Source organism: Helicobacter bilis (assembly GCF_001999985.1).
In the GTDB taxonomy this organism is placed as follows: domain Bacteria; phylum Campylobacterota; class Campylobacteria; order Campylobacterales; family Helicobacteraceae; genus Helicobacter_A; species Helicobacter_A rappini.
The window spans coordinates 1,267,034-1,324,704 of the sequence record NZ_CP019645.1 but is presented as its reverse complement, the minus strand read 5'-3'; the positions used below and the strand labels follow the sequence as shown (position 1 = coordinate 1,324,704).

The 57,671-nt window shown below is 34.8% G+C and carries 58 protein-coding genes (2 of these 58 running past the window's edge); 27 read left to right on the top strand and 31 right to left on the bottom strand.

Annotation, left to right across the window (positions count from 1 at the left end):
- From XJ32_RS06240 to XJ32_RS06230, 3 genes are all read right to left on the bottom strand, one after another.
- A protein-coding gene (locus XJ32_RS06240; RefSeq protein WP_077388708.1) for a hypothetical protein crosses the window boundary here: on the bottom strand, positions 1-673 show its 5' end (the start). It extends 1,643 nt beyond the left edge of the window; the window shows 673 of its 2,316 coding nt (coding positions 1-673); its start codon is at positions 671-673; the stop codon falls past the left edge of the window.
- 71 nt (positions 674-744) lie between these two features.
- Entirely contained in the window at positions 745-1,092 is a 348-nt protein-coding gene (locus tag XJ32_RS06235; protein ID WP_077388707.1) for a hypothetical protein, read from the bottom strand.
- A 15-nt stretch (positions 1,093-1,107) separates the two neighbouring features.
- The gene (locus XJ32_RS06230) at positions 1,108-1,788 is read right to left on the bottom strand and encodes a F0F1 ATP synthase subunit A (protein ID WP_004088563.1); all 681 of its coding nucleotides are present in this window, start codon (positions 1,786-1,788) and stop codon (positions 1,108-1,110) included.
- A gap of 218 nt (positions 1,789-2,006) precedes the next feature.
- Here XJ32_RS06230 and XJ32_RS06225 point away from each other — a divergent pair, with 218 nt between their 5' ends.
- The 8 genes from XJ32_RS06225 to XJ32_RS06195 all read left to right on the top strand — a co-directional run bounded on the left by XJ32_RS06225 (position 2,007) and on the right by XJ32_RS06195 (position 9,287).
- Complete coding sequence (locus XJ32_RS06225; RefSeq protein ID WP_077388706.1) at positions 2,007-2,546, top strand: hypothetical protein; 540 nt, start codon at positions 2,007-2,009, stop codon at positions 2,544-2,546.
- Positions 2,547-2,855: 309 nt separating this feature from the next.
- Positions 2,856-3,521: an amino acid ABC transporter permease gene (locus XJ32_RS06220; RefSeq protein ID WP_077388705.1), complete on the top strand. Its 666-nt coding sequence runs from the start codon at positions 2,856-2,858 to the stop codon at positions 3,519-3,521.
- Entirely contained in the window at positions 3,406-3,915 is a 510-nt protein-coding gene (yidD, locus tag XJ32_RS06215; RefSeq protein ID WP_367635128.1) for a membrane protein insertion efficiency factor YidD, read from the top strand. The genes XJ32_RS06220 and yidD overlap by 116 nt, the downstream gene beginning before the upstream one ends.
- 17 nt (positions 3,916-3,932) lie before the next feature.
- The gene (gene yidC / locus XJ32_RS06210) at positions 3,933-5,666 is read left to right on the top strand and encodes a membrane protein insertase YidC (protein ID WP_077388703.1); all 1,734 of its coding nucleotides are present in this window, start codon (positions 3,933-3,935) and stop codon (positions 5,664-5,666) included.
- 48 nt (positions 5,667-5,714) lie between these two features.
- Positions 5,715-7,064, top strand: coding sequence for a Jag N-terminal domain-containing protein (locus XJ32_RS06205; protein ID WP_077388702.1), 1,350 nt, complete (start codon positions 5,715-5,717; stop codon positions 7,062-7,064).
- Positions 7,064-8,416, top strand: a complete 1,353-nt coding sequence (mnmE, locus tag XJ32_RS06200) for a tRNA uridine-5-carboxymethylaminomethyl(34) synthesis GTPase MnmE (RefSeq protein ID WP_077388701.1) — start codon at positions 7,064-7,066, stop codon at positions 8,414-8,416. Before XJ32_RS06205 ends, mnmE begins: the two co-directional genes overlap by 1 nt.
- 42 nt (positions 8,417-8,458) lie before the next feature.
- Positions 8,459-8,605, top strand: a complete 147-nt coding sequence (locus tag XJ32_RS12815) for an aldo/keto reductase (protein ID WP_254422289.1) — start codon at positions 8,459-8,461, stop codon at positions 8,603-8,605.
- Positions 8,606-8,615: 10 nt separating this feature from the next.
- Positions 8,616-9,287, top strand: a complete 672-nt coding sequence (locus tag XJ32_RS06195) for an aldo/keto reductase (protein ID WP_367635301.1) — start codon at positions 8,616-8,618, stop codon at positions 9,285-9,287.
- 240 nt (positions 9,288-9,527) lie between these two features.
- Here the strand turns inward: XJ32_RS06195 and XJ32_RS06190 are convergent, their stop codons facing one another.
- Entirely contained in the window at positions 9,528-9,788 is a 261-nt protein-coding gene (locus XJ32_RS06190) for a FluC/FEX family fluoride channel (protein ID WP_254422288.1), read from the bottom strand.
- Between the two features lie 70 nt (positions 9,789-9,858).
- On the opposite strand from XJ32_RS06190, the gene XJ32_RS12810 reads away from it, so the two are divergent.
- The gene (locus tag XJ32_RS12810; protein ID WP_254422287.1) at positions 9,859-10,407 is read left to right on the top strand and encodes an adenylate kinase; all 549 of its coding nucleotides are present in this window, start codon (positions 9,859-9,861) and stop codon (positions 10,405-10,407) included.
- A 307-nt stretch (positions 10,408-10,714) separates the two neighbouring features.
- Here the strand turns inward: XJ32_RS12810 and XJ32_RS06180 are convergent, their stop codons facing one another.
- Entirely contained in the window at positions 10,715-11,353 is a 639-nt protein-coding gene (locus XJ32_RS06180) for a hypothetical protein (protein ID WP_155761465.1), read from the bottom strand.
- A 64-nt stretch (positions 11,354-11,417) separates the two neighbouring features.
- Positions 11,418-11,777 (bottom strand): hypothetical protein, encoded by a 360-nt coding sequence (locus XJ32_RS06175; protein WP_077388699.1) that lies wholly within the window; start codon positions 11,775-11,777, stop codon positions 11,418-11,420.
- Positions 11,778-12,054: 277 nt separating this feature from the next.
- Here XJ32_RS06175 and XJ32_RS06170 point away from each other — a divergent pair, with 277 nt between their 5' ends.
- The 6 genes from XJ32_RS06170 to leuS all read left to right on the top strand — a co-directional run bounded on the left by XJ32_RS06170 (position 12,055) and on the right by leuS (position 18,301).
- Entirely contained in the window at positions 12,055-12,426 is a 372-nt protein-coding gene (locus XJ32_RS06170) for a diacylglycerol kinase (protein WP_005217089.1), read from the top strand.
- A 17-nt stretch (positions 12,427-12,443) separates the two neighbouring features.
- Positions 12,444-13,658, top strand: coding sequence for an MlaE family ABC transporter permease (locus XJ32_RS06165; RefSeq protein WP_077388698.1), 1,215 nt, complete (start codon positions 12,444-12,446; stop codon positions 13,656-13,658).
- Entirely contained in the window at positions 13,655-14,422 is a 768-nt protein-coding gene (locus XJ32_RS06160; protein ID WP_004085798.1) for an ABC transporter ATP-binding protein, read from the top strand. Before XJ32_RS06165 ends, XJ32_RS06160 begins: the two co-directional genes overlap by 4 nt.
- 9 nt (positions 14,423-14,431) lie before the next feature.
- A complete protein-coding gene (locus XJ32_RS06155; protein ID WP_077388697.1) occupies positions 14,432-15,199 on the top strand; it encodes an MlaD family protein in 768 nt (255 codons plus the stop codon).
- A gap of 10 nt (positions 15,200-15,209) precedes the next feature.
- Positions 15,210-15,782, top strand: a complete 573-nt coding sequence (locus XJ32_RS06150) for a hypothetical protein (protein WP_254422517.1) — start codon at positions 15,210-15,212, stop codon at positions 15,780-15,782.
- Positions 15,783-15,844: 62 nt separating this feature from the next.
- Positions 15,845-18,301 carry a leucine--tRNA ligase gene (leuS, locus tag XJ32_RS06145; RefSeq protein ID WP_077388695.1) on the top strand — a complete coding sequence of 819 codons (2,457 nt, stop codon included), beginning with the start codon at positions 15,845-15,847 and terminating at the stop codon, positions 18,299-18,301.
- A gap of 179 nt (positions 18,302-18,480) precedes the next feature.
- On the opposite strand, the gene XJ32_RS06140 is transcribed toward leuS, so the two are convergent.
- The 7 genes from XJ32_RS06140 to XJ32_RS06110 all read right to left on the bottom strand — a co-directional run bounded on the left by XJ32_RS06140 (position 18,481) and on the right by XJ32_RS06110 (position 25,420).
- The gene (locus tag XJ32_RS06140) at positions 18,481-19,149 is read right to left on the bottom strand and encodes a GTP-binding protein (RefSeq protein ID WP_217332061.1); all 669 of its coding nucleotides are present in this window, start codon (positions 19,147-19,149) and stop codon (positions 18,481-18,483) included.
- An 82-nt stretch (positions 19,150-19,231) separates the two neighbouring features.
- Positions 19,232-19,945 carry a UMP kinase gene (gene pyrH / locus XJ32_RS06135; protein WP_077388693.1) on the bottom strand — a complete coding sequence of 238 codons (714 nt, stop codon included), beginning with the start codon at positions 19,943-19,945 and terminating at the stop codon, positions 19,232-19,234.
- Positions 19,946-20,229: 284 nt separating this feature from the next.
- Positions 20,230-21,348 (bottom strand): hypothetical protein, encoded by a 1,119-nt coding sequence (locus XJ32_RS06130; protein ID WP_005217547.1) that lies wholly within the window; start codon positions 21,346-21,348, stop codon positions 20,230-20,232.
- Between the two features lie 196 nt (positions 21,349-21,544).
- On the bottom strand, positions 21,545-22,519 hold the full coding sequence (locus XJ32_RS06125; protein WP_077388692.1) for a DUF2393 family protein: 975 nt from the start codon (positions 22,517-22,519) through the stop codon (positions 21,545-21,547).
- A 13-nt stretch (positions 22,520-22,532) separates the two neighbouring features.
- Entirely contained in the window at positions 22,533-23,255 is a 723-nt protein-coding gene (hisIE, locus tag XJ32_RS06120; RefSeq protein WP_077388691.1) for a bifunctional phosphoribosyl-AMP cyclohydrolase/phosphoribosyl-ATP diphosphatase HisIE, read from the bottom strand.
- 56 nt (positions 23,256-23,311) lie between these two features.
- Positions 23,312-24,391 carry a prohibitin family protein gene (locus XJ32_RS06115; protein ID WP_077388690.1) on the bottom strand — a complete coding sequence of 360 codons (1,080 nt, stop codon included), beginning with the start codon at positions 24,389-24,391 and terminating at the stop codon, positions 23,312-23,314.
- 102 nt (positions 24,392-24,493) lie between these two features.
- Entirely contained in the window at positions 24,494-25,420 is a 927-nt protein-coding gene (locus XJ32_RS06110; RefSeq protein ID WP_077388689.1) for a branched-chain amino acid transaminase, read from the bottom strand.
- 285 nt (positions 25,421-25,705) lie between these two features.
- On the opposite strand from XJ32_RS06110, the gene XJ32_RS06105 reads away from it, so the two are divergent.
- Together XJ32_RS06105 and XJ32_RS06100 are read left to right on the top strand one after the other, a co-directional pair.
- Positions 25,706-26,389, top strand: coding sequence for a response regulator transcription factor (locus tag XJ32_RS06105; protein WP_077388688.1), 684 nt, complete (start codon positions 25,706-25,708; stop codon positions 26,387-26,389).
- Entirely contained in the window at positions 26,383-27,372 is a 990-nt protein-coding gene (locus XJ32_RS06100) for a sensor histidine kinase (protein ID WP_077388687.1), read from the top strand. Before XJ32_RS06105 ends, XJ32_RS06100 begins: the two co-directional genes overlap by 7 nt.
- 24 nt (positions 27,373-27,396) lie before the next feature.
- Here the strand turns inward: XJ32_RS06100 and flgA are convergent, their stop codons facing one another.
- Positions 27,397-28,065, bottom strand: coding sequence for a flagellar basal body P-ring formation chaperone FlgA (gene flgA / locus XJ32_RS06095; protein ID WP_077388686.1), 669 nt, complete (start codon positions 28,063-28,065; stop codon positions 27,397-27,399).
- Positions 28,066-28,225: 160 nt separating this feature from the next.
- On the opposite strand from flgA, the gene XJ32_RS06090 reads away from it, so the two are divergent.
- Positions 28,226-28,555, top strand: coding sequence for a hypothetical protein (locus XJ32_RS06090; RefSeq protein WP_004084473.1), 330 nt, complete (start codon positions 28,226-28,228; stop codon positions 28,553-28,555).
- A 94-nt stretch (positions 28,556-28,649) separates the two neighbouring features.
- Here XJ32_RS06090 and XJ32_RS06085 read toward each other — a convergent pair whose 3' ends face one another.
- The 7 genes from XJ32_RS06085 to XJ32_RS06055 all read right to left on the bottom strand — a co-directional run bounded on the left by XJ32_RS06085 (position 28,650) and on the right by XJ32_RS06055 (position 33,261).
- A complete protein-coding gene (locus tag XJ32_RS06085) occupies positions 28,650-29,525 on the bottom strand; it encodes a DMT family transporter (protein WP_077388685.1) in 876 nt (291 codons plus the stop codon).
- A 1-nt stretch (position 29,526) separates the two neighbouring features.
- The gene (locus XJ32_RS06080) at positions 29,527-29,868 is read right to left on the bottom strand and encodes a phosphotransferase family protein (protein ID WP_254422516.1); all 342 of its coding nucleotides are present in this window, start codon (positions 29,866-29,868) and stop codon (positions 29,527-29,529) included.
- Positions 29,829-31,028, bottom strand: coding sequence for a sugar phosphate nucleotidyltransferase (locus tag XJ32_RS06075; RefSeq protein ID WP_077388683.1), 1,200 nt, complete (start codon positions 31,026-31,028; stop codon positions 29,829-29,831). The genes XJ32_RS06080 and XJ32_RS06075 overlap by 40 nt, the downstream gene beginning before the upstream one ends.
- Before the next feature lie 82 nt (positions 31,029-31,110).
- On the bottom strand, positions 31,111-31,698 hold the full coding sequence (locus XJ32_RS06070; protein WP_077388682.1) for a type I phosphoribosyltransferase: 588 nt from the start codon (positions 31,696-31,698) through the stop codon (positions 31,111-31,113).
- Positions 31,699-32,343 (bottom strand): dTMP kinase, encoded by a 645-nt coding sequence (tmk, locus tag XJ32_RS06065; RefSeq protein WP_004084454.1) that lies wholly within the window; start codon positions 32,341-32,343, stop codon positions 31,699-31,701. It abuts the gene before it with no gap.
- A complete protein-coding gene (gene coaD, locus XJ32_RS06060; RefSeq protein WP_077388681.1) occupies positions 32,343-32,843 on the bottom strand; it encodes a pantetheine-phosphate adenylyltransferase in 501 nt (166 codons plus the stop codon). The genes tmk and coaD overlap by 1 nt, the downstream gene beginning before the upstream one ends.
- A gap of 16 nt (positions 32,844-32,859) precedes the next feature.
- Positions 32,860-33,261, bottom strand: a complete 402-nt coding sequence (locus XJ32_RS06055; RefSeq protein WP_004084451.1) for a hypothetical protein — start codon at positions 33,259-33,261, stop codon at positions 32,860-32,862.
- Between the two features lie 234 nt (positions 33,262-33,495).
- On the opposite strand from XJ32_RS06055, the gene thyX reads away from it, so the two are divergent.
- The 3 genes from thyX to XJ32_RS06040 are packed head-to-tail and all read left to right on the top strand — an operon-like array spanning position 33,496 to position 36,600.
- Positions 33,496-34,200, top strand: coding sequence for an FAD-dependent thymidylate synthase (gene thyX / locus XJ32_RS06050; protein ID WP_077388680.1), 705 nt, complete (start codon positions 33,496-33,498; stop codon positions 34,198-34,200).
- 23 nt (positions 34,201-34,223) lie between these two features.
- Positions 34,224-35,825 (top strand): GspE/PulE family protein, encoded by a 1,602-nt coding sequence (locus XJ32_RS06045; protein WP_077388679.1) that lies wholly within the window; start codon positions 34,224-34,226, stop codon positions 35,823-35,825.
- On the top strand, positions 35,806-36,600 hold the full coding sequence (locus XJ32_RS06040) for an outer membrane beta-barrel protein (RefSeq protein ID WP_077388678.1): 795 nt from the start codon (positions 35,806-35,808) through the stop codon (positions 36,598-36,600). The genes XJ32_RS06045 and XJ32_RS06040 overlap by 20 nt, the downstream gene beginning before the upstream one ends.
- Positions 36,601-36,737: 137 nt before the next feature.
- Here XJ32_RS06040 and hypD read toward each other — a convergent pair whose 3' ends face one another.
- From hypD to XJ32_RS06020, 4 genes are all read right to left on the bottom strand, one after another.
- A complete protein-coding gene (hypD, locus tag XJ32_RS06035) occupies positions 36,738-37,844 on the bottom strand; it encodes a hydrogenase formation protein HypD (protein ID WP_077388677.1) in 1,107 nt (368 codons plus the stop codon).
- A 313-nt stretch (positions 37,845-38,157) separates the two neighbouring features.
- Positions 38,158-39,015: a cheVAW transcriptional regulator CheP gene (gene cheP / locus XJ32_RS06030; protein ID WP_004088446.1), complete on the bottom strand. Its 858-nt coding sequence runs from the start codon at positions 39,013-39,015 to the stop codon at positions 38,158-38,160.
- Between the two features lie 325 nt (positions 39,016-39,340).
- Positions 39,341-40,891 (bottom strand): flagellin A, encoded by a 1,551-nt coding sequence (locus tag XJ32_RS06025; RefSeq protein WP_077388676.1) that lies wholly within the window; start codon positions 40,889-40,891, stop codon positions 39,341-39,343.
- A gap of 354 nt (positions 40,892-41,245) precedes the next feature.
- Positions 41,246-42,415 (bottom strand): DHH family phosphoesterase, encoded by a 1,170-nt coding sequence (locus tag XJ32_RS06020; protein ID WP_077388675.1) that lies wholly within the window; start codon positions 42,413-42,415, stop codon positions 41,246-41,248.
- Positions 42,416-42,631: 216 nt separating this feature from the next.
- On the opposite strand from XJ32_RS06020, the gene XJ32_RS06015 reads away from it, so the two are divergent.
- The gene (locus tag XJ32_RS06015; RefSeq protein WP_077388674.1) at positions 42,632-43,378 is read left to right on the top strand and encodes an NYN domain-containing protein; all 747 of its coding nucleotides are present in this window, start codon (positions 42,632-42,634) and stop codon (positions 43,376-43,378) included.
- Positions 43,379-43,614: 236 nt separating this feature from the next.
- On the opposite strand, the gene XJ32_RS06010 is transcribed toward XJ32_RS06015, so the two are convergent.
- The 3 genes from XJ32_RS06010 to panC all read right to left on the bottom strand — a co-directional run bounded on the left by XJ32_RS06010 (position 43,615) and on the right by panC (position 46,759).
- The gene (locus XJ32_RS06010) at positions 43,615-44,469 is read right to left on the bottom strand and encodes a transporter substrate-binding domain-containing protein (RefSeq protein ID WP_077388673.1); all 855 of its coding nucleotides are present in this window, start codon (positions 44,467-44,469) and stop codon (positions 43,615-43,617) included.
- A 141-nt stretch (positions 44,470-44,610) separates the two neighbouring features.
- Positions 44,611-45,888 (bottom strand): hypothetical protein, encoded by a 1,278-nt coding sequence (locus tag XJ32_RS06005; protein ID WP_077388672.1) that lies wholly within the window; start codon positions 45,886-45,888, stop codon positions 44,611-44,613.
- A 43-nt stretch (positions 45,889-45,931) separates the two neighbouring features.
- On the bottom strand, positions 45,932-46,759 hold the full coding sequence (gene panC / locus XJ32_RS06000; protein ID WP_005217134.1) for a pantoate--beta-alanine ligase: 828 nt from the start codon (positions 46,757-46,759) through the stop codon (positions 45,932-45,934).
- Positions 46,760-47,690: 931 nt separating this feature from the next.
- Between panC and XJ32_RS05995 the strand changes: the two genes are divergently transcribed.
- Positions 47,691-49,346: a methyl-accepting chemotaxis protein gene (locus tag XJ32_RS05995; RefSeq protein WP_254422515.1), complete on the top strand. Its 1,656-nt coding sequence runs from the start codon at positions 47,691-47,693 to the stop codon at positions 49,344-49,346.
- 263 nt (positions 49,347-49,609) lie between these two features.
- On the opposite strand, the gene XJ32_RS05990 is transcribed toward XJ32_RS05995, so the two are convergent.
- Both XJ32_RS05990 and XJ32_RS05985 read right to left on the bottom strand, forming a co-directional pair.
- Positions 49,610-50,314, bottom strand: coding sequence for an outer membrane beta-barrel protein (locus tag XJ32_RS05990; RefSeq protein WP_077388670.1), 705 nt, complete (start codon positions 50,312-50,314; stop codon positions 49,610-49,612).
- Between the two features lie 609 nt (positions 50,315-50,923).
- The gene (locus XJ32_RS05985) at positions 50,924-51,358 is read right to left on the bottom strand and encodes a hypothetical protein (protein ID WP_004085828.1); all 435 of its coding nucleotides are present in this window, start codon (positions 51,356-51,358) and stop codon (positions 50,924-50,926) included.
- A 205-nt stretch (positions 51,359-51,563) separates the two neighbouring features.
- Between XJ32_RS05985 and fliK the strand changes: the two genes are divergently transcribed.
- Positions 51,564-53,474 (top strand): flagellar hook-length control protein FliK, encoded by a 1,911-nt coding sequence (gene fliK, locus XJ32_RS05980; RefSeq protein WP_077388669.1) that lies wholly within the window; start codon positions 51,564-51,566, stop codon positions 53,472-53,474.
- Between the two features lie 333 nt (positions 53,475-53,807).
- On the opposite strand, the gene XJ32_RS05975 is transcribed toward fliK, so the two are convergent.
- On the bottom strand, positions 53,808-54,512 hold the full coding sequence (locus XJ32_RS05975; protein WP_077388668.1) for an outer membrane beta-barrel protein: 705 nt from the start codon (positions 54,510-54,512) through the stop codon (positions 53,808-53,810).
- A gap of 715 nt (positions 54,513-55,227) precedes the next feature.
- Between XJ32_RS05975 and nhaA the strand changes: the two genes are divergently transcribed.
- The 3 genes in view from nhaA to secD are tightly spaced (at most 50 nt apart) and all read left to right on the top strand, a layout consistent with a single transcriptional unit that may run on beyond the window.
- The gene (gene nhaA, locus XJ32_RS05970; RefSeq protein WP_077388667.1) at positions 55,228-56,523 is read left to right on the top strand and encodes a Na+/H+ antiporter NhaA; all 1,296 of its coding nucleotides are present in this window, start codon (positions 55,228-55,230) and stop codon (positions 56,521-56,523) included.
- Between the two features lie 50 nt (positions 56,524-56,573).
- On the top strand, positions 56,574-56,906 hold the full coding sequence (yajC, locus tag XJ32_RS05965; RefSeq protein WP_004085733.1) for a preprotein translocase subunit YajC: 333 nt from the start codon (positions 56,574-56,576) through the stop codon (positions 56,904-56,906).
- A gap of 20 nt (positions 56,907-56,926) precedes the next feature.
- Positions 56,927-57,671, top strand: the beginning of a protein-coding gene (secD, locus tag XJ32_RS05960) for a protein translocase subunit SecD (RefSeq protein ID WP_077388666.1). It continues 914 nt past the right edge of the window; only the first 745 of its 1,659 coding nucleotides appear in the window; the start codon lies at positions 56,927-56,929; the stop codon falls past the right edge of the window.

Genomic DNA, 57,671 nt, shown 5'->3' with positions numbered 1-57,671 from the left:
CAACTTTTTTAGTGAAATCTTCTTCGCAAAGAAAGACTAGATTCTTAGTCCATGAGAGTTTCTTTAGAATCTTTTTTACTTTTGCTATGGCATTAAATTGATTAAAAAGTGGCGTTTTATCTGGGGATAAATGTATAAAAGAGTTTGCAAATGCTTTATTTGTGCTTGTCTTTTCTTGTGATTCTGTAATATCGCTCTGGGTTAATACCTCGATACATTTTTGCTCATGGAAGCTTATAATACCATGTTCTCGCAATAGCTTTATATGCTTTATGACTTGCTTTATACCTTTAGAATCAATATGATACAAAATGCTTGCTTGTAAATATTTAATGTAGTTTAAATAATGTTTTGTAGGCATAGACACAAACTTTTTACAACAAACTTTGCAAAGTGTAAGAAAGCTTGGAATCATCATAAAAGTATTGAGATTATTCTCATTACACGCAAGCAATAAACTAGCGGCTTCATATATATCACACTCTTTTAATTCTTCAGCATTTTTTAGTATTTGCAAAGGATTTTCTAAAAGTATATAGTGTGGGGAATCTTGCACATAAAGTAGATTAAAAAAAGTTTGCATTCTTTTACTTGGGTCTTGTGGCATTAATGCTAGATAGTCATGCAAGATCGCAATATGCTGTGTATTTTTATCCTTCTTTTTTGTTTTCATAGCCCAACCCCTTGCTATATAACTAAAAAATGCTTACTTCACATAACCACACACAATGAGACTCTATATACCTATTTTTCCACATCTTGCGTATATGTTGCTTGTGTGGTTTGCAAAAGCCCATCTTGCGAAATGCTATCTTGTGAGATTCTATTTTGCAAATATTGCTCTTGTAAATCTTGTGTTTCTAAAGCTATGCGTAACATTTCATCAGCAATCTTTATACGCATAATACAATAACGCACGATAGCGGCAAGGAAAATAAAAAAAGCAAAAACACATACAGCAAATAATATTGCCGGAAACAAATCAGGTGTAATAAGAAAGGTAAGAGTTGCCCCAAAAAGTGCTACACCAAAGAGAAAACCATAACAAAACTCCATCGCCGCTAAAAAGCGTCTCATTTCGGTTTTATACATTGTCTTTGTAGCTTTTTAATGCTCATCATCCAATAAAACAGCACTTGCCAAATATACATAAGTGAGAATCATAAATACAAATGCCTGCAATACAGCCATAAACATAAGGATTCCAAATGGTAAAAGTGGCACGACCCAAGGGACGAGCTGCAACATTACAAGTAAAAACATATCATCACCGCGTATATTCCCAAATAAACGGAACGATAGCGAGATAATACGAGAACAATGTGAGATAATCTCAACAGGGAAAAGCAATGGTGAAAGTAGCTTTATAGGACCTGCAAAATGTCCAAAATATTTCCCAAAACCATTTGCCCTAATGCCCTCAAAGTGGTAGTAAAAAAACACGATTAAAGCTAACACTAGAGTAAAGCTAATGCTTGCGGTAGGTGCTTCAAATCCCGGAATCATACCTATAACATTGCAATAAAACACTAAAATGCCTATCGTCCCAGCTAAAGGAAAATATTTGCGTGCCAACTTCTCACCTAAAGAATCCTTACCAATATAAAGCATACCACCGATAATCCACTCATAAAAGTTCTGCATACCTGTCGGCACAGCTTGTAGTTTTCGCACAGCAAACATGCTAATGCCAATAGTTACAGCCGCACATAAAATAGTGTAAAAGATTGTAATAAACGCATGGTCGGTGCTGATTAACCCCGCAAATGTAAAGAGTCTTTCTTCCATGTCTATCCTTTTTTATAAAAACAATAAGCTGGATTCTATCTAAAAAACACTTAAGAATAGCTAAAAACTGCATAACAAGTGATGGCAAAATCACAAGATATATAATGGTTATAATTACGAAACATGAACTTCAAAACTACCAAACATATTTTAATTTAGAGTATGATTTTGTATAGCTTGTTATTTTATATTCTTGTCAAAAATGAGTAGAATTATCTATGTTTAGCTCTTATGTAAATAGTGAGGCGATAGGTATGTATTTTGTCTATCATCTCAATATTTTTACTCTATTTTTTGCTGTGTTGTTTTATCGCAAAAGTGCATTCTTAGTAGGGCTTCCTTTATTCTTTGGATATTGTGTTAGTATAATCGTGCTATTTTTATTGAATCACCCTATACACTCTTATGTAAAAATTTTTAGCGTATTATATGACTTTGGCGTGGGCTTAATCTTTGTTTTATGTGTGTTTGCAAGTGCAGAGAGATTGAAAAGATATAGGGCATTAGATGGACAGAACCTTATTGTTGGTTTTGGCTTAGGCTTTTTTATTTTTATCCTTAGTGTGCTAGTAAGTCTTATATTGTTGTATGGATTATCTCTATTGTTTAATTCATATAAGGCATTTTTGTATTTTTTGATAGTAGAATCTCTTGCTTTAGGGTTATTTTTACTTTATTTTTTTTGCAAAAAATGTTTATGTGTTATTGAATCTTTTAGGCAAAGTAAAAAAGAGAGCACAAAAAATTTTATTGTTTAGTTTTTATAATCGGTGGTATAGCATTGGTGCCGAATCTCTTACCTTTCGTAGTGGAATGTTTTAAAAGGTTATAAGAGTTTTTATTGATATAGAATCTTTACATCAAAACACACAAAAGACTTTTAATCTAGGCTTTTTAGCTATTCAGGCAAAGGTTTATAGAAACTAAATTACTTGATAGATTCATATTTTCACATATAACATGTATTTCATTTTTCTTCATATTTACTATTATGGATTAAGGGATATAAAATCTGTTATAATTGCATGTTTCAATTAATATTAAATTAAAAAATATAAAGGCATAAAGTGGGAGAACTCTTTAGTCTAACAACACTATGGCGGGTTTTAGATGGCGTTGGTGTTTTGCTATTTGTAGCATTGATTAGCATTATTTTTTCAGTTGTTGGTGGGCTTATTATGGGGCGACTTATGATTGTAAAAAGTAAGATTATGCAGTATATTTGTAGATTCTTTTTAGAATCTGTGCGGATTGTGCCGCTTATTGCATGGCTTTTTATTATCTATTATGGCATACCTAGTAGCTTTGACTTACATATCAGTGCGATTACTTGTGGGATTATTGTTTTTAGTATGTGGGGGATTGCTGAGATGGGTGATTTAGTCCGAGCAAGTATTCTTAATATACCAAAGCACCAAAGAGAATCTGCTCTTGCTTTAGGTTTTAGCACATGGCAGATTGAATATTACATAATTATCCCTCAAGCCCTAAAAGCTCTTATGCCCTCAAGCATAAATCTCTTTGGCAGAATCATTAAAACCACTTCGCTTTTGCCACTTATTGGCGTTGTGGAGCTTTTAAAAGTAGGGCAGCAGTTGATTGAGGTTGTTGGGCGACATGATACAAGTGTTAATTTCATCGTGTATGGTGCGATACTGCTTATTTACTTTATGCTTTGCTATCCATTTTCTTATATTGGAAACTATCTTGAGAAAAAATTTATCACGCAATAATCCTTGCTTAAATAAACAAAAAAGCCTAAATACAATAGCCATGTATTTAGTAAGATTCTATCGATATGCTATTTCGCCTTTGCTTGGGGCTAATTGTCGTTTTTATCCATCGTGTTCTTCGTATGCTTTATTACTTTTGCGATTTGATAATGTTTTTATTGCGAATGTAAAGATTCTTTTAAGAATCTTTCGTTGTAATCCTTTTTTTCATGGTGGGTTTGATTTTCCAAGCGTATATCTAAGCCAAAGGACATTTGAAAATATAAAATTGTATCAAACTAGTTTAGCAAAACCTTATATCAAATCTATACCAAAAACGACATATTTTTTTGTAGATTCACATTCTTGTTTGCTTAAATTGAAAAAATTTTATATAATTTCGATTCATTTATAAAATATTAAGGGTTTTTAGTGGATAAACAAAGTAATTTAAGGCTGATTTTAGCGGTTGCCATTTCATTTGCAGTTATTGTGATATGGTCAAAGTTTTTTGCACCAGAGCCACCGATAAAAGAGCCACAAGCAGCAAATCAAGTAACAGATTCTAGTGTTAAAAGTGAAAATGAGGTGATCCCACAAAGTGCGATGAATACAAATGCAAATATAATTGCACCGCCTTCATCAACAAACGCTAGTAATACTATGAAAGGCATTCCTACTTCTGTGCCACAAATAAAAGAAAATCTCGTGCGTATAGAATCACAAGATTTTGATATGGATATTGATACATCAGGTGCAATTACGCAGGTGTATCTCAAGGCGGATAAATACACCCAGCCACATCAAGAGGGCATTTTTACACATATTGGGCGACTTTTTGGTATGGTGAGCGGTGAGAATAAAAAGCTTGATAGACTGCCTTTATTAGCAGATAATGTGCCGCTTTATCCATTGCAAATGATTTTTACTGATGAGAATTATAGAAAAAAATCAAGTGAGATAAAATATAGCACAGACAGATCGCATATCGTGCTTACAGATAAAGCAGAAACGCTTACTTTAACGCAGGATTTAGGTGATTTAGTGGTAAAGAAGATTATCACTATTGAACCAAATATGACCTATAAAGTCCAAATAGAATTAAGCAAACAGACACAATATCTAATCAGCAATGGTATGCGTCCAAATGCAGATTCTGAAAGCTATGTATTCCACGGCGTAGTATTGCAAAAAAATAATGGCTCGATTGAAAAAATAGAAGATGGAGACGCAAAAAATGAGGGAGAAAACTTTGATGATGCACTCTATGTAGCAAGTGTAGATAGATATTATACAAGCCTTTTATTTAATATTGATAAGCCGCTTTCACTTAGCATTGGTGCTTTTAGCAAGGGACTGCCCACCCCTTTCATTAATGTAAGCAGTGCTAATGAAGTATTGCATGGCTATATAGGACCAAAAGATTATAGGGTTTTAGAATCTATTAATCCGCATTTAACAAGCGTTGTAGAATATGGCAGAATCACTTTCTTTGCGAAATACATCTTTGCATTGCTTGATTTCTTATATCAGTATATTGGAAATTGGGGCGTTGCCATCATCGTTTTGACAATCATTATACGCATTATCCTATTCCCATTAAGCTTTAAGGGCATGGTGGGTATGCAAAAGCTAAAAGAATTAGCCCCCAAAATGAAAGACTTACAAGCAAAATATAAAGGCGATCCACAGAAATTGCAAGCTTCAATGATGGAGCTTTATAAAAAACATGGTGCAAATCCGCTTGGTGGCTGTTTGCCACTTGTATTACAAATCCCTGTGTTTTTTGCTATTTATCGCGTTTTGTATAATGCAGTTGAGCTTAAAAACGCACCGCTTATGTGGTGGATACACGACTTAAGTGTTATGGATCCTTATTTTGTATTGCCTTTGCTTATGGGACTTTCTATGTATTTACAACAAGCCCTTACGCCCACAACCTTTACAGACCCTATGCAAGAAAAAGTGTTTAAATGGCTACCTGTTATTTTTACATTCTTTTTAATCACCTTTCCAGCAGGGCTTATACTTTATTGGACGATTAATAACCTTATTTCTATTATCCAGCAACTTGCTATTAATAAAATGCTAGAATCTAAAAGGCAAAAAGAGATTGAAGAGCATACCCACAAAAAACATACACATAAAACAAAAAATAGGCAATAATATGTTACAATATGGTAAATGAAATAACAAATATTAAGGAATTTATAAATGAAAAGATTTAGTGCAAACACGCTTGATGCTGCATTGATAGAAGCTACAAAGCATTTTGACTGCTCATTGACACAAATAGAATATGAAGTTATTCAGAATCCAAGTAGTGGATTTCTAGGATTCTTGAAAAAAGAAGCAATCATCGTTGCCACAAAAAAACATAATATCAATACCGCAAATACAGAATCTACAAAGCCACTTGAAACAAATATAGATAGTATGAATAGCACAACTTCACTCAACACCGAAACAACACAAGACACAAAAGAATCTTCTGCAACAATTTCTGCAATAGATTCTAAAGATTCTAAAATCAATACTAGCGACAATAGCTTATCAAATAATAAACATATTGAAAACATGGAAAGCAATAATCAAACAGACTTGAATGCCAAAGAATACACAAGTAAAGAAAGTAAAGATAGTGATGAAAGTGATGAAACACCGACAAAGCACACTTTCATAGCCAAAGATTTACAGACAAATAAAGACAATAACACTAAATCTTATGCAAATGAGTTTAAAGCCGACACGCTAAATAAAGGACCACAAGAGAGTAAAGCCCAAGAGTTTAAAACAAGAGAAAGCCAAATATTAGAATCTCAAATAACAAAACCCAAAACGACAGACACCAAAGCAGCAGAATCTAGCATAACAGATTCTAAGCCCACACAAACTCATGCAAACACAAAAGAAATAAAGCAAAATACTTCCATACCACATAAAAAGTCTATTGATGAGAGGGTGCAAGGCGATTTTGATTCTACATTTTATGATAAAGATTCTAATGTAGCGTGGCAGGATAGCACACAAAGTAATGCAGAGCAAAAAAAGGATATAGAATCTATTTGTAAAGAAGTCCAAGATGAGCTTACTGAACTGCTTTCTTACTTGCCACTAAAGCTTAATAAAATCCATGTAGAACCTTATGATGATCATACGCTTTTCATTCTTATTGATGGGCTTGATGCAGCTTTACTTATCGGGCAGAAAGGCTATCGTTACAAGTCTCTTAGCTATTTGCTTTTTAACTGGATTCATACTTGTTATGGTTTAGGTGTGCGACTTGAGATAGCACAATTTCTAAAGAATCAAGAAGAGATGATGAGAGCTTATCTTGGTCCTATCATTGAGAGTGCAAAAGTAAATGGTAAAGCACAGACAAAGCCACTAGATGGTGTCCTAACACACATTGCATTAAAAATGTTACGCGATGCCCTGCCAAATAAATATATTGTTTTTAGAGAAAATGCCGATGGGGAAAAATATATCAGCATTAGCGAATTTATAAGCAACAATAATATGCGAAACAATATACATGGCTTTGGGAATCTTCCTAAATATTAATGAATACAATTGTAGCTATATCTAGTGCGCTTGCAAAAAGTGCTATTAGCATTATCCGCCTTAGCGGAGATGAAGCCTTGCATATTGCTTCAAAATTGCTTAAAAAAGATGCTTTAGAAAATCTATTAATCCCCAGAAAAGCCACACTTCATAGAATCTATAATGAAAAAGGCGAAATGTTAGATAAAGCCATTGTGATTTATTTTAAATCCCCAAAAAGTTTTACAGGTGAAGACATTGTGGAGTTTCAAAGTCATGGCGGCATTTTAGTGGCAAATGAGATTCTGAAAGCATGTTTAGCCTTTGGTGCGACTTTGGCTAAAGCTGGTGAATTTAGTATGCGAGCATTGCGTAATAATAAGCTTGATTTAGTAGAGTTGGAAGCAACACTTGCCCTAATAAACAACACAAATACAAACCTAACAAAGCTTTTAACAAGAAATATGGATGGCAAACTAAGTGAAATGTTAGAATCTGTGCGGCAAGAGATATTAAACATTATCGCACAAATTGAAGTGAATATCGATTATAGTGAAGAGGACTTAGACAAAGATATATTATCTAAAAGCGTTTCTACCCTGCTTTCAATACAAGCGAGATTCCAAGCTATACTTGATTCAAGCAGGCATTATCAAAAGTTGCAAGATATAAAGCTTTGTATCATAGGAAAACCAAATGTTGGTAAAAGCTCTTTGCTTAATCTCTTATTAATGCAAGATAGGGCGATTGTAAGCGATATAGCTGGGACGACAAGGGATACCATTACAGCCATGCTTGATATTTGTGGGAATCTAGTCTCACTCACTGATACTGCCGGCATACACACAAGCACAGATTCTATTGAAATGCAGGGGATAGAAAAAAGCATGAAGAGTGCAAGAGAGAGTGAGATAATCCTTTGTGTATTTGATATTTCAAAACCTATGAGTAAGGAAGATTTCGAAATACTAGACTTTTTAAAAAGCGAATGCAGTAATAAGTCTGTTTTAATCGTGCTAAATAAAAATGATTTAGCTAAGCAAAATACCCATGATTTTACACCCTTTCAAACAATCACTCTAAATACAAAAGATGAGAATAATGCAAGACTATTAAAAGAGAAAATTGCCAACTTTTTAACTATGGAGATTGATAATAATACCTTTGTGCTGACAAATGCCACACAAAGCAATCTTTTAGAATCTGCGTGCAAAAATCTTAGCATTGCAAAGGAATTGCTGATAAGTGGATCACTAGAACTTGCAAGTTTTGAATTACACCAGAGTTTGCAATCACTAGGCTCTATGACAAAGCCCTATGATGTAGAAGATATGCTAGATTCTATGTTTTCACAATTTTGCGTTGGTAAGTGATATTATACACACCTAATATGGAATCTAAACAATGGAATCTTTATGCCAATTCTTGGGTTTGGCACACTCAAATTAGGCAATCAAAAAGAAACACAAAAATATGTAGAACAAGCATTAGAAGTGGGATTTAGACTTTTTGATACCGCACAAAGTTATGGCAATGAATCTAGCGTGGGGGTAAGCGGTTAAATCTAGCGGGATTAAAAGGGAAGAGCTTTTTATCACTTCTAAGCTTTTTAAAGCCTATGCGACAGAGGATAAGGCAGGAAAAGCCTATAATGAAAGCTTAAAGAAATTGCAAATTGATTATGCGGATTTATATCTTATCCACCAGCCTATAAATGATACTTATGGTGCGTATAGGGCGATGAGTAAGCTTTATAAGCAAAAGAGAGTTAGGGCTATTGGCGTGAGTAACTTTAGCAATGCTAGACTAATGGATTTTGTGCAAAATTTTGAAATCACCCCCGCTGTAAATCAAATAGAGTGCCACCCGCATTTTCAGCAGATACAAGCCCAGCGATTTTGCCAAAAACTTGGAGTGCAAATGGAAGCGTGGAGTCCTCTAAAACAAGCACGAGATAATATATTGCAGGATAAAACCTTGTGTGAAATAGGCAGCAAACACAACAAAACTCCCGCACAAGTGATTCTAAGATGGATAGTCCAAAGAGGCATTGTAACCATACCAGCTAGTAAAAATATAGCCCATATGAGAGAAAATTTTAATATTTTTGATTTTTCGTTAGATAGAGCGGATTTGCTTAAGATAGCCAAGCTTGACACACCGCATAGAATGCTTGATCACGCCAATCCAGACACGATAAAATGGCTCAATGAAAGAGAAATCGGCACAACTTTGAAAAGATAATTGCTTAATGCTTTAAAAGAGATGTTTGAGTGAAGTTTGCTTTGATGCAAATCCAAAGCAATATAAGCAAGTATAAACACATTTGCAAAAGTATGTGAAAGGCTAGAATCTTAAATCTTTGTAGAATCTAGCCCTTAAACACATAGCCTAAATACACGCATAAGATTCCACATACATTGGAGAGTAGCATATAAAGCATTGCGGTAAGGATACAATGATTTTGCAGGAGTTTTAGCACTTCTAGGCTAAAGGTAAAAATGTGCTAAATCCCCCAAGCAAACCGATAGTAAGAAACACAAATAAGAGTGAATCTTGCCCCTTTATCATCGCCACACATAGCCCTATGCCAAAACACGCCAACATATTGATACAAAATGTCGCTATGAAACTATAATGCAGATATTGACTTGGCAAAATAGATACAACACTATAGCCTATATAAAAGCGTAACGCCACCCCTATACCACCACCTAGGCTGATAAGTGCGAGTTTGGTTAGCATTTGTGTCCTTTTGTGAGAAATTTTCATACTATAATGCAAGAAAATATGCAAAAAACAGAAAGGCAAAACTATGATAATTCTAATCGGTGGGGAAAGCTATACAGGCAAAATGCTTTTGGCACAAAGGTTGCTTGAAATCTATCATTATCCTTATATGAGTTTAGATCATTTAAAAATGGGCTTTATAAAAGGACTAGAAAATCCACCTTTTAGTGTGGAGGAAGATTCTAAAATCACCGCATTTTTATGGAATATCGTAGTTGGCATTATTGAAACTTGCATAGAAAATGAGCAAAATCTCATACTAGAGGGCGTAAGTTTAGAGCCCAAACATGTGCGAAACTTGCTAGATTCTAAGCCCTTTGCATCTATAAAAGTGCTTTTTCTTATCTTTTCAAAGCAATATATTTTAAAACATTATCACACAATAAAACTCAAAGAAAATACCATAGAAAAACGCAAGGAATCTTATGTGGCTAGTAAAGAGCAGCTTATAAAAGAGCATAGTGCGTTAAAAGCGCAATGCAAACAATATAAACTCCCCTTTGTTGAGATACAAGAAGATTATGAAAATGAAATGCAAGGTGCGGTTGTGATGTGGGCAATGAGTGATAAATAAATGTAGATTCTCAAATATATTGTGGTAGCTAAGGTGGATTCATAAAGGCAATGTCCACCGACTCACTCTCGTCAAAGAAACGCAAGAATTATTTTCCATACTGCGATGAGTTTTAAAAACTTAAGTGCTTATACAATGGAATCTTAATTGGACACAAAAAACGCTTTGTGTGATACAATATAATTATACTTGTAAAGCCCATATTTTTTGAGAACAATATTTTCAAAAAAATAGTCTAAAATAGATTCTACCTTATCACATATAAGTTAAATTTGTTTGAGTGGTGCTATTGCTTTGGGGTTGAGATTTACTTTTTGCATACCAGATTCTTTAATTTTGCTTTTAGCTTTTTTCTAAAAATATTCGGTTCTCTTTTAGCACTTAGAATCTTATGCCATGCGTAAGGTGATATACTTCTAAATACTGCATATTTTGTTAATTTACCTATAAAGCTTTCTTCAATCCAAGTTTCTATACAACATGTATCATAGTATTTACTATACCATTCTAGTTGCTTATGTGTTGGGTTTATGCTTATTATTGATTTTGCTGCTCTATCTTGTCTTAGCGTAATATAGTGTGCTTGATTGCCGTATTGACTAGCTACAAAATTGCCGTATGTTTCAAACTCACTAAATCCAGAAGCACTAAGTTGGCATTCATCGATGCTTTCTAAAATCGCTTCAAAAAATAACTTATTATGTGTTTTTTCTATACGAGAAATAAGCTCACACATAATAGAATTATTTATCATCATGTGTTCCACAATAAAACTAAAATCAACCGCACGCATTAAAATGCTTATAGAATCTTGCTTATAAATGGGTATTTGAAGTCGCTCTAATGTGTCAAAATATGGCTTATGAATATAATCGTGTTTTGCAAAATATGTAGTAAGGTTTTCTGGTTTTTCTTGTTGCAATTTTTCATGATGAAAAAACATCATATCATTTAAAGCAATACAATCTGCGTCCCAAATAAGATAATATGGAGTAAAAATAGGGCAACAATCACCCCCCCCCCCCCATGTCTAACAAAGCATTACTTGTTTTATCATTTGAGTTCGCAAAAGTTGCATATCCCATTTTAAGAAATTGCTGTAAATACCAGCCGCTTCGCCATATAGCCGCATTTTTGGATTCCATATACTTTTGAATGACTTCAAGACTTAGATTCTTGTAGATTTTATCCTCATCAAAAATATAGATTTTTTCTTGTATATTCTGCGATAAATTTAAAATAAGATTTGCGTTATTGCTACTTGTTATGATATGTATCTGTTGTGGTTTTGCGTGATTATATAATCTTTCTAACATAGGTGCTAGATTGATATTATCTAATTGTTTTAGGCAAATTAAAACATTAAACATTGTGTTCCTTATGTGTAGAATAGAGTTATATTATATCTGCATATTATGTATTTTTAAGTTCTCTCTTTGTTTTTACAGCCTTAATACCCAATTCTAAACCTTACTATTACTATTGCTTTTTTGTTGTTTTAAAATCTCTTAGAAAACCTGTCATACCATGATAACCTTTTCGCAATACTACATTGCATTTTTATAAATTATTTGCATAAACATGTATTTTTTTTGTTAAGATACAGCCTTTATAGAATCTTCGTAAATCTAATAATAAAGGCATATAGTGAAAAGCGGTAAAAAAGGGGTAAAGCGGATTATTGGGGCTTTCTTTTTTTCTCTAGCGGGATTAAAAGCTTGTGTGAGTGAAGAAGTCTCATTTCGACAAATCCTTATTGTGTTTGTGTTATTTTTCATTATTGCGTGTTTTTTGGGGCGTGATTTTTTTGAGATTGCTTTTTTAGTTTTGCCTTTGTTTTTTATGGTATTTGCGGAGTTAGTGAATACAGCTATTGAAAAGATTATTGACCTAGTCCAGCCTACATTTCATCCGCTTGCACGAGATGCAAAGGATATTGGCAGTAGTTTGCAGTTTGTTTGTATGTTGTTTGCTGCTTTTATTTGGGGTGGCTACTTGCTTGTTCGTTTTGTGTTATAGAATCTTAAGGATAATTTTTGTTTGTTTCAGATGATGAGAGTAAAGCAATATGTGCGCGTTTTAATACTATAAAGCCACCTTCAAATGCTATTATTATCGAGGGGCATTGGGATAGCTTCGTGCAGCAAGCCTACATTACTGCCTTGCGCGCTCAAGTGCAAAAATACACAGGCGATATTCATATTGTATTTCAAAATGCAAGGGTTGGCATTATCTTCATGTTGCTTTTGCGTAATACTTTAGAATCTAGTCAAATAGAAGATGTGTATATCTATGTTGATAATGTGCAGACTACCCGTCTTACTTCTTTTCTCTTATCAGAGCGTTACACACTGCTTCTTAATGGTGAAGTCTATAACGCCATAGAAAATAATGACAATGCCATAATGAAAGAAGTATTAAGCACCCCATATAGACCAAAAAGGCTTAATATTTTTTCTAGCTTTTTTAGTTTTATAGGGCAGTGGTGTGTTAGTTTTTATCAAACTGCCTTATCGTTTTTTAACTTCATGGGTATGTTTTTACATTTCTTTATGCTTGGTTGTTTAAAGCCATCAAATTTTCGTTTTAAATCCCTTATTTATCATATCTATGAGCAGGGCTTTAAGGCATTGCCTGTTGGGCTTATGACCTCGCTTATTATTGGTTATGCAATCACACTGCAAGGGGCATATCAGCTAAACTCTATGGGTGTGCCGATTATGAGTGTTGATACGACTGCAAAGCTTGCTTTGCGTGAGATGGGACCATTTATCCTTGCCTTAGTGATTGCTGGTAGAAGTGCATCAAGCTTTACCGCACAGCTTGGGTCTATGCGACTTACAGAAGAGTTATCTGCTATGAAAGCTATGAATCTTAATATATTCTATTTTCTCATTATCCCTAGAATCTTAGCCCTTATTATCGTTATGCCTTTAATGGTATTTGCTGCTGATGCGATTGCACTTTTTGGTGGTATGGTAGCGATTAAGACAAGCATTAATATTGGCTTTGAGACTTATTTAGAAAGATTCTATGAAACGGTGTCGATTACGCATTTTTGGATAGGCGTGGTAAAAGCCCCTGTATTTGGTGCGATTATTGGCATTGTTGGGTGCTTTCGTGGGTTGGAATGCAGGGGCGATACGCAATCTATTGGTAAAATGACAACCATGAGTGTTGTGAATGCGATATTTTGGATTATCATGGCAAATGCGATTTTCTCTTTCATTTTCACAAGGTATAATCTATGAGTAATATCGTTGAAGTTAATAATCTCACTACACATTATGGCAATACGCTGATACATGATTCTATAAGCTTTCATGTGAAAAAGGGGGAAATTTTCTCTATACTTGGTGGCAGTGGAAGTGGTAAAACGACACTTTTACATACGCTTATATTCTTGCATAGACCAACTTCTGGGAGTATTAATATCCTTAATACTGATATTTGGAAGTTAAAAGATTCTAAAAAGCATACTATTATGCAAAAAATGGGCGTTGTATTTCAGTTTGGCGCTCTCTTTAGCTCTTTAAATGTGCTTGAAAATGTAACAAGTCTGCTTGAAGAATACTCATATTTTCCATCAAACCTATATCCTGAAATAGCAAAGTTTTGGCTACATAATGTAGGGCTTGATTTAAGTGTGTGTAATAAATATGTGAATGAATTAAGCGGCGGTATGAAAAAAAGAGTAGCACTAGCTAGGGCATTATGCACGGAGCCAGAGATTCTATTCTTAGATGAGCCAACAAGTGGGCTAGATCCTGCTAGTGCATGCAAATTTGATGATTTAATCGCTTCTTTAAAAGAGAAGTTTGGCGTAACGATAGTTATGATTACACATGATTTAGATAGTATAAAAGATGTTACTGATAGATTTATCTTGCTTGGTAATAAAAAGATTGAGTTTAGCGGCACACTAGATGAGTTTGCAAAAGAAGCAAATAATGGTTTGCATCAAAATAGCCTTTTTCATTCTACGCGTGGTGAGAAATATTGGAAATATAAATAAAGGATTTGTATGGAGAGAAATATTAATTATACACTTATTGGGCTTATTTTTTGTATCTTAACGATTGCAATGATTGCGTTTATCTTTTGGATTGGTCGCTTTGGCATTGATGATAGAAGAGTGAAGATTTATCATGTTTATACACAAGATGAGGTAGGGGGCATTAGTGTCAATACACCTGTAAAATATAAAGGCATTAGTGTGGGGAGTGTAACTCACATGGGATTTAAAAAAGATGATGTAGGTGTCGTGCAAATTGATGTTGCTATTAATAAAAAGATACCTGTAAGAGAAGGGTCTGAGCTAGTAATAGATTCTGATGGATTTGTGGGTATGAGCTATTTAAAATTAAAACAGAATGAAAAAGGCAATATCATTAAAGATGAAGATGAAGCGACACTCTATCTAGCAAAAAATGCCATTGGTAAATTGCTAGAAAACGCACAAGGCATGACAAATGATATACAAGATATTGTAAGCAATGTGAAAAATATCACAGACAGCAAAAACATTGAAGATATACGCAATATGCTTATTTCACTGGAGGGCACAAAACAGAATCTTGATAAGACTCTAAATAGTGCAGATAAGCTTTTAAGGGATTTAGATAGGGCATTATTACGCGGTGATTTTAATGTGAGAGAGATTCTAACACCACTTATCAATAAAAGCGGATATAGTTTGCAAACGCTAAACTCTTTCCTTGAGAAAGCAAGTCTGTTTATGGATAGAATGGAGCGAGACCCTTATGAAACACTACTTGGAAAACGAAACTAAAGGAGTAAATATGCGATTAAATCTTATGCAAGGATTCTATATTATCTTAGTTGCAGCATTATTGCAAGGTTGTTTAAATGTGAATCTAAAGTCAGTCCTGCCAGACCAGACTTTTTATAGCCTTGATAATGTAGAGTTAGAAAATCAATGCAAAAAGAAGCAAGATAGCTTTGCTTTACAAGTGAATGCTCTCTCACCCTATGATAGCAAGGATATTTTACTCTATAATGAGAAAAATGAGATTAAGGTATTACCAAATTATAAATGGATTGATTTACCAAAGAATATGGCAAGAAACGCTTTCATAAAGATTGCGTCAAATCATTGCTTACAAGTAGATCAGAATCCACCTTTAAGTCAGCGGCTAAACACTTTGCGAATTAGTATTAATGACTTATATGTAAAAGGCACAAGTGATTATGAAGCAAAAGTATATCTAACTTATGAGCTTTTAGGCTATGATATGAAACGCATAAAAGAAGGCAGCATAACAACCTCTGCAATGGGAGAAAATCCAGCCATCACCCTGCAACATGCTATGAATGAAGCATTACAAAAAATCGCTAAAGAGATAAAGAAATAGCATTTTAAAAAAGTATTTAATAAATAACAATAAAATTGCAATTATTTTTGAAGGATTCACAAATGACACATGAAAACTATAATCCAGCCGCAATAGAATCTAAATGGCAGAAAATATGGCAAGAAAGCGGCGTATTTGAGCCAAGCAATGACTTTTCAAAACCTAAAAAATACATTCTCTCAATGTTTCCATATCCAAGCGGGGCAATCCACATGGGACATGTGCGAAACTACTGCATAGGCGATGCTATGGCTAGATATTATCGCATGTATGGTTATAATGTATTACACCCTATCGGCTTTGATGCCTTTGGTATGCCTGCTGAAAATGCTGCCATAAAGCATAAAATCCACCCAAAAGATTGGACTTATAGCAATATGGAGGTTATGCTAAAAGAATTACAAACTATGGGATTAAGCTTTTCAAAAGAAAGGGTGCTAGAGACTTGTGATCCAATATATAGCAAATATGAGCAAGAGTTTTTCATAAAAGCATGGCAAAAAGGCTTAGTCTATCGTAAAAAAGCCTTTCTTAATTGGTGTCCAAATGACTTAACCGTGTTAGCTAACGAGCAAGTTATCGATGGTAAATGCTGGCGTTGTGATACCCCTGTGGTGCAAAAAGAAATGTATCAATACTATCTTAAAATCACAGACTATGCAGAAGAGTTACTCAATGATTTAGAATCTTTAGAGGGCAAATGGCCCCCACAAGTCTTAAGTATGCAAAGAAATTGGATAGGGAAGTCTAGCGGCTTATCTTTTTCATTTGAGTTATGCAAAGATTCTAAAAACCTGCTAGATAATAAAATCAACACGCTTGATGTTTATACCACAAGGGCTGATACAATCTATGGTGTGAGCTATTGTGTCATAGCACCAGAGCATAGCATAGTCGATTGTCTCATTGAAAAAAATGTATTAGCAAAAAATGATATAGAAATAATCAAAAATATCCGCAATCAAGCTGAAAAAGAGCGATCAAAAGCTGATAAAATAGGCATATCTCTCCCCATTTTTGTCCTGCATCCACTCACACAGAAAAAGATTCCTGTATGGATTAGCAACTTTGTGCTTATGAGTTATGGAAGTGGTGCTGTTATGAGTGTGCCAAGCCATGATGAAAGGGATTTTGAGTTTGCAAAAAAATATAATCTAGCCTTACTGCCCGTCATAGAAGCAAAGGGTGAGCATGATGGTATAAATAAGCCAAACACAGAAGATGGAATCTTATGTAATAGCGACAAGTTCTCAGGACTAAATAGCAAGGAAGCAAGGGAGAAAATCATCGCCCTTTTTGAAGAAAAAGGCATAGGTAAAAAAACTACAAACTATAAACTAAGAGATTGGGGCATATCACGCCAACGCTATTGGGGGACACCTATACCACTTATCCACTGCCCACAATGTGGCGTGGTAGAATCGAGTGTTTTACCCGTTGAATTACCAAATGATATTGAGATAACAGGGGAAGGCAATCCGCTTGAAAAACATGCAACTTGGAAATATACAAAATGCCCCAAATGCAACGCAGATTCTATAAGAGAGACTGATACTATGGATACTTTTGTAGAATCTAGCTGGTATTTCCTGCATTACACAACACCAAAGGAATTGCGTAAAGATAAAGCCTTTTGTGCGGAATCTCTGCAATATTTTATGGAAGTTGATGAGTATATCGGTGGAATTGAACATGCGATTTTACACCTTTTATATGCGAGATTCTATACCAAAATGTTGCGAGATCTAGGCTATATTAGCTTTAGTGAGCCTTTTTCACATTTACTCACGCAAGGCATGGTGCTAAAAGATGGAGTGAAAATGTCAAAAAGTCTAGGCAATGTAGTAGAGCCGCGACATATTATAGAATCTTATGGAGCAGATACTGCAAGATTATTTATCCTTTTTGCTGCACCATCTAGCTATGCGCTTGACTGGAATGATAATAGTGTGGTTGGTTGCTATAAATTTATCTGCCGACTTATTGATAGAAAAGTGCGTGTAAAAAAGTGCGAGACATTACCAAAAATAGACACACAGAAACTAAATAAAGATTCTAAAATTGCACGACTAAAAGTATATGAAGCCCTGCAAAAACAACAAAATATATTTAATAAAAAGATTGAGGGCTATCCATTTAATGTCGTAATTGCGGCATGTATGGAAGCACACAATGCCTTGTCTGCACAAGATGATGATTTAGTTTTCACAGAGGGCTATTTTATATTGCTTCATATTTTAGAGAATTTTATCCCACATATTGCAAGTGAGCTTAGTCAAGAGTTGTTTAATCTCGCAAATTTTACGCCCATTGAGATTGATAAAGATGCTTTCAAACAAGATGAAATCACCTATGCAATTAGTGTCAATGGAAAGAAACGCGCTGAAGTCATGATGCCCACAAATGCCACAAAAGAAGAAGTCATAAATGCTGCTAAAAGCGTAGCAGAAAAATGGCTTACAAATGAGATTAAAAAAGAGATTTTCGTGCCAAATAAATTAGTCAATTTTGTGGTGTAGGGTTAGATTCTAATAATTGTCATGTTTGAATAAAGCAAACTTAAAAGAGATTTTTGCTTATAGTTTAAAGCCCCAATCTCTTGTCTCTACCATCACTCACATGTTTTGCAAACACATGTCTAGTAGGAAACTAGACTGAATAAGTGGTATCTCTGTCTGAAAATATCATTGGCTTAAACCTACCAATTAAGGCTTGCATGTAAAATTGCATGATAGAGTTGCTGTGTGGCTTGTGGGGTTTTTTTGAGTGTAGATATTGTGAGTTTGTTTTGAGTTTTTAGCTTGTGGTAGTCGCTCTTGTTTAACTTGTCGTCTTTTGTGTAAATTTGCAGAAGTTTGCAATCTTGTCTAGATTCTACAATCTTTTGCAAAAATCTTTCAATCTCTGTATCTATCGCTAGATTTGTATGACGGGAATCGATTAAATGGCAAAATAATTTAATGCTCTGCCGCTTGTAGATAAAATCAGTCAAATGCTTATCCCACACTTTTTTTGTGTCTTTGCTCACTTTTGCATATCCAAAGCCCGGAAAGTCGATAAATATAAGTGGGATTCGCATAGATTCTGTTTGTAATAAATCTTGATTATTTTGCATGGAATCTGTTTTGCATTGCATTGCATTGCTGTCATGTGTGTTGGGCGTAGAGTCTTTGTTAGTAGTTAGCTCCCAAGTGGTGCTAAAAAAATTAATGAGCTTTGTTTTGCCCGGTGTGCTTGAGCTTTTTGCAAGTTTGTGATTGAGTAAAAGATTTATAATCGAGCTTTTGCCCACATTGCTTCGTCCCAGCGTGGCTATCTCAGTGCAGTTTTGCGGTGGGCAATCTTTTATTGTCTGGGCTGATTGCATAAAATGCGATTGCAAAACCTTAATGTGAGTGTTTGACTGAATGTGTGGTGGCATAGATTCTATCTTTTTGCTTTGTGTAAAATTACTTCACAAGCGAAAATTCACCAATTTCATGGACCAATACATCAATAAGATTGTTGGGTTTAAACATATTGCATACTAGAATTGGCAATTTATTATCTTTAGCAAGAGCTATCGCAGTATCGTCCATCACTTTAATATGATCTCTTAGTGCTTCATCATAAGTTAGGGTAGGCAGAAGTGTCGCATCATTATATTTGTTGGGATCTTTATCATAAACGCCATTTACTTTTGTAGCTTTCACAATCACAGCAGATTCAATCTCAATAGCACGCAATACCGCCGCAGTGTCGGTTGTAAAGTATGGATTTCCAGTGCCAGCACCAAAGATTACAATCCGCCCTTTTTCCAAATGTCTTAAAGCGCGTCTATGAATATAACTCTCGCAAACTTCTGTTACATCAATGCCGCTTTGCACTCTCACATCAAGCCCCAAACTCTCCAAAGCTTCTTGTATTGCTACGGCATTAATAATAGTCGCAAGCATACCCATATAATCCCCACTTGTGCGTTTGATAAGCCCGCCTTGAGCCGCATTAACGCCGCGAATGATATTGCCACCACCAACAACAATGCCAATTTCCAATCCGCACTCATAGAGATTCTTAATCTCTTTTGCAATAAACTTTAAAATATCTAAATCAATGCCAAATCCACCAGAACCAGCAAGAGCTTCACCAGAAAATTTAATCAAAACGCGTTTTTTCTTTTGCATAATAAACCCTCATAAAAGTAACATAAACATATAAAATCGCATTATAAATAATTTATGTATATAGGACTTTAACAATAAGGGGAAAATATTTTGAAATAGTATGAATTTCGCATTGTGTTACTTGCCACTTCTTATAAATAAAAATCTTTATAATAATTGAGAATAATTTGTTAGTAGATATGAAAATACGAAGTATGGCTTAAGATTATAACAAAAGGCTAAAAGCCTTTAATGCTTTAAGAAGGGATGCAAAAAAGCATAAGTTAGACTAAATATTTAGAATCTTATTGTGCTTCTTGCTGTTGTATATTTCCACCACTTGCGATAATATCAGCAATTTTATTAAAATCCATGTGTAACGCAAAATTCTCTTGAAAATCTAAGAAATGATAGAATCTGTCTGTTGTCGTGTAGATATATCCAAGCATTTGTGTTTTATCTCTACGCATAAGATTCTCTTTAAAATACTTCTCAACATCAGGCAACATCTTATCAAAGTCGTCTGTGCCCGGGAATCTGCGTCCGCTTGCAAAAACAAGTCGAATCTTATTGCATTGCACTCCTTTTACTTTAAGCATATAGAGTGCTTCTAGCCATGTTGTGCTACTTGGCTCTATAGATAATAGACGAATATCATACTTCAATAAGTCTTTTTCATAGTTAGTATTCTCTACAACTCTGCCGATAAGCCCCTCTTCTTCATATTCCTTATTAAACTTATCGATCTCATCATGGATAATCTTTAGTGTAGTGTCAATGCTTTTTCGCTTCATTTTATACTTTTCTTCCAAACTCATATCGGTTGGATCTAACACAGCTTTTGACAATGCGACATGCAAACCGCAACGATCTTCTCTGCAAAAATCCAAATAGCGATAAATATTGTTCAATATATCATCTGTGTGCGTGTTCCAATCAGGGATATAAAAGGCAAATGGCGGTTCTTTTCTTGCTGGATTCTTCTTTGATTCTGCAACGAGATAGCGTAAATATACATAACGATAGGAATCAAGCATGCTATAAATCGTTTTATCTTCAATCGGCAATACCTTGTTATACCATGCTGGTTCTACTTTGACTACTTTATTTTCCCATTCTACAGGGGTTTTGATAAAGGGGCGATTAGTCCTAATGGGTCCTGCCACAGAATTACTCATTTCAATAAAAGGGATTTTTGGGTCATTTTTAATATAGCGATAATGTCCATCAAAAGACATGACATAATCTGGTGTTTGGGAGCAAAAATGCGTTAAAAGCTTTGTGAATGGAATCTTAGCAAGCACATAAGGCTCAATCTCTGCGTAATCATACTCGATTGAATCATGCTTAGCGATATATTGCAAAAAGGCTTTGGCGAATGGACTTGTGTTTGCAGATGATAGGCATAATAGTTTCACAGCCATATTGTATCTCCCATTTGGTATTAACTTATTTTCAATGTAAAAATAGTTTATTATAACATGATTTTTATTGTTTTAAAATAATTCATTCAAAATATGCAAAAATCCTAGTTAAAACGCACAATGAAATCGCATAATTTAATAGCCATCTCACATATAACAAATATATGAATCTCAGTCTAAAAAATCCACAAAGATTCTATCTAGGCATTTCTTTTAGCAATGGTGGGTTAAACTTATCCCTTTCTTCACGCCAATTTGGTGCTAATGTTTCTTCTTGTGGTGGCAGCATGATTTGTGGTGGTATGCCTTGTGATTGCGGCGTGTCTGTTTTTGGCGGTGTATTCATGCTATCTTGTGTTTGATTATCTTTAGAATCTAGGTTTGCAGATTCTGTATTTTGTGTATTTATATTGATATTTTGTGATTGCTTTTCTATGCTTACCTTTTGGGTTTGTGAGGCTATATTTTTAGCTTTTTTATCATCATCTAGCTTTTTTATCTCATCGGTATATGCACTCATATCATCTTTTCCTGCATCATCTGCCACTTTTTTAGAATCTGTATTTTCACTATCTTCTGTTTTGCTATTGTCTTTATAGAATCCTTGTAAAACTTTTGCATTCTCTTTATGTCTCGCTTTACCATAACACTCTATTTTTGTGATATATTTTTCCCCTTTATGTGCGTAATTCTCCATAACTTCTGAAATCTTTACGCTTTGCCCCACCTTTAAATCCATAGGAATATCTCTATTATAAACTTTTTTAGGCTTTACGAGATTCAGTATCTTGTGCTTGTATTTTGTTATCCCCTGCTCATTATCTGTATCATAAAGAATCTGATGTGAAAACACGCAACCAGCAATATTTCTTTTACCAACATTTGTAATTGTCCCGATATATTGATACACATCAGAATAATTATAAGTGCGATCGTAAGCAATCTCTTTTTCTATCTTGTAGAATCTTTCTTCCATAAAATAACGCATTGCAAAAGGAATAGCGATAATAAGACAAAATCCTAACAAAAATAGGGGAATAGAAATAATTTTTCTGCGAAATGAAATAAAAGATAAAAACACAAAGCACATAGCAATCAATGCAAATGACGCAAATAAAATCAAATCATACAGATGAAAATATGAGATAAAATTGAGTATTTGCTCTTTCATGCCTACTTATCCTTTACTTCATCGCATGTTGTGTTCTGCTTTGTTTTTCTGCAATCCCACTCACACCCATGCGTCTTATAAGCTCCTGATAGATTCTATCTGGATGGATATTCTCACTCGCAAGTCCCACTACAATATGATAAAACACATCAGCACATTCATAAATAATCTCTTTAGAATCTCTATCTTTTAATGCAAAGCAAAATTCCCCTGCTTCTTCAATAATCTTTTTTGCAATAGCATTTGTGCCTTTTGCAAAAAGTGAAGCGGTATAAGAAGTTGTGCTATCTGCATTCTTACGCTCTAAAAGCGTGTGATAAAGTGTATCTAGTGTATCATAAGTATTTAGGCTGTGTGTTAGAGAATCTTTTGTAGTCTCTAGGCTCTCTTGCCTAGTAGTAGCACAATCTTTATTTATAGAATCAATGTTTTTAAAAAAGCATGAAAACTCACCCGTATGACATGCCACACCTTTTTGACGCACACGAAGTAAGATAGAATCGCTATCGCAATCAAGCTTTATTTCACACACTTCTTGTATATTACCACTTTGCTCCCCCTTTTTCCAAATCCTTTGTTTTGAGCGTGAAAAATAGTGTGCTATCCCTGTTTGTAAAGTAAGATTTAGCGCTTCTTCATTCATATAGGCAAGCATAAGCACTTCATTACTTATAGAATCTTGTGTTATGCAAGGGATTAATCCTTTATTATCCCAAGCAATATGTAAGCATTTCATATTATCCACTCGCTTCATAATATTGTCTCTACAAGATTCATACAATGCCCCAAATATTAATGATTGCTAATTGTTGTGCGTTGTTTCGACTTAGAATCTACCCAAATGTTTGGCACAGAACCACCCGGTGTAAGGAAAATTTGTGCATCTTTGTTCTCTTTCAATGCTTCATTAAACTTACCTTGCACTTCTATTTGACGCAAGTCAAGCAATCGTTGTGATAAGCTCTCGCTTAAAAGCTGGTTTGCTTGTGCTTGACCTTTTGCCTCAATAATTGCCGCATCGGCTCTACCTTGCGCTCTCTCTCTCAAGGCATTTGCTTCTTGTTTTGCTCTATCTGCTTCTTGTTTTGCGGCTTGGACTTGCTCAATTCTCTCTTTTACCATAGGTGGCAATACAATCTCTCTTAATTGGATAGAGTCAAAAATAACAGGTTGATTTGGTGTAGCCTGCAATTTGGTCTCAAAACTTGAAGTGATAAGTCCTGCTATCTCATCGCGTTTATTTGGTAAATCTTCTGCTGGGTAATTACCAACAACACTTCGCACAACATCTCTTATAACTGGATTAATGATTTTTTGTTCCCATGATACGCGGTAATTTTTAATGGTTTCTGGGACTTTATCGGGGTCTAGTCTATACTGCACGGTAAGCTCAATAGACACAGGCAAACCACGAGAATCCATAACGCTAATCGCATCATTTCGCAATACACTTTGATCATCTCTTCCTACACTTCCCATATCTTCATTGCGTGAGAAATGCAATACTCTCATTCTAGTATCTACAACGATGACTTGCTGAATGATTGGCACAAAAAAGTGTAAGCCCGGCGTTAAAGGCACATCATCATATTTACCTAGATTTACCTTGATTCCAACTTCACCAGAATTAATAATGACAAATGGTCGTGCTAACACAAAAATCACTATAAAGATAACCGCAAATATGATAAAGGTTAGAAACTTGCCACTTGGCATATTTGGCATCGGCATAGAATCCATATTGAATCCGCCCTTATTGTTTCTACCATTATTATTGCCATTTCCATTATTTCTATTTTCATTATTTGGCGGTGTTTGCTTTGGTGTATTATTTTGTTGTTTGCGTCTATGTTCGTTTAAATCTATTGGCATTGAGTTCCTTTGTATAGGTCTAGATTATAGTCAAAGCGTGATTATAACACAATATTATAGAATCTATTGTTTGCAATCACAGCTTCATGTAAAATGCAAACATTATTCGTTAATGTATGTCAGCAAATGCTTGTATTTTTCATGTTCCCCCATAACGATTTTGAAGAATTCATCTTGCAATCTCTTTGTTATCTCTCCACGACTACCCGCACCAATAGTGCGGAAATCTACTTCGCAAATAGGCGTAATCTCTGCGGCAGTCCCAGTGAAAAACGCTTCATCTGCAATATACACTTCATCTCGTGTAATGCGTCTTTGCTCAACTTTTATGCCCAAATCTTTTGCAAGTTCAATAGTCGTTTTTTGTGTGATAGATTCTAGTGTGTTATCATAAGGCGGTGTGATTAATACCCCATTTCTAACGATAAAAAAGCACTCACCGCTACCCTCTGCTACAAAACCATTATCATCAAGCAATAAAGCCTCTTCAAAGCCACTTGCAATAGCCTCATGCTTTGCCATTTGTGAGTTAAGATAATTCGCCGCCGCCTTTGCCTTACCCATTGTAGATTTTACATTATTCCTTACAAAAGAGCTAATTTTTACGCGAATGCCTTTTTGCAAAGCCTCTTCGCCTAGATATGCACCCCATTCCCATGCAGCTATTGCGGTTTCAACGGGCGAATTTAAATGATAAACCCCCATAGCCCCATAGCCAAGATAAATAATCGGGCGGATATAGACATTACCCTTAAAATCCTTGCTATTTGCTTTTAATAAATCAATTTGTGCTTGTTTGAGTTCTTCTTTTGTATAAGGGCATTTAATTAATAGAATCTTTGCACTATTAAGAAGCCTTTCTGTATGGTCATCAAGGCGAAATATCGCTAACCCTTTTTTTGTCATATACGCCCTTGTGCCTTCAAACACGGCATTACCATAATGCAAAGTATGGCTTAAAATATGCGTGGTCGCTTCACTCCAAGCGACAAGTTTGCCATTTTTCCAAATATATGTTGATTCTTTCATGTTAGCCCCTTTCTCTTAGATACAAATTTACAAAATAACTAAAAAGTAACCATTCTATCATAAAGTTGTCAAAAAATAATATATTGGGATCAAAACCAAGTTGTAAATGTTTTATGTAATCTTTGCTATAAATTTTAAGATTCTGTATCAAAATATTTTGTATGTAAATAGCCTTATATTGCCTAATTATGCCGTATAGATTTGGATTATTTGGTTACATATTATTGAAAAAAAGGTAGAATCCAAAATTGCGTATTGCTAACTAACAAAAGCAAAGGATAGCTAGTGAATGAAGTGATTTTATGTATTGATGATGAAGAAGATTTGCTTGATTTAATCGAGCTTAATCTAAATGCTGCCTTAAACGCAAGTGGTTATGAGGTTGTCGGTTGTCTCAATACTGATATGGCAAAAAGATTCCTAAAAAAAGAGCATGTAGCCCTTATCTTAGTAGATAGGAATCTCGTGGCAGAAGATGGGCTAGACTTTATTAAGGAAATAAAAGATTTAGGCTATGATATACCCTTTATTGTAGTGAGTGCCTTGTCTTTGCCTATGGAGCGGGTAAAGGGGCTACATTATGCTGATGATTATGTAACAAAACCTTTTAACTTTGATGAGCTTGTAGCGCGCATTCAAGCAGTGCTAAGAAGATATAAAAAAGATTCTGTGCGATCTGTGCTGAAATACAAAAATATAACCTTAGAAGTCGATACAAAGGAATTAAGCATTGAAGATATCAATATTCAATTAAGCCCACTTGAAACACGCATTATGCAATGTTTCATGCAGCATGCAGGCAAGGCATTGAGTAGAGATTTTTTACTCGAACACGCATGGGGCAATAAAGATGGCTATCATGAAAATAGCGTAAATGTCGGCATAAAAAGATTGCGTAAAAAAATAGAGAAAGAAACTAAAGAAGTAAAGATTAAATCCATACGCAATGAGGGCTATAAACTATGCTAGTTTATGGGACTTTCTTTGCAATATCCATTCTTGCAATCCTTCTTGATTTTACAAGCATAGCCATAGTTTGTAATCTACTTGGCTTACTTCTTGTATTAGCACATTTTTTACGCAAAAAAGATATAGATAAAGACGCTTATCTTATAGAATCTACAAAAAATGCCCTTTGCAATCTAAAAGAAAAGAAGTTTCAAGATATTAATTTTAAGGCATTAAAAAAGGATAATAATCCCTATATTAGCGAGTTAAAAGCCCTAAGTGAAGCCATGCAAAAACAACAAAATAGAATCCAAAAACGCACCAGAAAACTGCATGAAAAAAATCTCCAAACAACACAACTTCTAGCAAGTATCTCACATGAGATAAAAAATCCGCTAAGCATTATTCAAGCAAGTATTGAAACCATTATGATTCACAAGGAAATGGAAGAAGAAATGCGAAATAAGCTTTTGCATCGCATTATGATATATAGCAAAAAGATTAATGCCCTTTTAAACAAGCTTACTTTAAGCGAGAGTTTAGAACACAATGTCATTGCCATAAAAATGGAGCAATTTGATATTTTATTGCTTTGTGAAGAGGTCATAGAAGGATTCCATAATTATCTTTTAAAAGCGGTATATCAGGATAAAAAGATTGTGCTAGAGGGTAAAAATCGCCTTATATTTGCAGATAGAATCTTAATAGAGCAAGTCCTAAACAATCTCATCTATAATGCACTAAAATATGCAAACACAAAGGTCATCGTGCAAATACATGATGGTTATATCGCCGTTATTGATGATGGCTTAGGTGTGGCAAAAAATGAACTTGCAAATCTTACAAAAAAATACTATCAAGGCAGCAATACAAAGCAGGGCAGCCACTCACTTGGACTAGGACTTTTTATTGTCAAAGAAATTGCAAAGATTCACAACACAAAAGTAGAATTCTTCACAAAACGCACAAAAAAAGAAGGCTTATGTGTGTGTTTTAGGATATAGAATCCAGATAGCAAACACTCAAGGTTAATATATCTGCACGACATTTTCAGCTATGACTTTTGCATTGATTGTGCGTTTGCTTTCAAGATTCTCAATCTTAATAGTATCGCCTTGCACGCCATTTTCTAATGCTCTGCCGCTTGCACTTGCTTCAATGCCATTATCACGGAATATAATTTTGACATTAGAATCTTTAGACACAAGCATTCTTTTAGCAAGTTTATTACGATAGATTATGGTATTGACTGGGATATAGACTTTTGCACTTGACTGCAGTATCTCATATCTACTAGCAGGGATTAGGGCGAGTGATGAGAAGTCCTGCGTTTTAGTCATAAAGCTATTTGTGGTTATGTTGCTACCTGCTTTAATACTCTCTGTGGCGGTGTGAATCTGTATAGAACCATTTATACTATAGCGTATAGAATCTTGCAAGACTTTTCCATTCTGTCTATACTGCAAAGTGAGATAGCCATTCGCACTTTTTGTTGTATTTAGCTGTTTTGATACAATGCTCACTGCATAAAGATCGAGTGTATTTCGAGTAACAAGCGATATAGATTCTATGGTGAGTTCTGGATATATGCGTTTATATTCACTAGCAATATAGCTTTTTAGTATAGAAACATTATCATTAGCAAAAGCATGAAGAGAAAAGGCAATATAAAAAAATATGAGAATCTTTTGCAGCATTCTACTTCCTTGTCTAAACTTTTACACAATTATAATGCAATAAATACAAAAATAAAACTTTTGTGTTTTATCTTTTTTATTTTTTGCTACAATGATTGTGTTGTGTGGTTTGGGAATCTATTTTGCTTGACTTTATTTATATTAAATGTAAGGAGACATTATGAAACTTGATACGACTAGCACTATGAGTTCATTAGCACAATCAAAAGAGAGTGGCTTAATCAAGGATTTAAAAGCAAAGGTTGATGGCAAGACGCTTGAGAGTGATAAGGCATTGCGAGAACAAACTGATAAATTTGAGGCAATCTTTATTAAAACCCTGCTTGATACAGCATTAAACCTTGATAATCCATTGTATCCTAAACAACCCGGTAGTGATATTTATAATGCTATGTTTAAAGAGCAGCTTTCAGAGAATTTGAGTGGTAGCTTTGGATATAGTGAATTACTTTTTAATTACCTTAAAGACCAGCAAAAGTTGAAAGGTTAGAAAGCATTGTAGCAATCTGCTAAAATGCTTTAAGTTTAGCTTGTATGTAAGCATGTAGTTTTAGATTCAGTCAAACGCTTGAAGTTAGAATAAACTATACTCTCTTATTCCTACACTCACCAATAATAACACCGCATAGCGTTAAAATAACCCCTACGATTCCATAGAATCCAAGTCGCTCATCAATAGCTATCATCGCCACGATAATCGTAATAATAGGCGTAAGATACACATAAATATTTGTCTTAATCGCACCGATAAGCAAAGTCGCCTTGTTCCACATTAAAAAGCAAAGGGCTGATGGAAAAAGCACAATAAAAATGAAATTAAATGCTACCATAGGTTCTAAAAGTTCGTGCCATTGCGGCTTAAAATCAAATATAAAAAAGCCCGGGATTAAAAATAAGATTCCATAAAACACTATCTTTCTTGTCGCAATGATGATATTATATCCCTTATCCATAATGCTAACAATCGCCACAGAATACGCCCCCCAGCCAATAGCCGAGATTAAAGCCAACATATCGCCAAATGGATTAAATCCTACCGCTTCACCATCGCCATAACTCAGCAAAATAATGCCCACGATACACAGCATAAAGCCTATAAAAAAATTTCTATAAGGCTTTTCAATCCTAAGCATAAAGGCAAAAATACCTGTGAAAAGTGGGGCGGTAGCGATGATGACACTCACATTTGAAGCATAGGTTTGCTCTATGGCAAGATTCAAAAATAGATTATAAATGCTAATGCCACATAAGCCCGCAATGGCAAACATTGCTTCCTCTTTGAGTGAGATTCTAAGAAAAGTCGGCTTCATCATAAATAGCATAATATAGCCAAATACAAATTGTAAAATAAGCAACTCAAAAGGCGATAAATAATCTAATAGAATCTTCACAGAAACATAAAGGGCTGACCAAAAAAACACGCTACTAAAAGCTAAAATATGTCCGCTTATTCTCCCCATATCATACCCCCAAAGACTTATTTTTCGTAAGATTCTGTAATAAAGTAAGATTGTTTTGGAATCTAAAAAGATAATCTCTTCCTAAATCAATGCGATTATAAATCCACCCCCATAACGCCCAGATATAGTTTGCCATAAGTGAGCCTTCAATCACACTTTGAAAGGTAAGTGTTTGCAAGCTATTTTTATTGTAGTAATGTATGATATGCTCTATTTGTGCTTGAGTGAGTTCTAACTCTGCGACTAGATTCCCAAACTCCCATTCAATGCAGCTAAAGCCAGCATATTCAAAATCAATGAGTTTTATCTCACTTCCATTAAAAAGGATATTGGGTAATTGCAAATCTCTATGGCATAGCACCCCCCCCCCCCATTATCAAGCTTTCTTGCCACTTCGATGACATATTTATGCTCTTTTGGCGTTGTGAGTGCGATTTTTGCTAATTTCTCATATTTTAGAATCTCATTGTAGAGTTTTATGGGCTTATACTCTGTATTATCTTTGTGTGGTATGCTGTGAAGTTTTAAGAGTGAATCAAGGAGTTTTTCTAATACTTTTTCTGTAATTTGGGCTTTTTCTAAGCTTTTATAATCGCATAAAAAATCACTCATTTTTATGCCACTACCATAAAATTCACTCTTAGGTGTAATATCTAGATTCTCTATAAGTTCTAAAATGCTTCGCTCACCTTGTCTGTCAATCACATTTTCTGTCCCACTGCCCGGAATTCTTATCACTTTTTGTTTGCCTTGAAATGTAATGAGATAATTAATATTTGTAATACCTGCTAAACGCACTGCCTTTTTATCGTCAGCACACTGAATCGCAATCTCTTCTGGCGTTAAAAGTCTGTGATAAAGCGCATCAGCAAAGCTATCAATCTCTGTGTATAAAGTATCACAAGGAAAGGCATAATAATTTATAGAATCTAAACTTCTTAACACCGCATATTCCCAATATTCATCACTATCGCATTGCGCTAATTTTTCTTTAAAAACTTCAATATCTTGCGTATTATCAAAATATGCAATACCATCTCCATAGCCACTTGTCGCATTTGTATCAATATCTAAGATTCTATAATTTTCATCAACAATATAGCCCCACGCAGTCGTATTATCTGGAATCTTTTGTGCTAAAAATTGCGATACCCCACTTTTAAAAAATCTACAAAAATCTTCTGTAATATATAAATCACCATTTAAGATGATTGTGCTTTTTTGGATTCTATGCTTTACATATAAAAGCGATTGAGAGCTATTGCAAGTAGCATAGTCATCAAATACGACTTTTTCAAAATGAAGCTTTTTTGATAGAGAATCAAACAAATGATTCTTATAGCCTGTTACAACGATAATATCTTGCACCCCACCTTTTCTTAAGATAGAGATCATATTTTCTAAAATGCTTTTCCCGCGAATCTCTAAAAGCGGTTTGGGCTTATTTAGGGTCATTGGCTTAAGTCTTGAGCCAAACCCTGCTGCTAAAATGATGGCTTGCATACATATCCTTTTGCAATTTATCCTAGTTTTTATGTGTAAAAGTTATTATACAATATTTTAATACCGAAGTTAAATCTATGAACTAATACCTAGAATCACAGAGTGTCCATGCAAAGAGTGGTGTATAGCTATTTTGCTTAACAATATCACTTGCTTCAAGTAGAGTTTGTCCTGTGGTTATAATATCATCAACCAGAATCACAGCTAAATAATCATGCTTAAAATGAAATGAAAAGTTTCTACCAAGCGTCCGTCTCTCTTCTTTTGTAAGATGAGAGAAATGGCTATTATTACCTATCATTAAGGCATTATGAAAGACTTTGAATCCGTATGTTTTAAAGCATTGTGCTAAAATCGCACTATGAGAATACATACCAATAGCTTTATTGCGTATAGATAGAATGGCTACTTCTTGCTTCTTTAATTTGGCTAAATCTTTATATCTTTCAAAAAAATTTGATAGTGCATAAATACCTAGTCGTTTGAAAATTCTACTACCAATAATGTTATTCTTACTTGCTAGTAGTAGTTTTAACTCACTAAAAGCAAAGCTACTAAAAACTTTTACTCCATTATCAAGCACTCGCTTAGAATCTATGTATTCTAAATGTTTTAAACACTCTTTGCATATAATGTGCCATGTAAGCTTTCCACACATTGAGCAATACATCTAGATTCCAAAAAAGCTGCAAATTCTTTTGTGTATTTCTTCTTTAGGCATGGCAGAATCTAGTGTTAAAATATCTGGCTTTTTTATGTTGGGGTTAGATTCTATAAAGTTTTCATCTTGTAAATACGCTAATATCTCTTTAAAGTAGCTTTGCGTGTCAAGTAGGTATTGTATGCCTTTTTGCTCTATATTATCAAGACTTTTTGCATTAAGGCGACTTTTTAGCGTGTCTTTTGAAGTTTCTAAAAAGACTATTTTTTGTGGCAGGATTCCCCCCGTTGCAAAGAGATTAAGATTCAATGCTTCACGCATATCAATCGTTTTAGCATAGGCTACACCAGAGATAAGGCTTCTATCAGCGATAATTGTATTTGAGATATTTTTTAGTTGTAAAAAGAGTTCAGCCCTTTGAGCTAAAAAGAGTAAAAATGAGCTTTTTTCATTTATCTGTGTTTGGCTATCTAGTAGAATCTTTCTTACAAGATTCCCAAGATATGTGCTGCCGGGCTCATTTAATACGATGATAGAATCTTTTATGGAATCTTTATAGTTTTCTAAACTCACGCAAGGGTAGTTTTGCTTTATGAGATTACATTGTGTTGTTTTGCCACTTGTATCAATGCCCTCAATTACATAATACTTCATTATAACTCTTTTGAATGCAATGCTTGTATATAAGAGTGAATGCTTTCTGGCACAAGATGGCTAAACTTCCCACCATGCACGATAATGCTACGCACAATCGATGAGCTAATAAAAGCATTTTGCAATGTCGGCATAAAATATATTGTATCAAGCGAGTCATTCAGCGAGGCATTTGCATAGCCCATTTGCAGTTCATACTCAAAATCACTCACTACGCGTAATCCCCTTATAATCACCTTTGCTTTCATATCAGCAGCTAAACTTGCAAGTAGATTGCTAAAGGTAATGCAGCTTACATTTGGAATCTCATCTTTGTGTTCTTCTAATGCAAGGTTTATCATTTTCTCTCTTTGCTCTAAGCTATAAAGCGGATTCTTGCTTTCAGAGCTTGCTACTGCGACTATTACTTGTTGAAACATTTTGCTACTGCGTTTGATAATATCTAAATGTCCGTTTGTAAGTGGGTCAAATGTCCCCGGATAAATTGCTAATTTATTCATATCTACTCTTAGAATCTTATTTTTTCTGATCTTTTGTTTTAAGCACTGTGGCTATGGCTACGGCTATTTTCTTTGCATGTGCTGCATTTTTATCTTCTAATTCTTGTCCAAACTTTGCTATCGCGTCTGTATCCCAATGAGATGAATTTGCTAATTCCTTAATACACTGAATCCATAAATCAAAGTTTTTCTCATCAGCTAACACACCATATTTACCTTTAAACTGCTCTAGTGAGGCGGTAAATGCGGCTTTTGTCTGTGCGCCTTTTATGATATTAAACATGATTTGCATTGTATTTTCAACTTTCTTTGGTGGCTTATTACTCATAAATACATAGATAACGCCCACAATAAGCACAGGTATAACAAGCACAAAGCAAACTGCCCACATGATGATATAAAACAAATGCGAATACATACAAAGCCCTCTAGTCCAAATATAGTTTAAATATAAAAGCTTGATTATACTTAAAAAATAATTTCTTTTAGAAATTTTTCTCACAAATGTGAGAATCTAGCAAGAATATGAACGCATTATTTTTGGCATTTTTTTGCTATAATTTCGCTGATTTTTACAAAATTTAACGCATTAAAATCATATTCTAAAACATAATCAATACAGCATGATAAAAGACAACAAAAAAGGGTGGTAATGGCACAAGAGAGTTTAGAAACAAAAGAGATTCACACACAAGCTAATATACAAGTAACATTGCTACACTTTACCCCTTTAAGTGTTTGTAGCAGGGCGATACGCACTTGTTGGGATAGTCATAATAAAAGCGATAATGGTGGTGATATTGATAAAGGCTTAATATATCGTGTAGGAAATGTAAATAAGCATAAATCTACGCTAGAGCATTTATATTATAACTTTGAGATTAAAGGTATAACAAGGGCATGTCTGCAAGAATTAGCAAGGCATAGAATAGCAAGCTTGTCAGTGAAAAGCACAAGATATACGCTAAAAGAACTCAATAAAGAAGAAAGCTTTTTACCCTTATGTGAAGAAAACTATAAAAGAGCAGAAAAATATATCATGCTTTCAAGCAATGAAAGAGTAAAAGACCAAAGTATAAAAGCCTTAGAAAATCTGCGTTTAGCAGTAAAAGATGGCATTGCTAATGATATAGCAAAGTATTTAATCCCTGAATGCTATAAGAGCGAATTAGCATGGAGTATAAATGCTAGAAGTTTGCAAAACTTTTTAGAGCTAAGGACCGCAAAGGCTGCATTAAAAGAGATTCGAGAGTTAGCCTATACCATTTTTAAAGCCCTGCCAGAAGAACACAAATATTTATTTGAAGAATTTTTATGTAAAGACCCTTTATTTATGGAATCTGTAAATAAGAATTAAAAGAAGCAATATAGGCAAATGTTATGACACAATCTCTTATCACAGAATCTTTACACACCAATCCCTATATTCAATCACAAGACTATTTTAATACACTAGATTCTAAATCCAAAAAAGATTTTTTAGAATCTCTTTATACATTACTCACCACGCAAAAAGCAATAATCTTTTCTAAATTTATAGAATCTCACCCCTACTTTGAATCTTATCTTATGCAAAAAGACTTGAGCGATAGATATTTATCTCTATTATCAAGTAGCTATCATATTATCCATGCAGCTTTACAAATACCGCAAAGCTATCTCCCAAATATAATTTTTTATGATAAGCATAAAAGCACAGATTCTGTATATAGACTTGGTGTATTACCTTATGAGCCTTTTAGTGCGAGTTATAGAGATACACTTACAAAAAAACTGCAACAAAGCTATAAAGAAGAATTAATCTTTTATCTATGCAAACAAGACTTTTTAAAAGAAATAAGCCTTGCTTTACAATTACAACAATATTGTCAAAAAGATGAATTGCAAAGCAATTTTGTAGAATCTTTAGTTAGCTTTGGGCTTACTATGCAGGCAAGTGATATTCACTTATTCCTGCAAGATTCTAAAGCCTTCTGTCTATTACGCATTGATGGAATCTTAGTGCATTTTTTGGATATAAATACTACATTATTTGCAAAAATCTCACAGAAACTAAAGCTTTTATGCAAACTTGATATTAATGAAATGAGATTACCACAAGATGGACATCTAAAGCTAGAGAATCTTATCTATAAAAACGATAAGAGAGATTGTGATGTGCGATTATCTTTTATGCCTACATTACGAGGTGAAAGCATTGTATTGCGTATCCCACATGCAAATAAACGATTTGAAAGCTTAGATACTTTAGGATTATCAGTAGAGATTTTGGAGATTCTAAAAAAAGCTTTGCTTACAAAAAGCGGACTTATCCTTATTAGCGGTCCAACAGGAAGTGGTAAAAGCACACTACTTTATAATTGCCTTAGATTCTTACATAATGGCACAAAAAAGATTATAACAATAGAAGACCCCATCGAGCAAGAAATACAAGGCATAACACAAACGCAAGTCAATGAAGAGCTATCATTTGACTTTGCAAAGGCATTAAAATACATATTGCGTCAAGACCCAGATATTATTATGATAGGCGAAATACGCGACAATGAGACATTAGATATTGCTTTGAGAGCGGCTTTAACAGGGCATTTAGTCATGGCAAGTATCCACTCAAGTGATTGTAAAAGTAGCCTTGCTAGATTATATGATCTTGGTGCAAAGGAATACATTTTGCAAACCACACTAAAGCTTATAATCTCTCAAAGATTAATACAAACACTCTGTCCTGCATGTAAGGAAGAAATACAAGGGAAATTTCACGCACAAGGCTGTCATGAGTGCTATGGACAGGGCTATGGGAAGAGAATCTTATTGCAAGAAGTATTTGATTTTAGCATTCATAAAAGACTAGATTCTAAAACTTTGATGCTTGAAGATGAAAGCTTTATAGAATCTCTTTATCAAGGCATACCGACACTAGAGAAACAAAGTCAAAAATTATTTAAAGATGGAATTATTAGCTATGAAGAAAGTTTGCTTTAATATGTTTAAAAATATAGATTCTATAAAAAAGCTATTATATTGCCTTAGTTTTAGTATATGCTGTGCTAATGATTTTAATGCTTTTCCAAAAGATAATACTGCTAATTATTTGCAACCACTAAGCACCGCCCAACAACAAACAAATATTTCTGTGCAAAGAGAGACTAGCTTACCAGAAAAAACGCCAAAACAGCTCTCACTACTCAAACAAGCAAATAAGGAGAGAAATGGCATGTATGTCATGGTTGCACTCAATATGATACCCACTCAAAGATTGCTGAATAATAAACCTTCTTATGTGTTTAGCATGGGAATGGGCGTTAGAGGTGGAGTGATTAGCTACCTTGATGAATACATAGGTATGCGTGGATATTTCGCCCTAGATTTTACAAATGACAATCTTTCGCCCATACGCACAGATGCAAATGCCTATGATGGCACTTTTCTTATGGCAAGTCTTGGGCTAGATATCATGATAGATTTTTTCATTGATAAAAATTATAAAAATACACTAGGATTTTTTGCTGGTATTGGAGCTGGGGCATTTATCTATTTTGATATGCAAACCCCCATTATCACACCATCATCACAAGAAGTAAGCAACTTTAAAGCAAGTGGTAATGTAATGGTGCAAGGTGGATTTAGCGCATTAATCGCCTATCATCATAGGGTAGAAATCGGCGTTAAATTCCTACCAACTCAATCACTACGCGTAGAGCAAGATGGCTTGGTAGCAGACTATAATCCTTACATTGCGTATAGTTATAAGTTTTAAGTGTTGAAACTTGTGTAAAAAGATGATTTGGATTTGAATCTATGCAATAAAGCTATGCTTGAAAGGCTATTGTATTGTGGGACTCTGTTGTCTCATTGGTAAAAATTTGTCATAAAAGATTCTTGAGCGTGTTAGGATTACTGCAACACACCATATTTATAATACGCCGCACAAGCACCCTCGCTACTTACCATGCAGCTTCCCATAGGCTTTGTTGGCGTGCAGGCTTTACCAAAAACTTTGCAATCTTTTGGCATAGCAAGTCCTTTTAGAATCTCACCGCAAAGGCAATGCTTTGACTCTTTAACCTCTACTTCTTCAAGATTAAAATGAAACTCTGCGTCAAACTTTTGATATTCCTTTTTTAATCTTAAACTTGAATTAGGAATCGCTCCTAGCCCCCTCCACACAAAGCTTGGGGCGACTTCAAAATAAGTATTTGTCATCTCTTGTGCTTTGAGATTGCCCTCCATGCTTACAGCACGAGAATATTGCATAAAGACTTCATGCTTTCCCGCGAGTTTTTGCTCTACAATATGCAAAATACTCTCAAGCATATCCACTGGCTCAAAACCGCTTACAACGATTGGAATCTTATAATCATTTGCGAGTGGCACATAGATTTTAGAACCGCTTATAACACTCACATGAGATGGAGCGATAAGGGCATTTACCTTTGCTCTTTTATCATCAAGGATAGCACGCACGGGTGGAGGCACTAAAACATGGTTAATATGTAAAAAGAGATTCTCTAATCCCATGTTGATAGCACGATTGAGTAATGCTGCAGTCATTGGCGTTGTTGTCTCAAAACCTATGGCAAAATACACGATTTTTTTGCTTGGATTCTCTTTTGCAATTGCTAGGCAATCAAATGGGGAATACACAAATCTCACATCAGCACCCCTTGCACGCGCATCAGCCAAAGAGCCAGAAGCCCCCGGCACTTTAATCATATCACCAAGTGTGAGTAAGATGACATCGGGCATCATGGCGAGTGTGTAGGCTTGTGAAATGCGTGATTTTGGCATGATACACACAGGGCAGCCCGGTCCATGTATGAAAGAAATGTTTGTAGAATCTAAAAGGCTTTTTAAGCCATATTTCATAAGTGTATGTGTATGCCCGCCACAAACTTCCATTATATAAAGCTTTTCTTGCAGGTTTTGTGAAATCTTATTAATTTTACTGCTTAATGCTTGTATATGTTTTGTATCTCTATAAGGATTAATAAAATCTTGCATAATAAACCTTGTAAATAGGAATAGAATTAGATTCTGTGTTAGATACTTCGACTAACGCCTCAGTATGACAATTTGTTATGGATCTAGATTCTTGTCATATTGAGTACGCAAACACGAAATATCTTTTCTAGATTCTATATTAGAATCTTGTTTAGACTCTTTTATCATTTCCAAGTCTTTAGATGTTTCGCTACGCTCAACATGACAAATATTAGAATCTAGACTCTATAAATTGCACCCTAAACCCCGCAACCCACCCAAATTTGGTTAGGAATATAGAATCTTATGCGGTAAAACCGCTAAAAAGTGGGGATTAATACACGGCGACACTTAAATTGATTTTTGCTTCATGTGGTAGTTTGCTTTTAAAATTATCAAGGTCAAATTTAATACCTTGTGATGCTGCCTCTTGTATTAAAGCGACTGCTTCATGCACATTATATGGGCTACCACCTTGATATGGCTCAAAGATTCTGTTTGCAATAGCAAGTGCATAAGAGTTTTTCTTCACATGATCGGAAGCTGCATGTGGTGCGGTAATATAGGCAAGACTTTCAATCAAATCTTCATCAAATTTCCAATGATTGAAAAGAAAACCCGAAAATGATAAATGATCAGTGCCAAAAAATTCATTTTCTACAAATGAAATATTTTGATAATTATTTTGTTTGATGAGTTCTAAAAACTCTTTATCCTTTTTTTGTTGTATAAGCATACTTGAAAATAGAATCATGCCAAGACGCAAAAGCATAACGCAGGGGACGAGTTCCTGTGCTAATTTCTTATCTTCATCGCCTAGCCATTCGGTAACAAAATTTGCCTCTTCGCTAGAATTGCGTAAAAATGTCTGTGTATCCAAACCATAAGGGGCGACATTAATCGTTAGCTTACCTTTTAATGAATTAGCAATAGCAATATTTTTTATATTTGTTACACCTAAAAGTGCAACTACCTGATTGATTGTAGAGATTTCGCGTGAGAATCCATAATAAGGGGAGTTTGCCAAACGCAATAAATCAGCAGTCAAAAAAGGGTCTTGTGAAATGATATTAACCACTTCTTGCACACGCACATCAGAGCCAGACTTGTCGATATAGTTACGCAATTTCACCACGGTTTCTGGCAATGGCGGCAAGTTTTCGATAGTCTTGCTTAGTAGTTCATTCATCATGATAAGTTCCTTATGATTCTAAAATCCCATAAACTTTTAGCCTAATATTATAGCATAATTTATTTATATCAAAGTGTTTAGACCTATTTTTTTAGAAAATTCATTTTTCCCAAATCGCATAGCATAAGCATTCGTATTTTAGGTGTTTTTAACAATCTTATGTTGTATAGCTTGTAGTATTTTTTGAGTAAATGATGGTTTTTAGCGGGATAAAAATGTTACTTCGTTTCCATATTTGTGGGTATAGCATTACCCTTTTAAAAAGGGTAACTTATAAGGAGACAAAGTAAAAGTTAAGCAGGCTTAAGCCAAGCCCTAATAGCTACTATTGAAGTAAGCGGATAACATGTTGTTGCACAGCGTTTGCTTGACTCATCGCATAGCTACCAGATTGAGCTAAGATATTAAGCTTATTAAAGTTTGCAGATTCTTGAGCGAAATCCACTTCTCTAATTTGACTTTCAGCCGCTTTAACATTTACTTGTGTTACAGAAATGTTATTCACAGTTGAAATCATTTGCCCCTGAACAGAACCTAAATCCGCACGGATTCTATCTAGAATCTTAGTCGCAGATTCAGCAATATCCATAACAACCATCGCACCTCTTAAAGTCATAACACCAGCACCAAGGGCTGCACCACCGCTTGCAACAACAGAGTTAAAGTTTGCACCAGCTGCTGATTTAACATCCTTGTTAAACTCACCCATAGTATCACGCAAATTCACAACCGTTTTAGCAACTTGTTGGTTATCAAAGCCAATCGCCTTATAAAGTCCTTTTGCATCAGCAGCAGACATTACCACAATATCCCTTGCATCAAGTCGTGTCAAAGACAATCGTCCATAGTTTTCAGAACCTTTGCCTTCAAGCTTTTGACCGCCATTCATAGAAGTAATTGAGGTAGGTGGGACTTTACCATCTTGCCCTTTTTCATTCGCACCCATAGAGATTTTAATACCACGACCATCAACACTTCGCAAGTTTAGTCGCCCTCTCTCATCTGTGTAGGCTTCAACACCTGTTTGGTTTGTTACCGCGTTGAATGCTTGCACCAAACGACCATCAGAGTCACCAGCTTTAATGTCATTAATATCACCAATTGTGATACCATTAATGATAACCTTTGACATTGTTCCTGATTTTACCATAGCATCAGAAGTTGAGATAACATTTGCTACCGCTCTAATACCTGTTTTATCAGAGTTTTTATTGATAACTTCAGCTAACACGCCAATACCTGTGCCAACGCTTGTAGAGATTTTAACAGATTGTAATGACACATCATTCACACCATCTACATTTTTAAATGTAAGCTTAACTGTGTTTGCTGCTGTGATTAACCCACCTGTTGCAACTCTTACTTGCCCGATTTTATCACTTGTTGTTGCACCAATTGAAGCTTTAATAGATTCATTTGAATAAGCACCAACTTGGAATTCTTTGTTTGTAAAAGCACCAGATAGTAACTTCTGACCATTGAAAGAAGTAGTGTTTCCAATCATATCAAGACCTTGAATAAGTCTTGTAATATCTGATTGAATTGCTCTTCTTGATTCAGTAGTTTGTCCATCTTGTGCTGCTTGTGTAGCTTTCACTTTCACAGTGTCAAGAATTTTAAGCTGCTCGTCCATCGCTTTATCAGCAATTTGGATAATCCCCATAGCATCATTTGTGTTGCTAATTGCTTGTCCCAATGCACTTGCTTGACTTCGCAAACTATCTGCGATAATCATACCAGAAGCATCATCTGCTGCCTTGTTGATTCTCAAACCTGAACTTAACTTTTCCAAAGAATCTTTCAAACCTCTTTGGGTAACAACTGAATTAACATGTGCGTTTAACGCGTTTATGTTAGTATTTACTTGAAAAGCCATCTTATGCTCCTTAAATGTTAGATGTCTTTAGGTCTTTCTTGTCTTGTTGCAAACTAAATCGGCATTTTTTATTTTTTTGTTGAGTGTTTTTTAAAAATTGCATGTTTGGGCTCATATATAATCCAAGATTTAGCCCATAAATAGCGAGTTTCTGAGATATGTAAATAAGGACTTTAATTGTGAAATAATTTTTTGCAAGGATTTAGAAAGCATGAAAAATGCAGATGTATAGCTTTTTAAGAAAGGGGTAAAATATGATTGCAGCCTTATTGGTTTGAATTTAGTTTATGAATTAATAGCTCCAGTGTATTGGTAGCTATTCTCTAAAAGCCCCATCATTAAAATGCAATACCCCTACAATTCCCACTCGTCTTTCATTTGCAAATGTCCTTGCACTTGCGTTTTAATGTCATCATATACAAAGCTCTCTCTAAAACTATCAATTCGACCGCCGCTTGCATTCTTATGTCCGCCGCCATTAAAGCACATTTGACTTAATGCACTTACATCGCAATTCCCATTTGATCGCAAACTCACATTACCCCTATTGCTTACATCCATGTAAAAATCAAACTCTTCATTCTCTTGCAAAAACTTATTTGCCACAACAGAAATGCCACCCATGCCATAGCTTAGAAAGCCAACCTTATCTTCAAAATACACCTTGCATTGCTCTTTCTTTGTCTCAAGCAGTTTGACTTGTGCGCGTGAGATGATATTATCCATTGTTTCACTATCTTTATTTCCGCCTAGCACTTCTTTTTTAATAAAAAATAGCGCATTATCAAAGCCCACTTCATCGAAAGCTTTTCCATCGATTAAACCGCCACTTTTTTCTGTGCTATATTCAATGAAAAAGTTACGCGCAAAATCTAGTAATTTAAGCTTATAATTTCTATTTTCATCATCAAACATAAAGCGATTAAACTCATTACTTGATGCAATAAGACTCATAGCCACCTTGCCAAACTCAAAGCCAAAGCCATCTTCAAGCCATATATCCACAGAGTTAATCATCTCAACGATAGGCTTTAGCCACTGCTGCACAGAAGTATCTAAGCCAAAGCGATCTAGCAAATATTCATAAGTAATCTTTGTCGCACAGCGATTAATATCAAGATAATACCAGCTATACATATTCGCACTCTCTTCGCCTGTAGCATGATGGTCTAGCAGCACAATCTCAACATCTACTTGTGCCATTTTTAGCTCTTTTACTTGTTCGCTTAGAAATTTTGACTCATTTAGCGTAAGATTTAAATCTGTGATAAGGATTATAAACTGCTCTTTTTGCGGGGTGCTACTTTTCTCTCGCTCAACTTTTACTGGTTTGCCAAATAACATGCTTACACTTTCTGTTTGTGCCTTGTGAGATTCTATATCACGCAAAATAGCTTGTAATCTCACCATGACTTCTCTGCCATAGTTTGCATTATAGAATGTAATGTCTTTGAAAAATTCACGCGAAACAAACTGACAGCCATAGCCATCTAAATCGATATGTGATAAATGATAAACTTTCATAATAGCTCTTTTTGTAGAAAATATATTTAATCAATCCGTGAAATTATAGCAAAAAAGCTTACTATTGCAAACGAAAATAAGCGTTAAGTAAAAGTTCATTTATATTTACTTATTCAAAGATTTTAACAAATATTAGGCAAAATTTCATGTATCATTGTGAATAGAATCATAGTAACAACAAGTAGATTCTCACACTATAACATGGAGTAATATAATATGATAGCCATCTTATTTGATTGTGAAAATGTATCATCTACGCATATTCCCTTTATCCTTCAAAGATTAAAGCGATTTGGTAAAGTAGTCCTTAAGTATGCCTTTAAGGATTGGAGTAGGCAAAGCGATTGGACACAACAAGTGGTTGAAGAATATGGTATGATACCCATTCAGGTTTTTCGACATAAAAGTTTTAAAAATACCAGTGATTTAAAAATCCAAGCAAGTGCCTATAAGATTCTGTATGAAAGCAATATAGAGCATATCTGTATCGTCTCAAGCGATAGTGATTTTAGAGATATAGCCCTAGAGATTCAGGCAAAAGGTAAGATTTCAATTGGCTTTGGCGAGATGAAAACGCCAGAATCGCTGCAAAATGCCTATACGCATTTTATCCACCTACAAAGCAAAATAACGAATAATAACCAAGCAATCACCAATAAATCCGCCACAAATAAAACCCCCACTACTAATAGCAAACAAATATCTACAAAAAGTGCTACACCACCAAAACCTAAAGAATTAATGATTTTAGAAAATGCTATTCAAGCCCTGCAAGATACGACAGGATTCTGTCAAGTTGCCAAGCTTGCAAGGTATTTAACACGGCAAGATAGCACCTACACGCTACAAGGAATCTTTAGGGCAAAAAAATGGGCAAATGTTTTTGATAGATACCCCTCAAATCTACATTACGAGCTTACTGGTAAAAATAACAGCACTCTTATTGTGTGTATTAAAAACTAAGAGTTAAAAGATTTAAAACACGAGAGTTTGTTGGGGTTAAATTTTGATATAAGCTAGTAAAGATTCTAATAGTTGGGGAGTTATAGATAAAAGGTTGCAGCAAATAAGTTGCTTACCTTTATTGCATTGCATGAATACCTAAGAATCTTTTAGAGTATGTGGAAAGTAGTTTTACGCAATGATACCAGAGATTCCATAGAATCCCTAGCCAAACATTAAGATTCTAGGACTTAAAATTACTCTGCAAAGATAACCATATCAGCCGTGATTTCACTGCCAAATTCACTTGCTAAAGTTGCATTATAAGCTTCTTTAAAAAAGCCTTCTTTTTGTAAAGTGTCAATTTCAGCATTAAGCCAATCTAGCAATTCTTTATTACCTTGTTTGACTGCTGGGGCGATTACATCTTGCTCACCGATAGATTGGATTCCCACTTTATATTCTGGATTATGTTTTACCCACGCATAAAGCATTGTAGAATCATGAGAAAGCGCATCACCTTTTCCTTGCTGGAATGCTTGGAAAGTCTCTGTGTTTTGCTCGAATTTAAGTAAGTTTATGCCACTTTGCTTACTGAAATAAATGTCTGCTGTTGTGCCTTTATTGACTATCAAAGTTTTACCTTGCAATTGCTCTTCACTTGTGATAGCACCATCTTTGCTAACCACACCTAGCGTTACTTTCATATAAGGCTTTGCAAAATCTACTTGCTTTTCTCGCTCTGGTGTTTTTGTAAAGTTTGCCATGATAATATCTACTTTATTTGCTTTTAAAGCACTAGCCCTAGCTGCCGCTTCAACAGGCACAAATTCAATCTTATTCTCATCACCTAGCAAATCTTTTGCAAAACGCTTTGCGATATAGACATCAAAGCCTTTGTATTCATTATTTTCATAATATCCAAATGGTGGTTTATCGCTGAATACACCGATACGAATCTTGCCATTATTTTTGATTGTCTCAATGGCACTTTCTTGCTTTTTTGTCTCTTCTTGTTTAGAATCACCACATGCAAGTAGTCCAAGCATAATTGCACCACCTAAAACTAACGCCGCACTAGAACGAAAAATCCCTTTAAAATTAAAAGCCATTACTGCTCCCTTTCTAAAATAAAATAAAGTTGCAAGTGTAGCATATTCTTGCCTTATATGCAACAAAATTATAAAAATATTGCATTGTTATAGAATCTTGTATATAAAAACTTCATATTTTAGAGTTTATTTACAATATAGTTAGAACATAAATCGCAATCCGCCATTAATCTCAAATGTGCTTGGCACACCCCTGCTAAAATGCGTGCTGCCTATATGCGTAATAGCACTTAGAGTTTGTGTGATACCAAACTCAAGCATGGCGTTAAACTCGCTTTGTGTAAGATTTTTTCTATTACCACCATAATAATTTGAGCCATTAAAGAAAGTTGCACCATAGGCAAAATACATATTGAGCTTATTATCAAGTAAACCAAGCCTTGTTGCCGCATAGATTAAATGTGCGTTATTTCCCATTTTGATAGCACGACCACCCCATACAAAAAAGGGCTGAATATTTGTATAAAAAGTGTTTGACATATCCGCTTGTGTGCCATTACCAACACCCAAGATTCCAAGACTACCCATTCCTGCGTTACCACTTGCAACATAGCCAATCATCGCATCAATATTTTTATATCCAATGGTAACTTTAGAATCAAAAAGGAATGTGTTATTATGAAAAGACTTTGGACTTTTATGATCTTCAAAACTCCCAGCAAAACCCAAGTCAGCACCAAACCACCATACATTACCACCATTAAATCTTGTAGCAAAATGCCCTCTTATGCCCGCAGTCGCAAACACACTTGGTATAAAGGTGGTAAAACCACTCATATACGCACTATTTTTTATATCTTTTTGATCGCCATTAAAATAGTATTTTACCCCAACATTAAACCAACCTGTTTTATCAAGGGGCATAAATCGTGTCATTTCATAATAGCTTACACGACCAAAATTATATGCCCATATCGCTTCAATCACAAGATTTCTCACACTCCCATTTCTCACCCAGATCCCATCAATTAAGTGATTAATCCAAGGGCTAATGGGCTGAAATCTCCCCGCTTTAATCGCTGTATCACCATCAAAATATTCTATAAAAGATTCCCCTAAGGCTACACTGCTACCGCCTAAGACTTCATTGCCTGTATTATTATAGAAGTATTTTTTCACTCCATCGTTATAGTTTAATAAGCCTTGAGCGGCACGAAAAGATATTGCCGCACGCAAATTATAATAAAATCCAGTGGTATAGCCAAGTCCAACAGAAGCATTAAGCAATCCTGCATTACCTAAGAATCTATTTGAGCCATAAAGATTATTTGTATAATATCCACCGCCACCACTTGACATAAAATTCCCATATAACACAATATCTACTTGCTTTGTGCCATTAAGCAGGGCAGAATCAAGTGTTTTATATTGCCCAAAAGCTAAAGCAATCGTTAAAAAAAATAAAATAAAAATACGCATAACATTCCTTGTTGCATAGAATCTAAAAGTGAAAATAAATCCGTTATTCTATCCAAAGATTATCAAGCAATCGTATCTTTCCAATGCGAACTACAAGTAAAAAAATGCAATTTTGTGCTTTTGTAGCAAAAGTTAAATCATGATTGTAAAAATCCATATAATCTATGTTTAGATTCCCTAGAATCTTTTCTGCTTCTTGCTTTAATATCGCAATATCCCTTATATTTTGCTGTGTGATGAGATCTTGTAAATGAAATATTGTTTTGGGAATCGCAAGGGCTAGTTGCCTCTCACTCTCACTTAAATATACATTCCTTGAGCTTAAGGCTAGATTGTCATAATCACGCACGATTGGCATACCTATGATTTCTATCGGTAGGCATAAATGTTGCACCATTTTTTTGATAATGAGTAGCTGCTGTGCGTCTTTTTGTCCAAAGTATGCCCTTGTAGGCGAAATGAGATTAAAAAGCTTTAGCACGACTTGCAATACCCCTCTAAAATGCGTGGGACGATAGTATCCCTCAAGGATATAGCCCATCTTTTTGGGCGGTTCTATTGTGATTTCATCATCATCTGTGTATAGAATCTCACTCGTTGGCGCAAATACAATATCAACGCCTACTTCCCTGCATATTTCAATATCTCTCTCAAGTGTGCGTGGATAAGTGGATAAATCTTCTGTTGGGCTAAACTGCGTTGGATTCACAAAGATAGAGACAACGGCTATATGATTTTGTGCGACATTAGATTCTATAAGGCTTTTATGTCCGTTATGTAAAGCCCCCATAGTCGGCGTGAAACCAATATCAAGCGAAGTGAAATGTATATTAGAATCTTTATTTTCATTATGCAATTTTGCATGACTCATGCCCGTTTGGATACATATAGTTTGGTTTGGTTTGGTTGTTTGATTATGATTTAAAACTCGTTTTGTATTGTCTGTTTGGCTGTAATGTAATAGTCGCTTTGTGTCTTCTGTGTGATTGTCTTGCAAAGTTTGTTTGGTGTTTTTTATGTGATTATTATACGGGGCTTGTTGTGTTTCATCTACTTGATTGTAGCTTACAACTTGTTTTGCTTCATCTACTTGTGTGTCATGTAAAGCTTTTTTTGTGTTGCTTGTTTGCATATGGCATGGAGCGTGTTTTGTATCATCTATGTGATTGTAATTTAAATCTCGTTTCGTGCTATCTGTTTGAATATTTGTTTGTAAAAAAGCAATATATTCTTGTTGCTTTACTTGCAAGGCTTCTTGTAGCTCCTCTTTTGTCGTTGCTATAATGCAATTTTTATGTTGTTGCTTAAATGCCTTATAGTCGTAGTTTTTATAATCGCAATCTTGTTGGTTTTGTAACATATATTTGCCTTTATCGCTTGTAGAAATAAAACGCTATTGTAGCGATTTATTCAAATCTTTTGTGGATTCTACGATAAAAAGTGCAAGATTTTATTGCATGGTTTAGTTTCTAAATTCTTGTCATATTAGGTGCGTAAGCACGAAATATCCCTTTTAGATTCTACGCTAGTATTTACTTACGCTCAATATGACAATTTATTAAAGTTTCTAAAAGCGTTATTATAACAAGTAAAGCTTTAATGATATAGAATCTAGAATAAATAGATATGAAAAACACAAGACAACGATATATTCTTACATTCAAAGCCCCAAAACTTTATAGAATCTAGTCTATACGCTATAAAATTTATTTATAAATGCTAGAATATTGCGGTTAAGTTTTTGTGATATATTATAAAGTTTGCGGAATGCAACAATGTTTTAAAAGTTTAGGAAGGTAATCGTGGAAACGACTGAAAAGAAAAAAATGAGTGTGAGTGTCATGCTTGGCATAGGCTTTGGTGTGCTACTTCTTTTTACATGTATTATTGCAGTGATTAGTCTTATTAATGTGGATTATATTATTAAAAGTTTGCGTCAAATCAATGATGTTAATGCCCTAAAGCAAAGACATGCTATAGATTTTCGTGGTAGTGTGCATGATAGGTCTATTGCTATTAGAGATGTTGTGCTAACAGATAGTAATAACATGACTTTATTATCAAATCTTGAGAAAGAAATAAACGCATTGCAAGATTTTTATATGAAAGCTGCAAATGGTATGGAAGAAGACTTTTTAGCAAAAAATATGTTTGATAGTGAAGAGAGTCGCATTTATGCTTCTATCCGTCAAACGCGTATGGCAACTCTGCCGATGATTGATAATATTATCGCTATGAAAAAGCGTGGGCAAAATGAGTTGGCAGAAAAAGAGTTACAAGCGATTGCACCGCATTTTGTTACATGGTTAGCACAGATTAATGAGTTTATTAATTTAGAAGAGTCAAAGAATCAGAATCTTACAAAAGAGTTAAGAGATGCAGTAGATTCCTTTAAGGCAATATTATTTGTGCTAGTTGGGGCAAGTATTCTTTTTGGCGTACTGATCGCTTTATATATTGTGCGTAGCTTGTTAAACTCACTTGGTGGTGAGCCACATTCTGCATCTCGTGCAGTATCTCGCATAGCAAATGGTAATTTGCAAGAATGTGTAACCTTTAAAGGTGAGGGCAGTATGCTTGCGTCTATTTCAGCTATGCAGACACGATTAAAAGAGATTATACAAGCGGTTATAGAATCTTCAAATCAAATTAATGAAGCAACGCATAAAGTCGCTAAAACTTCAAATGAAGCACAACAGGCTTCAACCATTCAAACGCAAAGCTCTTCAGTGATTGCTACAAAGATTAATGAGATGAATGAAGCTATTTCAGAGATTTCCAACGCAGCAAAGCTATCTGAACAAAACGCGTTAAAGAATGTGGAGCTATCCCTAGAGGGCGTAAAAGTGGTGAATACAACCGCAGAAGAGATAGGCAAGATGACTATGCTGATTAATGATTCAGCAAATAATATGCGAGGCTTACAACAGCAATCACTTGAGATTAGCAATAGCGCTAATCTTATCGCAGAGATAGCAGATCAAACAAACTTACTAGCACTTAACGCGGCTATTGAAGCTGCAAGAGCAGGAGAGCATGGCAGGGGCTTTGCAGTCGTAGCAGATGAGGTAAGGCGACTTGCTGAACGCACTGCAGGTAGCACAAATGAGATTGCAAAGATTATCCAGTCAATCCAGCAAGGCATTGAAACTTCAGTAGAATCTATTGAAGTCATTGTGCCACAGATTGAAAAGGGACAAGAGCTTATCTCAAATTCTGTTTCACTGCTTAGTCAGATACAAGAACAAGCTCAAGATTCTCTCACAAAAGCCCAAGAGGTAGCACACTCATCAGGACAACAAGAGGCAACAATGGAGAGTATCGCAAAAGATATGCAAAATATCTCTAATCTATCAGTAAGCACAGGGCAATCATTGCAAAATACAAATGAAACCATTCATAAGCTAGAGCAAATCTCTGATGGCTTAAAACAACACATGCAATATTTTAAGATATAGTTATTTATGGTATTCGCGTTGTGAGAGTTGATTAAGTAAGGGGATCTAAAATATATCTGTGGAGTACAAAAGATTCCCACTTTTAAAGTGGGAATGGAATTTTAATAATGTAAGGTTGCAAGACTGAACAAATAGGTTGGAACAAAAGGGCTTATGCCCTTAAAACACTGGGCAATGTAAGAATAAGCCCTATAAAAACATTAAAGGATATAGAAATATCCTAATAAAAACACTAGATTATGTAAAAACAATCTAATAAAACATTAGAAAATGTAAGAATAACCTACATTAATCACATGTGTATTCATGAGTGTTTCGCTTTTATCATTTTTATCATTTGAGCTATATCCAGCTGATAGGGCTTGGATTTTTGCACCAATTTCTACTTTATGAGACCCGCCAAAAGTTGCTGCGATACCTACATTTATAGGGATATTAAAGCCATTGTATTTCATCTTGCCAATTATTTGATCAATCACTGCCTTTTGACCTGTCATGCCAGTGATACCATAGCCAAGCCCAAAGCCTACATACGCACCAAGTGTGAAGCTATCTGTATTTAAGAAATTCACCATTACATCAGCATTCAATGTAATATTTTGGAATGATAGATTAATGTCTTTTACTCCCGCTCCAAAAACTGCACCCTTCATAAGCAACCTACTGCCATTAAAGTCATAGCCTAGATAGCCTCTCACACCCACTATCGGCATAAAGAAGTATTGATAACCAGCTTTTAAGCCAACATTAAAGGAAGCAGCTGATTTATCCATTTTGCTATCTTTGTAATCCTTGTCGCTCCAAGCTTTACCATTTCCATCATACATTCCCACACCAAAAAGTGAAACACCACCATGCACACCTACAAATAGACCGCTTTTCTCTCCACCCTCATCTGCTAAGGCAGTATTGCTAAGCCCTATTGCAAGTAATGTGCTTGCAGCTATTATACTAAGAGTTTTTCTCATTGTTTATCCTTTAAAATAATTTAAATTTCCTTTAACTTTGATAAAAAGCTCAAAGGATTTAAAATTTTAATAAAAACAAACAAATCGCAAACTACAAAAAAAAAAAAACGATTTTTCTGTATTTCAATAGAAAAAATGTAACATTTTTATGGGATTTAACGATATTTTTACATAAAATGAGAGGGAATCTTGTTGTATTTTTAAGCTTTGTTTAAATATTTTAGAAGTTAAGATTCTCTGCCTTATGATTGGAATGCATAGCTTGTGGCACAAAAAATAGTAAGAAATTAGTTTTCTTGCTTTTTTGAGCCATAGGCGAAAAATCTTTTTGTTAGATTCTGTATTAGATATTTCGCTACGCCCAATATGACAATTTTTAGATTCTAAATATTATACTTTGGAATCATCAGTAAAATATGCATTTAATAATATGAACTCTTACAAAAATCGTATCACAACTTACTATGACTAGAAAGTGTAGAAACAAAACCATAATTAAGATTTCAGCATGAAAGATTCTAGCCCTACATTAAAAGCCATATTGAATCTATCTTTATGCCAAGCAGACATGTTAGTCTAAAAGTAGAATCTTTAGGATAAATATCAAAATTAATCTAGTCCCTCTATCTCTGTATCTGTGCATAAGAATGCACTTTTTGTTTTTAGGTTTGAGTTTGAACGCAAACATGCGCGTAAAAATACATCGGCTTCTTCAAGGCTAGAAAAAATCGTAATAGTTTCTGTAAAAGTCATAACTTCATAAAGGTTTGTAAAAATCCCCATTTTTTCCATGAAAGTTTCAAACCCGCTTACATTGTTTTTTAAACTTCTCTCATCTTTGTCAAGTTTATTAATCGTAATTTTATAGAGATGAAACTCATGGATAATGCCCCTTTCTGTGCGCGCATCAAACTTGCTGCCGGGCTCTGGCAAAATCATATTTGTGCCATAAAATTCATTCGCACTTGCAACAAGTTCTTCAGGTTTCACCACCGAAAAAACCATAGGCAAATCAACCAAAAAATCAGCTTTTTTCTGACTCATACATCACTCCTGCATAATTATCAAATATTGACTATCCATCTGCAATTATATGCAATAAAATAAAATGTTTGCAATATTTTTCCTATTTTTATAATCAAAACATTTTGAAAGTTAGCATTGTATCATATTGTATTAAAAATACACTATTTGGGAATAAATTTTGCTTCTACATTTAGCGATATTTACAAATTATAAGGGGTGCTTTATGGTCGCTGATATGAATGTTTCTGGGATAAGCCAATCTCAAGCAACGCCCACAGATAGTCCAAAGCAAAAAGCAGATACAGATACCACGACACTCTCATTTTCTGAAGCACTTGCAAGTAAAGAGCAAAAAGATTCTACAAAGATAAAAGACTCAAAAGAAACAAAAGAGAGTGAAAAAAAGACAGATAAAAAAGACATGAAAGAATCTAAAGAAGCAAAAGATTCTAAAGATTCTAAAAATGTAGCTAAAGAAAGCGAGCCAAATCCACTCACAACAAAGCCAAATAAAAAGCAAGATGAGGCAACACTCGCTAAAGCTTTGAAAGAGAGTAAAGAAGAAGATAAAGATACTGAATCTAGCGAAGAAATAGACGCACAAGAGATAGACCTGCAAGACAAGCTAAAAGAAGCAAAAGAGGGCAAAACAGATAAAATGGAATCTAGCCCCAAAGATTCTAAAATCGCAAAAAAAGAAGATTCCACAAAAACTAAGGATAAAAAAGATAATGCGAATAAGCTCGATGTTACAGCAGAATCTATGCAGCAAAATAGCGAAAATGTAGCTGAAGTAGATGAAGAGATAAGCACTAAAAAAGATGAAGTAAAGCCAACAGATTCTAAAGCAAAAAATGTAGTACAAGATAAAGAATCTCAACTAAAAAGTCTCAATGATGTAAAAAAGGAAGCACAAGCAAGAAATCTCAATCTACAAAAAATGGAGATTATAGAAAATGGTAAGAAAAATCCCATAAATCCGCAAGATTTAATGGATAGAAGTCTGCTTGAGGGTAATAAAGAACGACTTGCATTTTCCTTGCAGGATAAAGGACAGGCAATAAGCACTTCACTTGCTAAAACAAACATGCAAGACATGGGAGAACAAGCAAAAAAAGATGCACTATTAGCAGAGCTATTAAACCGCTATGACGCAAATGCCAATGCTAAACGAAAAGCACAAAATGAAATGGAAAAATTGCAGTTTAAAATCGGTGATGGCGATAAATCTATGGTGATTGAACGCACGCATATTCAACCAAAAAATATTACAGAATCTAAAGTCCGCAATGAGATTATGGAGCAAGAGTTTTTAGAAGAATTGCAGGGCATTACAGGTGATGAGGATTTAGCAGATATACTTGAAGTCAATCGTGCAAAAATCACCGCACACATAGCACAGCAAAGCTCTAAAATTGCAAATGGTAAAGATTCTGTTATGATACAAAAAACCTATCAAGGCTGGGCGCAACAAGGGCAGTTTTTAGACCCAAAAGAAATCAAAGATTCTAAAAATGTAGCCTTTGAAATGGATGTGCAAAAGCCTTTTGATGCTTTATTTGCAGAGAATCTAAAGACAGATTCTAAAGCAAAAGAAGCAGAAGTTATAAGCAAAATGGATAAAAAGGTTGAAGAAGCACCAAAGGAAAAAGTCGATGCAAAACAGGAAGTGGGTTCTGTGCATACAAAGCAAGAAGTGAATATGAAAAATGCGATGGCAAGGGAAGCTATGAAGCATTTTGCAAGTCAGTTTAAAGAAGAGATTCTAAACTATAAACCGCCTATTACACGCATTAATCTAGAGCTTAATCCCGCAAATCTAGGGCAAGTGGCGATGACTATTTCTAAGAAAGGCAAGGACTTGCAGGTAAGCATTACTTCAAATGCGAATGTTATGACAATGTTTGTGCAAAACGCACAGGAATTGCGACAGAATCTTATGCAAATAGGCTTTAATAGCCTTGATTTAAACTTCAGCACACATGATGGGGGTGGCAGTAATGCTGGACAAAATGACCCTAAAGACCAAAAAGATGGCAATATAAAACTTCAAAGCATTGAAGAAGCCGAAGCCCAAGCCCAACTTGGCAATATCCCACAATCACTTGAGATTGCATTACCGCAATATGCGTGATGAGAATGTATTTAATAACTTTAATAACTTTAATAACTTTAGGGTCTTTTTAGTTTTTTAGAATCTGAAGATAAGTTCAATGCAAGTTGGTATTGTTGGGAATCTTGATAGCCACCGTAATGTAAAATTTTTGTTGAAATTCGCTTAATTTATGTGGATTTGCTGCTTTTCTCGCTGCACCATAGATTCTAAGGCTAAAAGCAAGTTTAGAATCACAGAAGATTCCCACTTTTAAAGTGGGAATGGAATTTTAATAATGTAGGGTTGTAAGACTGAACAAATAGGTTGAAACAAAATAGGGCAGAACAAATAAAGGTTATGCCTTATAAAACATTAGAAAATGTAAGAATAGCCTACATTAATCACATGTGTATTCATTAGGTATTCAGTTTTATCATTTTTAGTCTTTGAGCTATATCCAGCTGATAGGGCTTGGATTTTTGCACCGATTTCTACTTTATGAGACCCGCCAAAAGTCGCTGCAATACCCACATTTATAGGAATATTAAAGCCATTGTAGTTCATATTGTTAATAACCATATCAATCGCTGCTTTTTGACCTGTAACACCAGTGATACCATAGCCAAGTCCAAAGCCTACATACGCACCGAGTGTAAAGCTATCTGTATTTAGGAAATTCACCATTACATCAGCATTCAATGTAATATTTTGGAATGATATATTTATATCTTTCACACCTGTTCCAAGTTTTGAGCCTTTCGCAAATATTCTACTCCCATTAAAATCATAGCCAAGATAGCCTCTCACTCCCACTATTGGCATAAAGAAGTATTGATAACCAGCTTTTAAGCCAACATTAAATGAAGTAGCCGATTTATCAATTCCCCTGTCTTTGTAGGTTTGATTGCTCTCCGCTTTACCTTTCTCATCATACATTCCCACACCAAAGAGTGAAACACCGCCATGCACACCTACAAATAGACCGCTTTTCTCTCCACCCTCATCTGCTAAGGCAGTATTGCTAAGCCCTACTGCAAGTAATGTGCTTGCAGCTATTATACTAAGAGTTTTTCTCATTGTTTATCCTTTAAAATAATTTAAATTTTCCTTTAACTTTGATAAAAAGCTCAAAGGATTTAAAATTTTAATAAAAACAAACAAATCGCAAACTACAAAAAAAAAAAAACGATTTTTCTGCATTTCAATAGAAAAAATGTAACATTTTTATGGGATTTGGAAATAATTTTATATAAAATAAGAGGGGGATCTTGTTTTATTTTTAAGCTTTATTTAAGTATTTTAGAAGTTAAGATTCTCTACCTTTATGATTGGAATGCATGGCTTGTGGCACAAAAAATAGTAAGAAATTAGTTTTTCTTGTCATTTTGAACCATAGGTGAAAAATCTTTTTGCCAGATTCTGTATTAGATATTTCGCTACGCTCAATATGACACTACTCGTACCCAGATTCTATAAAATCCGCACTCCCTCACCTTGCACTCACCCATAAAGATAGAGATTCTAGAATCTAATCCCTATCACACTGAGGCGTTAGCCAAAGTATCTAGCTTGGAATCTAAAAAGATTTCTCTCTTTCAACAGCTCAAAATGACAAGAAACTAGGCTAAATCTTGTCTTAAACTTGCTAGTTTATCTCACTTAACAAGCTATAAAACAAACACAACTATGACAATCGTAAGACATAAAAACGCAGAAAAATACTTCTTGTTTTTATTATGCTTTAAGTTTTTTATTATAATAGTTTCATTTTTGATGATAGAGAAGGAAACTAATGCGCGTTACACAAGTTTTGATGAATTTTATCCGTAGTGAATCTTTTGGCGGTATTTTTCTTGGGATTAGCACGATTATGGCACTTATTGTTGCCAACTCGCCATTATCACATATATATCACACGATTTTTGAAACACCTTTTGGTTTTCAGTTTGGCGAACATTTTGTGGGTATGGAGCTAAAAATATGGGTGAATGATGTGCTTATGTCGTTTTTCTTTTTACTTGTTGGTTTGGAGATTAAGAGAGAAATGCTTTTTGGCGAGTTAAATTCTTTTTCAAAAGCGGCATTTCCAGCTATTGCAGCATTAGGGGGCATGATAGTCCCGGGTGCGATATATTATGCACTCAACATTGGCACGGCTTCAAGTCATGGTTTTGGTATCCCGATGGCAACAGATATTGCATTTGCATTAGGTGTGTTGCTTATACTTGGCAAACGCATTCCTATTGCCTTGAAAGTTTTTCTTGTTACCTTAGCTGTTGTTGATGATTTGGGTGCGATTGTGGTTATTGCGTTATTTTATGGAGATTCTATACATTTGATGTGGCTGCTTGCTTCAGCCGGAATCATTGTGCTACTTGTGCTATGCAATATGCGTGGCATTAAGCATTTGATTGTATATCTTGGACTTGGAATCTTATTATGGTTTTTCGTGCATGCAAGCGGTATCCATGCGACTATTGCGGCGGTAATTTTAGCATTTTGTATCCCTGTGAAAGCAAAAAAAGATTTTCAAGCATTTTATGAGCAAATGGGCGTATGGGCGAAAAACTATCAACACAAGCAAAATAAACAAGATTCTATACTTTTAGACCATGATAAATTAGAATTTGTGCAAGAAGTCCAGCATAGTGCTATAAACACACAAAATCCACTCTTAAGACTAGAGCATTTTTTGCAACCTTGGAGTGCGTATTTTATCATGCCTTGCTTTGCGTTTGCAAATGCGGGGGTAAGCATTGAATCTAATTTTAATTTTAATATAGACCATATTTTTCTTGGTGTATTCTTAGGCTTAGTTGTAGGGAAGCCTATTGGAATCTTCCTTGCGTCTTTCTTGTGTGAAAAGTTGGGTATTGCAAAACGACCTGATGGAATCTCTTGGACTTATATTTTAGGGGCTGGTATGCTTGCTGGGATTGGCTTTACGATGTCGCTTTTTGTATCCGAGCTTGCCTTTGATATACATGAAGCAAAAGAATTATCTAAAATCACTATATTGCTTGCATCGCTTACTTCATGTATTATTGGTGTTATATTCTTGCTTTTATCTGGTAAAGCAAAAAATTAACATTTTTTGTGTTAGAATCCTTGCTTTATTTTTGAATATGAAGGATATGTATGCAAGAGCTTATTAGTTTTTTGCCATTAGCAGTTCTTATTTTAGTGTTTTATTTTCTTGTGTTTCGTCCGCAGCAGCAGCAAAGAAAGAAACATGCAGCTATGGTTGAATCTTTAAAAAGAGGGGATAAAATCGTTACAAATGGTGGTTTTGTATGTGAGGTAATCAAGCAAGATGATAGATTTATAGTTGTAGAGTTAGGCGATACTCAAGTGCGACTTGCAAGGGAATTTGTAGCTTACAAAGTTGATGAAATGGCAGAAGACGATGATTCTAGCACAGATTCAAAGAAAGAGGAAAAAGAATCTAAAAATAAGCATGATAAAAAATAAATTTTAGGTTAGATTAGCGTATGGCAAAGATTCACACAAATACACAAAAACCCTTTAATTACAGGTTGTTAGCCTTTATTCTTGCATGTTGTTTTGGAATCTTTTTTAGCATTCCATCGTTTTTTCAAGATTCTAGCAAATACCCCTTTTTTGATGGTTATAAAAAGATTACGCTTGGACTTGATTTGCAAGGTGGGTTAAGCCTTTTGCTTGATGTTGATGTAAATGAGGCAGTTGGCAATAAGTATAGCAGTATGCTTAGTGATTTAAAGCATCAAACAGATAAGAAAAATATTTTTATTAATAAGCTTAGAATGCAAGATGATTCTATAAGCTTTATCTTACTTGATTCAAGTAGAACAAAAGATATGGAATCTATCCTTAGCAATATGGAAGGTGTGGTATGGTCTCAAAGTGGTAATACCTTTAACATAGCGTTGAATGAAGAGGCTATAAAAAAGGTGCAAAAAAATGCCCTAGATCAAGCTATTTTTACCATTCGCAATCGACTTAGTGGTTTTGGTTTAACAGAGCCAAATGTCTTGCGTGAAGGGATTAATCAAATACGCGTAGAAATGCCGGGTGCGCAAAGTGAGGAAGAGCAAAAAAGGCTTATAAAGTTAATCTCGCAAAACGCACAGCTAGAGTTTATGGCAGTAGATGAAGATTTGGCTAGACGCATGATGAATGGTGAAGTAATCAGCGATGAAGAGGCTATGAGGTATAATTCTGTGCTATTGCCTTATGCTGAAAATGAAATGGCAA

Excerpts from the sequence above, each read along its gene's own strand:
- XJ32_RS06235 (WP_077388707.1), bottom strand. The coding sequence starts at position 1,092 with ATGTATAAAACCGAAATGAGACGCTTTTTAGCGGCGATGGAGTTTTGT.
- XJ32_RS06230 (WP_004088563.1), bottom strand. The coding sequence starts at position 1,788 with ATGGAAGAAAGACTCTTTACATTTGCGGGGTTAATCAGCACCGACCAT.
- XJ32_RS06225 (WP_077388706.1), top strand. The coding sequence starts at position 2,007 with ATGTTTAGCTCTTATGTAAATAGTGAGGCGATAGGTATGTATTTTGTC.
- yidD (WP_367635128.1), top strand. The coding sequence starts at position 3,406 with ATGATACAAGTGTTAATTTCATCGTGTATGGTGCGATACTGCTTATTT.
- XJ32_RS06205 (WP_077388702.1), top strand. The coding sequence starts at position 5,715 with ATGAAAAGATTTAGTGCAAACACGCTTGATGCTGCATTGATAGAAGCT.
- mnmE (WP_077388701.1), top strand. The coding sequence starts at position 7,064 with ATGAATACAATTGTAGCTATATCTAGTGCGCTTGCAAAAAGTGCTATT.
- XJ32_RS12815 (WP_254422289.1), top strand. The coding sequence starts at position 8,459 with ATGCCAATTCTTGGGTTTGGCACACTCAAATTAGGCAATCAAAAAGAA.
- XJ32_RS06190 (WP_254422288.1), bottom strand. The coding sequence starts at position 9,788 with ATGCTAACCAAACTCGCACTTATCAGCCTAGGTGGTGGTATAGGGGTG.
- XJ32_RS12810 (WP_254422287.1), top strand. The coding sequence starts at position 9,859 with ATGATAATTCTAATCGGTGGGGAAAGCTATACAGGCAAAATGCTTTTG.
- XJ32_RS06180 (WP_155761465.1), bottom strand. The coding sequence starts at position 11,353 with ATGATGTTTTTTCATCATGAAAAATTGCAACAAGAAAAACCAGAAAAC.
- XJ32_RS06175 (WP_077388699.1), bottom strand. The coding sequence starts at position 11,777 with ATGTTTAATGTTTTAATTTGCCTAAAACAATTAGATAATATCAATCTA.
- XJ32_RS06160 (WP_004085798.1), top strand. The coding sequence starts at position 13,655 with ATGAGTAATATCGTTGAAGTTAATAATCTCACTACACATTATGGCAAT.
- XJ32_RS06155 (WP_077388697.1), top strand. The coding sequence starts at position 14,432 with ATGGAGAGAAATATTAATTATACACTTATTGGGCTTATTTTTTGTATC.
- XJ32_RS06150 (WP_254422517.1), top strand. The coding sequence starts at position 15,210 with ATGCGATTAAATCTTATGCAAGGATTCTATATTATCTTAGTTGCAGCA.
- leuS (WP_077388695.1), top strand. The coding sequence starts at position 15,845 with ATGACACATGAAAACTATAATCCAGCCGCAATAGAATCTAAATGGCAG.
- XJ32_RS06140 (WP_217332061.1), bottom strand. The coding sequence starts at position 19,149 with ATGCAATCAGCCCAGACAATAAAAGATTGCCCACCGCAAAACTGCACT.
- pyrH (WP_077388693.1), bottom strand. The coding sequence starts at position 19,945 with ATGCAAAAGAAAAAACGCGTTTTGATTAAATTTTCTGGTGAAGCTCTT.
- XJ32_RS06130 (WP_005217547.1), bottom strand. The coding sequence starts at position 21,348 with ATGGCTGTGAAACTATTATGCCTATCATCTGCAAACACAAGTCCATTC.
- XJ32_RS06125 (WP_077388692.1), bottom strand. The coding sequence starts at position 22,519 with ATGAAAGAGCAAATACTCAATTTTATCTCATATTTTCATCTGTATGAT.
- hisIE (WP_077388691.1), bottom strand. The coding sequence starts at position 23,255 with ATGAAATGCTTACATATTGCTTGGGATAATAAAGGATTAATCCCTTGC.
- XJ32_RS06115 (WP_077388690.1), bottom strand. The coding sequence starts at position 24,391 with ATGCCAATAGATTTAAACGAACATAGACGCAAACAACAAAATAATACA.
- XJ32_RS06110 (WP_077388689.1), bottom strand. The coding sequence starts at position 25,420 with ATGAAAGAATCAACATATATTTGGAAAAATGGCAAACTTGTCGCTTGG.
- XJ32_RS06100 (WP_077388687.1), top strand. The coding sequence starts at position 26,383 with ATGCTAGTTTATGGGACTTTCTTTGCAATATCCATTCTTGCAATCCTT.
- flgA (WP_077388686.1), bottom strand. The coding sequence starts at position 28,065 with ATGCTGCAAAAGATTCTCATATTTTTTTATATTGCCTTTTCTCTTCAT.
- XJ32_RS06090 (WP_004084473.1), top strand. The coding sequence starts at position 28,226 with ATGAAACTTGATACGACTAGCACTATGAGTTCATTAGCACAATCAAAA.
- XJ32_RS06085 (WP_077388685.1), bottom strand. The coding sequence starts at position 29,525 with ATGGGGAGAATAAGCGGACATATTTTAGCTTTTAGTAGCGTGTTTTTT.
- XJ32_RS06075 (WP_077388683.1), bottom strand. The coding sequence starts at position 31,028 with ATGCAAGCCATCATTTTAGCAGCAGGGTTTGGCTCAAGACTTAAGCCA.
- XJ32_RS06070 (WP_077388682.1), bottom strand. The coding sequence starts at position 31,698 with ATGTATTGCTCAATGTGTGGAAAGCTTACATGGCACATTATATGCAAA.
- tmk (WP_004084454.1), bottom strand. The coding sequence starts at position 32,343 with ATGAAGTATTATGTAATTGAGGGCATTGATACAAGTGGCAAAACAACA.
- coaD (WP_077388681.1), bottom strand. The coding sequence starts at position 32,843 with ATGAATAAATTAGCAATTTATCCGGGGACATTTGACCCACTTACAAAC.
- XJ32_RS06055 (WP_004084451.1), bottom strand. The coding sequence starts at position 33,261 with ATGTATTCGCATTTGTTTTATATCATCATGTGGGCAGTTTGCTTTGTG.
- thyX (WP_077388680.1), top strand. The coding sequence starts at position 33,496 with ATGGCACAAGAGAGTTTAGAAACAAAAGAGATTCACACACAAGCTAAT.
- XJ32_RS06045 (WP_077388679.1), top strand. The coding sequence starts at position 34,224 with ATGACACAATCTCTTATCACAGAATCTTTACACACCAATCCCTATATT.
- XJ32_RS06040 (WP_077388678.1), top strand. The coding sequence starts at position 35,806 with ATGAAGAAAGTTTGCTTTAATATGTTTAAAAATATAGATTCTATAAAA.
- hypD (WP_077388677.1), bottom strand. The coding sequence starts at position 37,844 with ATGCAAGATTTTATTAATCCTTATAGAGATACAAAACATATACAAGCA.
- cheP (WP_004088446.1), bottom strand. The coding sequence starts at position 39,015 with ATGATGAATGAACTACTAAGCAAGACTATCGAAAACTTGCCGCCATTG.
- XJ32_RS06025 (WP_077388676.1), bottom strand. The coding sequence starts at position 40,891 with ATGGCTTTTCAAGTAAATACTAACATAAACGCGTTAAACGCACATGTT.
- XJ32_RS06020 (WP_077388675.1), bottom strand. The coding sequence starts at position 42,415 with ATGAAAGTTTATCATTTATCACATATCGATTTAGATGGCTATGGCTGT.
- XJ32_RS06015 (WP_077388674.1), top strand. The coding sequence starts at position 42,632 with ATGATAGCCATCTTATTTGATTGTGAAAATGTATCATCTACGCATATT.
- XJ32_RS06010 (WP_077388673.1), bottom strand. The coding sequence starts at position 44,469 with ATGGCTTTTAATTTTAAAGGGATTTTTCGTTCTAGTGCGGCGTTAGTT.
- XJ32_RS06005 (WP_077388672.1), bottom strand. The coding sequence starts at position 45,888 with ATGCGTATTTTTATTTTATTTTTTTTAACGATTGCTTTAGCTTTTGGG.
- panC (WP_005217134.1), bottom strand. The coding sequence starts at position 46,759 with ATGAGTCATGCAAAATTGCATAATGAAAATAAAGATTCTAATATACAT.
- XJ32_RS05990 (WP_077388670.1), bottom strand. The coding sequence starts at position 50,314 with ATGAGAAAAACTCTTAGTATAATAGCTGCAAGCACATTACTTGCAATA.
- XJ32_RS05985 (WP_004085828.1), bottom strand. The coding sequence starts at position 51,358 with ATGAGTCAGAAAAAAGCTGATTTTTTGGTTGATTTGCCTATGGTTTTT.
- fliK (WP_077388669.1), top strand. The coding sequence starts at position 51,564 with ATGGTCGCTGATATGAATGTTTCTGGGATAAGCCAATCTCAAGCAACG.
- XJ32_RS05975 (WP_077388668.1), bottom strand. The coding sequence starts at position 54,512 with ATGAGAAAAACTCTTAGTATAATAGCTGCAAGCACATTACTTGCAGTA.
- nhaA (WP_077388667.1), top strand. The coding sequence starts at position 55,228 with ATGCGCGTTACACAAGTTTTGATGAATTTTATCCGTAGTGAATCTTTT.
- yajC (WP_004085733.1), top strand. The coding sequence starts at position 56,574 with ATGCAAGAGCTTATTAGTTTTTTGCCATTAGCAGTTCTTATTTTAGTG.